The organism is Hymenobacter tenuis, assembly GCF_054780495.1.
On sequence record NZ_BAAGWF010000001.1, the window covers coordinates 1085695 to 1143365 of the forward strand.

At 56.4% G+C, this 57671-nt stretch carries 42 protein-coding genes and 3 tRNA genes (2 of these 45 only partly in view); 18 read left to right on the forward strand and 27 right to left on the reverse strand.

The window, feature by feature from the left end:
• From ACYVGU_RS04700 to ACYVGU_RS04715, 4 genes are all read right to left on the reverse strand, one after another.
• Nucleotides 1-2857, reverse strand: partial view of a hypothetical protein gene (locus tag ACYVGU_RS04700; protein ID WP_460621115.1) — the 5' portion only. It extends 380 nt beyond the left edge of the window; 2857 of the gene's 3237 nt are visible here — the first part of the coding sequence; it begins with the start codon at nucleotides 2855-2857; its stop codon lies off the left edge, out of view.
• A 385-nt stretch (nucleotides 2858-3242) separates the two neighbouring features.
• The gene (locus ACYVGU_RS04705) at nucleotides 3243-3719 is read right to left on the reverse strand and encodes a nucleoside deaminase (RefSeq protein WP_460621116.1); all 477 of its coding nucleotides are present in this window, start codon (nucleotides 3717-3719) and stop codon (nucleotides 3243-3245) included.
• A gap of 409 nt (nucleotides 3720-4128) precedes the next feature.
• Nucleotides 4129-4521, reverse strand: coding sequence for a hypothetical protein (locus tag ACYVGU_RS04710; protein WP_460621117.1), 393 nt, complete (start codon nucleotides 4519-4521; stop codon nucleotides 4129-4131).
• Nucleotides 4522-4620: 99 nt separating this feature from the next.
• Nucleotides 4621-4800 carry a DUF2256 domain-containing protein gene (locus tag ACYVGU_RS04715; protein ID WP_460621118.1) on the reverse strand — a complete coding sequence of 60 codons (180 nt, stop codon included), beginning with the start codon at nucleotides 4798-4800 and terminating at the stop codon, nucleotides 4621-4623.
• 95 nt (nucleotides 4801-4895) lie between these two features.
• Here ACYVGU_RS04715 and ACYVGU_RS04720 point away from each other — a divergent pair, with 95 nt between their 5' ends.
• A complete protein-coding gene (locus ACYVGU_RS04720) occupies nucleotides 4896-5630 on the forward strand; it encodes a class I SAM-dependent methyltransferase (protein ID WP_460621119.1) in 735 nt (244 codons plus the stop codon).
• Nucleotides 5631-5705: 75 nt separating this feature from the next.
• On the forward strand, nucleotides 5706-6161 hold the full coding sequence (locus ACYVGU_RS04725; protein WP_460621120.1) for an acyl-CoA thioesterase: 456 nt from the start codon (nucleotides 5706-5708) through the stop codon (nucleotides 6159-6161).
• Between the two features lie 60 nt (nucleotides 6162-6221).
• On the opposite strand, the gene ACYVGU_RS04730 is transcribed toward ACYVGU_RS04725, so the two are convergent.
• The 3 genes from ACYVGU_RS04730 to ACYVGU_RS04740 form a co-directional block, all read right to left on the reverse strand.
• Nucleotides 6222-6758, reverse strand: coding sequence for a DinB family protein (locus ACYVGU_RS04730; RefSeq protein WP_460621121.1), 537 nt, complete (start codon nucleotides 6756-6758; stop codon nucleotides 6222-6224).
• A 190-nt stretch (nucleotides 6759-6948) separates the two neighbouring features.
• Complete coding sequence (locus ACYVGU_RS04735) at nucleotides 6949-7932, reverse strand: pyruvate dehydrogenase complex E1 component subunit beta (RefSeq protein WP_460612211.1); 984 nt, start codon at nucleotides 7930-7932, stop codon at nucleotides 6949-6951.
• Between the two features lie 208 nt (nucleotides 7933-8140).
• Nucleotides 8141-9949: a tetratricopeptide repeat protein gene (locus tag ACYVGU_RS04740; RefSeq protein ID WP_460621122.1), complete on the reverse strand. Its 1809-nt coding sequence runs from the start codon at nucleotides 9947-9949 to the stop codon at nucleotides 8141-8143.
• Nucleotides 9950-10118: 169 nt separating this feature from the next.
• Here ACYVGU_RS04740 and ACYVGU_RS04745 point away from each other — a divergent pair, with 169 nt between their 5' ends.
• A complete protein-coding gene (locus tag ACYVGU_RS04745) occupies nucleotides 10119-10337 on the forward strand; it encodes a PspC domain-containing protein (RefSeq protein ID WP_460612209.1) in 219 nt (72 codons plus the stop codon).
• 110 nt (nucleotides 10338-10447) lie between these two features.
• Here ACYVGU_RS04745 and ACYVGU_RS04750 read toward each other — a convergent pair whose 3' ends face one another.
• From ACYVGU_RS04750 to ACYVGU_RS04820, 15 genes are all read right to left on the reverse strand, one after another.
• Complete coding sequence (locus tag ACYVGU_RS04750; protein WP_460621994.1) at nucleotides 10448-11485, reverse strand: glycosyltransferase family 2 protein; 1038 nt, start codon at nucleotides 11483-11485, stop codon at nucleotides 10448-10450.
• A 34-nt stretch (nucleotides 11486-11519) separates the two neighbouring features.
• Entirely contained in the window at nucleotides 11520-11855 is a 336-nt protein-coding gene (locus tag ACYVGU_RS04755; protein ID WP_460612207.1) for a YbaB/EbfC family nucleoid-associated protein, read from the reverse strand.
• Between the two features lie 97 nt (nucleotides 11856-11952).
• A complete protein-coding gene (locus ACYVGU_RS04760) occupies nucleotides 11953-13899 on the reverse strand; it encodes a T9SS type B sorting domain-containing protein (protein WP_460621123.1) in 1947 nt (648 codons plus the stop codon).
• Between the two features lie 124 nt (nucleotides 13900-14023).
• Complete coding sequence (hutH, locus tag ACYVGU_RS04765; RefSeq protein ID WP_460621124.1) at nucleotides 14024-15526, reverse strand: HAL/PAL/TAL family ammonia-lyase; 1503 nt, start codon at nucleotides 15524-15526, stop codon at nucleotides 14024-14026.
• 278 nt (nucleotides 15527-15804) lie between these two features.
• Entirely contained in the window at nucleotides 15805-16695 is an 891-nt protein-coding gene (locus tag ACYVGU_RS04770; RefSeq protein ID WP_460621125.1) for an RES domain-containing protein, read from the reverse strand.
• Between the two features lie 129 nt (nucleotides 16696-16824).
• On the reverse strand, nucleotides 16825-17871 hold the full coding sequence (locus ACYVGU_RS04775) for an MBL fold metallo-hydrolase (protein ID WP_460621126.1): 1047 nt from the start codon (nucleotides 17869-17871) through the stop codon (nucleotides 16825-16827).
• 167 nt (nucleotides 17872-18038) lie between these two features.
• Nucleotides 18039-18410 carry a hypothetical protein gene (locus tag ACYVGU_RS04780; RefSeq protein ID WP_460621127.1) on the reverse strand — a complete coding sequence of 124 codons (372 nt, stop codon included), beginning with the start codon at nucleotides 18408-18410 and terminating at the stop codon, nucleotides 18039-18041.
• A gap of 257 nt (nucleotides 18411-18667) precedes the next feature.
• Nucleotides 18668-19558: a cyanophycinase gene (locus ACYVGU_RS04785; protein WP_460621128.1), complete on the reverse strand. Its 891-nt coding sequence runs from the start codon at nucleotides 19556-19558 to the stop codon at nucleotides 18668-18670.
• A gap of 80 nt (nucleotides 19559-19638) precedes the next feature.
• Nucleotides 19639-20133 carry a YciE/YciF ferroxidase family protein gene (locus ACYVGU_RS04790; RefSeq protein WP_460612200.1) on the reverse strand — a complete coding sequence of 165 codons (495 nt, stop codon included), beginning with the start codon at nucleotides 20131-20133 and terminating at the stop codon, nucleotides 19639-19641.
• Nucleotides 20134-20392: 259 nt separating this feature from the next.
• Nucleotides 20393-21790 carry a histidine--tRNA ligase gene (hisS, locus tag ACYVGU_RS04795; protein ID WP_460621129.1) on the reverse strand — a complete coding sequence of 466 codons (1398 nt, stop codon included), beginning with the start codon at nucleotides 21788-21790 and terminating at the stop codon, nucleotides 20393-20395.
• Nucleotides 21791-21936: 146 nt separating this feature from the next.
• Entirely contained in the window at nucleotides 21937-22305 is a 369-nt protein-coding gene (locus tag ACYVGU_RS04800; RefSeq protein ID WP_460621130.1) for a hypothetical protein, read from the reverse strand.
• Between the two features lie 367 nt (nucleotides 22306-22672).
• Nucleotides 22673-28135, reverse strand: coding sequence for an MBG domain-containing protein (locus ACYVGU_RS04805; protein ID WP_460621131.1), 5463 nt, complete (start codon nucleotides 28133-28135; stop codon nucleotides 22673-22675).
• 575 nt (nucleotides 28136-28710) lie between these two features.
• Nucleotides 28711-29358, reverse strand: a complete 648-nt coding sequence (locus ACYVGU_RS04810; RefSeq protein WP_460621132.1) for a DUF2459 domain-containing protein — start codon at nucleotides 29356-29358, stop codon at nucleotides 28711-28713.
• 214 nt (nucleotides 29359-29572) lie between these two features.
• Nucleotides 29573-30037 carry a carboxypeptidase-like regulatory domain-containing protein gene (locus ACYVGU_RS04815; RefSeq protein ID WP_460621133.1) on the reverse strand — a complete coding sequence of 155 codons (465 nt, stop codon included), beginning with the start codon at nucleotides 30035-30037 and terminating at the stop codon, nucleotides 29573-29575.
• A gap of 997 nt (nucleotides 30038-31034) precedes the next feature.
• Nucleotides 31035-33497: a TonB-dependent receptor gene (locus ACYVGU_RS04820; protein WP_460621134.1), complete on the reverse strand. Its 2463-nt coding sequence runs from the start codon at nucleotides 33495-33497 to the stop codon at nucleotides 31035-31037.
• 975 nt (nucleotides 33498-34472) lie between these two features.
• Between ACYVGU_RS04820 and ACYVGU_RS04825 the strand changes: the two genes are divergently transcribed.
• The 8 genes from ACYVGU_RS04825 (at nucleotide 34473) to ACYVGU_RS04860 (ending at nucleotide 44472) form a co-directional block, all read left to right on the forward strand.
• Entirely contained in the window at nucleotides 34473-35720 is a 1248-nt protein-coding gene (locus ACYVGU_RS04825; protein ID WP_460621135.1) for an efflux RND transporter periplasmic adaptor subunit, read from the forward strand.
• Nucleotides 35721-35727: 7 nt separating this feature from the next.
• Nucleotides 35728-37179, forward strand: a complete 1452-nt coding sequence (locus ACYVGU_RS04830; protein WP_460621136.1) for a TolC family protein — start codon at nucleotides 35728-35730, stop codon at nucleotides 37177-37179.
• A 404-nt stretch (nucleotides 37180-37583) separates the two neighbouring features.
• Entirely contained in the window at nucleotides 37584-38324 is a 741-nt protein-coding gene (locus ACYVGU_RS04835) for an ABC transporter ATP-binding protein (RefSeq protein WP_460612191.1), read from the forward strand.
• A 59-nt stretch (nucleotides 38325-38383) separates the two neighbouring features.
• Nucleotides 38384-38971 (forward strand): RNA polymerase sigma factor, encoded by a 588-nt coding sequence (locus tag ACYVGU_RS04840; RefSeq protein ID WP_460621137.1) that lies wholly within the window; start codon nucleotides 38384-38386, stop codon nucleotides 38969-38971.
• Entirely contained in the window at nucleotides 38961-40214 is a 1254-nt protein-coding gene (locus ACYVGU_RS04845) for an ABC transporter permease (protein ID WP_460621138.1), read from the forward strand. The genes ACYVGU_RS04840 and ACYVGU_RS04845 overlap by 11 nt, the downstream gene beginning before the upstream one ends.
• Before the next feature lie 187 nt (nucleotides 40215-40401).
• Nucleotides 40402-41538, forward strand: coding sequence for an ABC transporter permease (locus tag ACYVGU_RS04850; protein ID WP_460621139.1), 1137 nt, complete (start codon nucleotides 40402-40404; stop codon nucleotides 41536-41538).
• A gap of 111 nt (nucleotides 41539-41649) precedes the next feature.
• Nucleotides 41650-43032, forward strand: a complete 1383-nt coding sequence (locus tag ACYVGU_RS04855) for a sigma-54-dependent transcriptional regulator (RefSeq protein WP_460621140.1) — start codon at nucleotides 41650-41652, stop codon at nucleotides 43030-43032.
• A 141-nt stretch (nucleotides 43033-43173) separates the two neighbouring features.
• Nucleotides 43174-44472, forward strand: coding sequence for a sensor histidine kinase (locus ACYVGU_RS04860; protein WP_460621141.1), 1299 nt, complete (start codon nucleotides 43174-43176; stop codon nucleotides 44470-44472).
• Nucleotides 44473-44506: 34 nt separating this feature from the next.
• Here ACYVGU_RS04860 and ACYVGU_RS04865 read toward each other — a convergent pair whose 3' ends face one another.
• The 5 genes from ACYVGU_RS04865 to ACYVGU_RS04885 all read right to left on the reverse strand — a co-directional run bounded on the left by ACYVGU_RS04865 (nucleotide 44507) and on the right by ACYVGU_RS04885 (nucleotide 51196).
• Complete coding sequence (locus tag ACYVGU_RS04865; RefSeq protein ID WP_460621142.1) at nucleotides 44507-46180, reverse strand: SBBP repeat-containing protein; 1674 nt, start codon at nucleotides 46178-46180, stop codon at nucleotides 44507-44509.
• A 188-nt stretch (nucleotides 46181-46368) separates the two neighbouring features.
• The gene (locus tag ACYVGU_RS04870; protein WP_460621143.1) at nucleotides 46369-47835 is read right to left on the reverse strand and encodes a toxin-antitoxin system YwqK family antitoxin; all 1467 of its coding nucleotides are present in this window, start codon (nucleotides 47833-47835) and stop codon (nucleotides 46369-46371) included.
• 157 nt (nucleotides 47836-47992) lie between these two features.
• The gene (locus tag ACYVGU_RS04875) at nucleotides 47993-49174 is read right to left on the reverse strand and encodes an acetyl-CoA C-acyltransferase (protein ID WP_460612182.1); all 1182 of its coding nucleotides are present in this window, start codon (nucleotides 49172-49174) and stop codon (nucleotides 47993-47995) included.
• Nucleotides 49175-49322: 148 nt separating this feature from the next.
• Nucleotides 49323-50294: a hypothetical protein gene (locus tag ACYVGU_RS04880; protein ID WP_460621144.1), complete on the reverse strand. Its 972-nt coding sequence runs from the start codon at nucleotides 50292-50294 to the stop codon at nucleotides 49323-49325.
• Nucleotides 50291-51196 carry a VWA domain-containing protein gene (locus ACYVGU_RS04885; RefSeq protein WP_460621145.1) on the reverse strand — a complete coding sequence of 302 codons (906 nt, stop codon included), beginning with the start codon at nucleotides 51194-51196 and terminating at the stop codon, nucleotides 50291-50293. The genes ACYVGU_RS04880 and ACYVGU_RS04885 overlap by 4 nt, the downstream gene beginning before the upstream one ends.
• Before the next feature lie 274 nt (nucleotides 51197-51470).
• Here ACYVGU_RS04885 and ACYVGU_RS04890 point away from each other — a divergent pair.
• The 7 genes from ACYVGU_RS04890 to ppk1 all read left to right on the forward strand — a co-directional run.
• Nucleotides 51471-51558 (forward strand) — tRNA-Ser (locus tag ACYVGU_RS04890).
• 64 nt (nucleotides 51559-51622) lie between these two features.
• Nucleotides 51623-51699 (forward strand) — tRNA-Pro (locus ACYVGU_RS04895).
• Nucleotides 51700-51747: 48 nt separating this feature from the next.
• Nucleotides 51748-51821, forward strand: a tRNA-Arg gene (locus tag ACYVGU_RS04900).
• A 340-nt stretch (nucleotides 51822-52161) separates the two neighbouring features.
• Nucleotides 52162-53511: a T9SS type A sorting domain-containing protein gene (locus ACYVGU_RS04905; protein ID WP_460621146.1), complete on the forward strand. Its 1350-nt coding sequence runs from the start codon at nucleotides 52162-52164 to the stop codon at nucleotides 53509-53511.
• A 158-nt stretch (nucleotides 53512-53669) separates the two neighbouring features.
• A complete protein-coding gene (gyrB, locus tag ACYVGU_RS04910; RefSeq protein WP_460612178.1) occupies nucleotides 53670-55658 on the forward strand; it encodes a DNA topoisomerase subunit B in 1989 nt (662 codons plus the stop codon).
• Between the two features lie 60 nt (nucleotides 55659-55718).
• Nucleotides 55719-56108 (forward strand): RidA family protein, encoded by a 390-nt coding sequence (locus ACYVGU_RS04915; protein WP_460621147.1) that lies wholly within the window; start codon nucleotides 55719-55721, stop codon nucleotides 56106-56108.
• Between the two features lie 52 nt (nucleotides 56109-56160).
• Nucleotides 56161-57671, forward strand: partial view of a polyphosphate kinase gene (gene ppk1 / locus ACYVGU_RS04920; protein WP_460621148.1) — the 5' portion only. Its footprint extends 769 nt past the window's final position; only the first 1511 of its 2280 coding nucleotides appear in the window; its start codon is at nucleotides 56161-56163; the stop codon falls past the right edge of the window.

Consider the following 57671-nt stretch of genomic DNA (forward strand, 5'->3'; position numbering starts at 1 on the left):
GCTCGAAGTACAGGTGGCTGGTGCGCTTTTCGTTTAGTATTTTCAGGGCCTGCATAATAGCCTCTACCTCTATCAGTTCCAGATTCCGCAAATCGGTACTCAGGAAAGCTTTGGTTTGGGCCAGGTGCGGCAGAAAAGTGCGGTCGAGAGAAGTGTGCACGTCGGCTTCGCAGCGCATTTGACCCCGGATGTTCTGCGGCCCTAGTACATCCAGCCCTAGCATTTGGGCCAACGCAAATAGCTCTGGCAACTGAATATCCTGGAGCTGCACCTGCGAGTGTAGGGGGTGACGCTCCGGGCCGGCATCCGTGTGGAGGGTGCCGCGCAAACGCAGCTGGCCGCCGAGCACTTGCACCGCGCATTCTTCCAGATGCGCCCGGCCCGGCGCTAGGCTGCTTTTAAGCTCAAACCCCCGGCCCCGCAGTACCCCATACCGGATCTGGTCGGCTAGCACGTGCACGCGCCCGGTTAGGGTGCCATCCAGAAAAGGGGAGGTGCTGCTGGGCTGCCGGGAGGCTTTGTTGCCAGTGGGTGCGGCAGTGGCCGGAACTGAGCTGAGCGCTGCCAGTAGTTGCAGCAGGTTCTGCACATCCAGCATAGTAAACTTCATGTCCAGATCAGCGTGGGCGCGGGCCAGCTGGGTGCCATCAAGCCGAGCTGTGGCACTAAGCTGGCCTTTGCCGCCGGTATCGGTGGTGAAGGTCAGGTGCGGAATCAGGAAGCTGGGACCATTCTTGTCCATGCGCAGCCGAATATTCTGCAGATAATTGCTGTCGGGCAATTGCAGCCGCCTAATGGTGGCGGTGGCTTGTCCGTTGGCCGAGAGCAGAATCTCCCGTAGTGTAGGATCAGCGGCCGAGGTTCCTGCGGGGCGTTGGGAGGGGCGCGTGAGGCGCTCCAGTAACTGGTGGTAGCGCAGCGTAGGAAAGAAAACGGCCAACCGGGCCATAACGGGCTGCGGGGCCAGGGTATCCGTAAGCCAGCTCACGGCGCCCGTGAGCGTGCCGCCCCACACCTGCCCATGCAGATTACTGATGCGCACGTGCTGGCCATTGTGCCGGACGGTGGCGGCCAGCCGCTCAAGCGTATCGGCGGCTACCACCAGCCGGCCACACTGCACCCGCACGTTGAGCAGCAAGCCGGGAGGCAAAATATTAAGGGCCCGAGCGGCCCTCTGCTGCGCGGTTGTCGGTACTGGGCGCACCACTTTCGGCCGGGTCCGCGGCCGCCCATTGGGGGCAGCCAGCAGCCGGCGCAGCTCCTGCAGATTAAGCTCATCCACCCCAAAAGAGCCGGTAATGCGCGTAGTAGCGCGCTGTCCGCTGAAATACGCCAGCAGATACGAAGCGGTAGCATTGGCCCGAACGTGCATGGAGTTTAGCTGGCCGGTCAGGTTTTCTAGCACCCACATACTGTCGCGCAGCTGCACGCGCACGTTTAGGCTCTTCATGGTGGCTTGCCGACTAGGAATGCTGAATGCTGCATTTTCCAGCCGTACGGTGCCGCGCGCCGCCATCGGGGGCAATAGGGAGTCAGGGTCGAGGGCGCGGCGGGCGGCCCGGTTCGGGATTTCTGGGAAAGCCCCATCCAGTTTAAGATCGAGCGTAGCCTGGCCCGAACTGGCCCGCCACAAATGCGGAACCACGACGGCGGCCAGCGTGGTCAGCTCGGTTCGGCCCCGGATGTGGCCTAGTAAATGGGGGCGCGTGAAATCCTGCATTAACAGGGACGCATCCAACTCGCCGGCTTCTGAGTAAATCCGGCAGTGGTCAAACGTAAGGGAGGTAGTGCGCGGGGCGTGGTCCGGACCGTTATCGAAGGTGCCGCGCGCATCCCAGCGCCGGATGCGGCGGGCCGAGTCGGCCCATTGCACCTGGGCATCGCGCAGGGCAAAGCGCAGAATAGTACGAGGCCGGGTGGTAGGACCTGTTTGCCCCTTTATTGAGTACCAGATTTGGGCGTGGCTCGGGCTTTTGGCGCCTTGCAGAAACCGGTCTAGGCTGGGCGGAAGGGCCACGTGCAGCACTTCCAGCAAGGGCTGACTGCCGCGGAATTGAACATTAAGGTACGTGCCCCGGGGCTCATATGGTGCGGCGCCGCGGTGCGTGCCCGTCACCAACACGGTGTCGCCGTTAAGGGTGGCTTTGGTGCGCCGGAAGGTGCCCTCGCGGCGGCGGAAATCATAGCTGTAGCGCACCAGCGCCACAATTGGCTCCTGCTCAAACAGATTTCCGCGGCCGCTACGCAGGTATTCTAACTGCCCCTGCAGCTGCCCCGTTACGTGCGCAACGCCCTTCTGTACCCGGCCAGTAAGCCGGCCTTGGCGCACATACGCTGAAAACCCGCTTTTATGCAGCTCGTTGCGGTCCAGTACCCGCACATTCAGCAGAATAAGCGAGTCAAGCAGGAGGTTGGGCGGGGCGGAAGGGGTAGTGCGCCGTGGCCCGCGGCCCCGTAGGCCCCAGTCGTGGCCCAGAGAATCAGTGAGCTGCCGAAACTCCACGTCGCGTAACGTCAGATGTTTTACCTGAAATTCGCCCCGCCAGATCTGCCGCAGTTCCAGCCGCATGTCGGCCCTCCCAATCCGTAGTACCTCTACGGCCCGCTGATACGAGGTGTCCGTCAGGCTGATATGGCGGGCTGAGGCCGTAAGGTGAGGAAAGTCGCGCAGCAGCGAAATGTCCAGCTCAAATGGTGCCAGTACCAGCTCCGACTGCTGCAACACGCGCTGCCGAATCAGGAGCTCTAGTCGGCGCTTTCCCCACTGGCTGCCCAGAAACCACGCTGCCCCCAGCACTACCAGCAACAGCCCCAGGGCGGCAACGCCGAGCAGCTGACGGATAGAGGGTCGGTTCATAGAAGGCAAGCAGAGCAGTAGAGGGAAGGGATGCGTGCTTTTACGTATAAAATGAGTAAGCGTCTGTGCGCTCTGTTCACCCCGAAGTAAGGCGCAAATTCCCTTTGCCGCAAACTACAGCGGAGTTCAACGGCTTCTACGACCTAGGCGGTATTGATTATAAATCAAAAAAATCGTCAGGCGGAGGCGGGGCAGAAGCATCTTACTGGGCAGAATGCTGAAGAAGTAGGCTTGACCATGCACGTACCCTAGTAGAACCTCTTCACCGGATTGGAACAGCTAGCATGTAGCTGCAGGCAGGTAGTTACATAAACCAACGTCCCACCACAGTGAGTTGCTATGGTGGGACGTTGGTTATTTCGAAGGGTTGAGGTGCCAGTGCTACCTAGTAATCGGTGCGGCTTTCGTGTTGCTCCCAGGCCTGAAAGCCGGCCTTGGCTTCGTCGCGCAGCAGTTCTACCATTGGGATATGGCGGCCGGCCAGCGGTTTTTCCAGTTCTTCATAAATAAACTGGTCGTCGAAGCCAATGGCGGCAGCATCCTGCTTGGTATTGCCATAAAAAACCCGGCGGGGGCGGGCCCAGTAGATAGCACCCAGGCACATAGGGCAGGGCTCACAGCTGGTATACAAGTCGCAATCATCCAGTTGAAACGTGTTGAGCTCGGCGCACGCCTTCCGAATGGCATCTACCTCGGCGTGGCAGGTGGGGTCGTTGGTGCTGGTTACTTGGTTGAAGCCGCGCGCAATGATGTGGCCATCTTTCACAATTACGGCACCGAATGGCCCACCATAGCCCGCCTGCATTTTCTCAATAGACAGGCGGATAGCTTCACGCATAAACTCAGGATTAGGTGCTTCCATAAACGGGGGTAGGCTGAAACGCGGAAAAAATACCGGCCACAGAAATGGCCAAAAAACTGCGCAAAATACGGCTTTAGGCGCTAGCAGTCTACCTGCACGCTTGGTACGCGGCCGGCACTTACTCTAAGCGCCGCTACTGCCGCCAACCTTTCTAAAATATTTATGACCTCGTGCAACCTTTCATCACCCAATTAGACTCTATATTGTGTAGACACTATAGAGCCTATTCTTCGCTAGGCATATTCCAACTTGGAAAGGAGAAATCTGGCCCGATAGTTGATTTGTGAAAAGCGAAAGAATAGTTTTTTAGGTGTTTTGGTTGTGGAAAAGGGGACTGCCGTTGGCAGTCCTTTTTTTGCTTGTAGCGAGTGGGTTAGCTTGGTATGCGAGCTGCCGGGCTTAGCTGAGGTTACACAACCACATGCAACTCGTAGATATCCGTTGCAGTGCCTTGCTCTGAGGCGCTAGCCTTGCGGAAGGCTCCAACCCGGCTGGGGCCGTAGCCAAGGTTTACTTTTATCCACTCGTCGCGGACCGGCAGCATCTCAATTATTTCAGCGCGCAGCCGTGCCAGGTCCGTGCGCAGGTCGTCTAAGGTGCTGCTCACTTCCTCCAGTTCCTGGGGGTAGCTGCCGCTGGCAGAGCGTTGCTCGAATTCAGGGGTAGCGGTTGGCGGCTGGTGCGTGAGGTTGGTTGCTTCAATTTCGGCCGTTTGCAGCTCCTTTTCAGCGCGCAGATAGGCCTGTAGTTTATCTTCCAAGGGCAGAAGAGCGGGGTCAAGATAGTTGAGGTTGCTGGCCATAAGGCAGGGGAGAAGGTGAGGGATATGGTGGAGTTCAGAACGCAGAAATATCCCGAAAGGATACGAGAACGCCGTTATCGGTTGATGAGGTAATCAGGCCTAGTCGAGTAAGGCAATGGGTTTGGGCCGGTTGCGCTGGCACTTCTCGCCGCAGTACTTTACCTCGTCCCAGGTGTTGCGCCACTTTTTGCGGTACTCAAATGGTCGTCCGCAGGTAAGGCACGTTTTGGTAGGTAAGTTGCCTTTTACTAAGCGCTTCGATGAAATAGGAGTTGACATGAGACGAGCAGAAAATCAAGGATATAACGCGGAGAGCCACCGGAAGTTAACCACGCGCGGCACCTGACCCCGGCCCGCGCCGTATCTTTGGGGCTATGTCGCACTCTGCTTCTTCTGCCCCCGATACGTTGGGCCAAGCCCTACTGGCCTATCAGCACGGCCACCTCAGTGCCACGCTGGCCGTGCACAGCTCCGTTTCTGACGAGGAGGTACTGCCCGCCGCCTATTTCTTCCGCTCGCTTTGGGAAATGCCGGAGATGGAGCGCACCGCCCTGGAAGAGTGCCGCGGCCGCGTGCTCGATTTGGGTGCTGGCGCCGGCTGCCATGCCCTGGAGCTCCAGCAGCGCGGGTTTTCCGTGAAAGCCGTTGATATTTCGCCGGGCGCCGTGGAAGTAATGCAGCAGCGCGGCGTGCGCGAGGTAGCCCGCCATGATATTTTCGATGCGGCCCTCACCCACGGCGACAAGTTCGACACCATCCTGATGCTGATGAACGGCATTGGCCTGACCGGCACGCTAAGCGGGCTGGAGCGCTTTCTGGAGCACGCCAAAACACTGCTTGCGCCCAACGGCCAGATTCTGGCTACTTCCTCCGACATCAGCTACCTCTACGAGGACGAGGAAGGCGCCCTGGTGTTCGACCTCAACGGTCCGTACTATGGCGAGGTGGAGTACACCATGAACTACGCAAACGAAACCGGCGCCGCCTTCCACTGGATTTTCACTGACCCCACCTTGCTGCAGGATTATGCCGAAGCCGCTGGCTACGAGGTTGAATTTCTGGAGGAAGACGACCAGCAACAATACCTGGTACGCCTCACGTTGCGCTAGTTTGCGGCCCTAACGCACCTAGTACGCTAGCTTCGGGCTAGCCCCTTTCTTGCCTGAAACCCTTCTGCTTCTATAATGTCATCTGCTTTCGAAAGAACCTACACCGTACGGTGGGCTGATATGGACCCCAACGGCCACATGCGCCACTCCGCCTACGCCGATTACGCCGCCCAGCATCGCATTGAATACTTGGCTCAGCACGGCTACACATTGCAGCGCTTCGCCCAGTTGGCCATTGGCCCGATTCTGTTCCGGGAGGATACGCGCTATTTAAAGGAACTGCACATCAATGAAGCGTTGCGCGTGACCGGAGAGCTCACGGGCCTGAGCGAAGATGGCTCGCGCTGGAACATCATCCACATACTCTACAAGCCCGATGGCCGACCCGCTGCCACGGTAGCCGTGGAAGGCGCTTGGTTGGATCTGCGCGCCCGCAAGCTGCTGGTGCCACCCACCGAAATCACGGCCCTCATGCAAGGCCTTCCCCGTCACCAATCCTACGCCGATATCATTCGGAATCAAGGCGCCTAGCGTTAGCCTGCCTGATAGCAAAAAAGCCCACCTGGCGGTATGCTCAGGTGGGCTTTTTCATTATTTGATGGCTTTGGCAATTCGCTCCACCTGCTTCTGGTGGTGTAGCACGTGGTCCAGCATGAAGTCGAGGGTTTGATGAATGGTGAGCATGCCGGAGCGCGGGTGCTTGAAAATGGCCCTATTCAATAGCGGCCCGGGAAACTCGTTCAGCAGGCGCTCCAGCCGCCGCCGCACCGCTTCCCATTCAGCGCGCAGTTCTGGTAGCGGCGGCACCTGCTCAGGTGTGAGTTTTGCTAGGTAGGCCGGCGCCTTAAACCGGGTGAAAGGCAACCGCAGCATCAGGCGCAGCAGCCGTGATTTCAGGAACGCGCCGAACCCCGATTTTGCTAGCCCTTCCGCCTGCAGCAACTTCTTTTCCAGGTACTGCCCAATGCCGGTTTCAGCAACCACCAAATGCTGCACTACCTGTACCGCCGACCACTGGCCTGGCCCCGGCGACTGCGAGGCCTTGCTGTCCAGCGCTTCAACAGATTGCAGCAGGTGGTTGGTGGCACTTTCAAGTTGCTCGAAACGCAGGTGTAAGCGGTGATTCATGCAGGAGAGAAGAAGGGTAGGTTGGGGCAAAAGGTACGTAAAATATACCGTCGCCAGGTTAGTGGCTGCGCAGGGCCTAGCTACCTAAACCATGCCAACCCGACCAAAGCCCCAGCAACAGCAGAGAAACAAAAAGCCCCACCTCAGCTGAGCTGAGGTGGGGCTTTTTGTTTCTCTGCCGAAGCAGTACTTATTTGTTTACGTACAGCACTTCCTTCACGGCCTTCACGGTGCGCTCTACGTTCGGTAGGGCGGCATCAATTAGGGTAGGAGCGTAGGGCAGCGGCACGTCCATGTTCGTGATGCGCAGCACGGGAGCATCGAGGTAGTCGAAGGCGCGGCGCTGCACCATGTACGACAGCTCGGAGCTGATGCTGGCCAGCGGCCATGCTTCCTCTACCACCACCATACGGTTGGTTTTCTTTACTGATTCTACTAGGGTGTCGTAGTCGATAGGCCGTACGGAACGCAAGTCGATTACCTCGGCACTGATACCTTCTTTGGCTAGCTCATCGGCGGCGGCCAGGGCTACCTTCATCATTTTGCCGAAGCTCACGATGGTAACGTTTTCGCCGGGGCGCACTACGTTGGCTTTGCCAATCGGAATCAGATACTCTTCTTCGGGCACCTCGCCTTTGTCGCCGTACATCAGCTCCGACTCCATGAAGATAACCGGGTCAGCGTCGCGGATGGCGCTCTTCAGTAGGCCTTTGGCATCATAGGGGGTAGAAGGGACCACCACTTTCAGGCCGGGCGTGTTAGCGTACCAGTTCTCAAAGTTTTGGGAGTGCTGCGAGGAAAGCATACCGGCGTTGCCGGTTGGACCACGGAACACAATGGGGCAGGTGTACTGTCCGCCCGACATCGACATGATTTTGGCGGCCGAGTTAATCACCTGGTCAATGGCCACCAACGAGAAGTTGAAGGTCATGAACTCGATGATGGGCTTGAGGCCGTTGATGGCCGCTCCCACGCCGATACCGGCGAAGCCCAGTTCAGCAATGGGCGTGTCAATCACGCGCTCCGGGCCGAATTCGTCGAGCATGCCCTGGCTTACTTTGTAGGCGCCGTTGTATTCGGCAACTTCTTCGCCCATCAGAAATACGCTCGCGTCGCGACGCATTTCCTCAGACATGGCTTCACGCAGGGCTTCCCGGAATTGGATGGTCCGCATAATCGGTAGGAAAGTCAAAAAAGACGGTTCAGAAACAAAAAGCCGGCACGAGTCCGGCCCGTAAAGCTACGACGAGTAGCCGGGAAGGACAAACGGTGAAATTGTGAAGTGGTGAGTTTGTGGGTTTGATGTTTTGCAGGCACAGAGTATAAACGTAGTGCTACCATAACATCAAACTCGCAATTTCACTACTTCACCATTGCACCTCTTACCGCAGCGCTTCCAAGAAAGCTTTACCCTTGGCAAAATCCCGGTACTCCAAGTCCTCAACGGCGCGATTGGCGTAGGTGCGGTCTAGCTGCACGGCGCGGCGCAGGTGCATAGCCATAGCCGATTCGTTTTGCTGGCGGGCGGCTACCACAGCAAGGCAGTAATACAGCAGCGGGTCTTGGGGGCGCAGGGCAATGGCTTCGGCGTAGATGTTGGCGGCGCCCTGATAATTGCCCTTCAGCACATAAATGAGGGCCCGGTTCATGATGTTTTGATAGGTTTTTCCGCTGTAGCTGAGGCTTTGCAGAGCATCATCAAGCTGGCCCACTTCGATTTCCAGAGCGGCTTTATCAGAGAATACTTTGCTCAGCACGGGCCGCGGGCCGCCCAGCTTAATGGCATAGTCGTAGTTCTGAAGGGCTTCCAGTTTGTCGCCAGCGCGGTGGTAAGCGCTACCGGTGCGGTAGAACAGCTCAGCGGTTGGGTTGCGGTGGGCAGCTAGCGTGAAGTTGACAGCGGCCCGGCGCTGGTAGGCACGTTGCACTTTGGGGTTCACTTCTTTCTCCGAACGCTGCAACAGCACTACCGCCAGATTGTGGTAGGCCTGCCACAGGCCCGTGGTAGCCACCGAGGTTTCATAAATGCGCTGCTTTTCGGCTAGCAACGGCGTGAGGCTGGCGGAGTAGCGCAGCTCCTCGGGCGTCAGGGCATCGGCTTCGGTCTGCTTTTCTACAATCTTTTTCGAGAGCAGGTAGATTTCTGAGTCGTAGCGTTTGGGAGCGGTGTAGCGCACAGCCACGGTGCCAAAGCGCATCACCGGATAGATGTATTGCTCGATGTAATCATAGAAACTCAGGTTCTGCAGGCTTTTCTCCTTCGTGGCGTAGGAGCCAGCGGTATCGTTGATGAGCAGAACTACTGAGTCAATCTGGGCCGGTTTCAGGGCCGACTGCTGCACCTTATTCAGGAACATGTCCCAGCGGCGGTGATACGCTTCCGTTTCAAAATCAATCTGGCTGACTTTGTTGAGGTAGGAATCCGTATCAACGCGCTTTTTGTAGTAGTTGAGCAAGGCGCGCACCCGCTTATCGGAAAGGCGCGGATCAACCCGATCCAGTGAGTCGGGGGAGTGGCCAGCCGCAATCATTACCTTCTCGGTGTGCTGGTTGGCCTCAATGAAATCTTCTAGCGCTGCTACGTTGGTGCCCAGGTAGTTGCGGATTTCGGCTTTGCCGGCATCAAAGAAAAACGGCATCACGCGGGTGCCGCTCATGTTGTTATCGGCAGTTTCCGGGATGAGCGTGATGGCCGTATCCTGGCGCACTACCAGCCGGCTGGTGGTTACAATGCCGCGGGCCAGCTTAATTTCCTTGCCTTTCACGCGCTTGCCGTTGGGCTTGGTTTCGCGGGCGTCGGGCAGGGCAATCAGCTCGCCGGGGCTTTTCTGCTGGGAGTACGCAAACGAAAACTGCTTCCGGATGATGAGCTGATTCTTTTTCTCTTCGTCGTATACATACTCGCCCGAGATGAACGTCAGGCGTCCCACCGTGTCTTCGCGCAGGCCATTATTGTAGCGGTAGCTCAGGCCCAGGTTGTAGGCGGCGCCTTTGCGCAAGTGGCTGGCGGGCACTTTGGCCGTTACCTCAAATAGCACGTTTTCGCCGTTGCTTTCCAACACCGTGGGCTGCACCGTGAGCTCCTGCCCGGTCTGCGCATTTTTCAGTACTTTAGACAGGGGCGAGCAGGCTGGCAGAAAACCAGCAGCCAGCAATATAGCCACTCGCGGCAACGGACGCAACAACGACATTCTCATAGGCTAGGAGCAGGGGTGGCGCGAAATTCAGACATCAAACGAAAAAAGGTAGCTGATAGACGTATCTTGCAGAAGGCTTCTCGCGTAAGTGCTTGACACAGGCCAAGAATCATTGTATTTTACTCTGGGTTAGCCGCCGTTGGCGACCGGAAAAGCAGAAGGTATGAAACGACTAACCGACTTTATCGAAAAGCAAAGCTTTGGGGTGTGCAACTCCATCGGCAATCGGGTGGGCTTCTCAACCAGCAGCGTCCGTTTGTCTTTTGTGTATGCATCATTTTTCACCTTTGGCTCGCCCATAGTGCTGTATTTCGCGCTGGCATTCTGGATGAATGTGCGCCGGGCCATGCGCCGGCAGCGCAGCACGGTTTGGGACTTGTAGAGGCCTAGTACTTTCCTGATTTACGCAGCTTTTCTGAAAAGCCCGCTCAGCCGAAACGCCGATGCGGGCTTTTTTACTGCTTGGTTGGGTTAAATCACTAGGCCTTTTCCTCACGTAAGCCGACGCGGCTGCAGTTCAGAAAACCGGTGCCGCTCTTGCCCGAAATACGCCCACACCAAACTGCCCTGATACAAGCCCTTGCGCTCGGCATGGCGCAGGCGGGGCGGAAACTTCCGGCGCTGGGCGCGCCAGTAACCCAGTTGCTTCACAAAATCCCAGTGCGCCCGAAAAATAGCTTGGCAGTCGGCGGTGGCACCTTGCATAAGCAGGCGCAGGGCCGCCACCCAGTCTAGGGCAACCCGCGAAATCATGACGCCCGCAAGCTCAGCCGAATGGGTGTTTTTGAACACCAGCGCTAGGCCGTTGCGGAAGTTAAGGTAGGTTTTGTGCGGATTCGATTTGTGCAAAGTGCCGCCGCCCACGTGGAAAACAGTACTACTGCCGTGGTACCAAACTTCGTAGCCGGCATTCTGGAAGCGCCAGCACAAGTCGATTTCTTCCATGTGCGCAAAAAACCGGGCCTCTAGGCCGCCCAACTGGTGCCAGGCCGAAGCCCGGACCAGCATGCAGGCGCCCGTCGCCCAAGCTACTTGGCGGGCGTCATCGTACTGGCCGGTGTCGGGCTCTAGGGTCTCGAAGAGTCGGCCGCGGCAGAAAGGGTAGCCCAGTTGATCGAGGTAGCCGCCGCCGGCGCCCGCATACTCAAACTGCTGCCGCTGCTCTGTTACCTCACTGTACTGCCTGATTTTAGGCTGACAGGCAGCCGCCGCCGGCCGGCTTTCCAGTAGCTCGCGCTGCGGCCGCAGCCAGCCCGACGTTACTTCTACATCTGAATTGAGCAGCACATAGTACCGGAATTCCGGGCCCACCTGTTGCAGCGCCTGGTTGTAGCCTTCGCAAAAGCCCAGGTTACCACTGTTCTGGATGACCTGTACCTGCGGAAATTCCCGCGCCAGCAGCGCCACCGAATCATCGGTTGAGGCGTTATCGGCTACGAACACCGCGGCCCCCTCAGAATGAGCCAGCACACTCGGCAGAAACTTTTGCAGAAAGCTCCGGCCATTCCAATTCAGGATTACAACCGCCACATCGGAGCAGGAGCCGCCAACTTCGCTAGGGTTACTAGAGGCCAAAACCGCCAAGATCGAGGCCCGGAATGTTGGGGATGAGGCCGGCCGTTTTGTTTTTCATTTCCTCTTTGGCTTTCTCGCCAGCTTCGTCCATTACCTTGTTTACCGCTGCCACCACCAAGTCAGCCAGCATATCGCGGTCCTGGGGTTGGAGCAGGCTCTCATCGATTTCCAGCTTAAGCAAGCGGCGCTGCCCATTGGCTGTAGCGCGCACCAAGCCGCCGCCCGACTCGGCCGTAGCGGTAATGTATTGCAGTTGATCCTGGGCTTGCTTCACTTTATCCTGAAGCTCTTTCATCTTGCCCATCATGCCCATCATATCAAACATAGGAGTGCGTAGTTAAAGGGTGGAATAGGTGGCGAAGATAGTATGCCTCCGCCAGAACCGGCACGGCACTTGGCCGGCCGCGGCTACCTAAGCGGCTTTAACGGATAATCGTGATGGTGCCGTTTTGCACGAGCCGCTTGCCGGTTTGGTCGGTGGTCTCGAAGCGCCAGATGTAGGCGCCGGGCACGGGCGCCGCCGAGCCAATGCGGCCGTCCCAGGTTTGAGCGCGGGAAGTAGCCTGAAAAACCTGCTGACCATTCCGGTCGATGATGATGAAGCGAAAGGTATCGAGGTAGCGGCCTTTCAGCTCCAGCACGTCGTTTAGTCCATCGGCGTTGGGTGTGAAGGCCGTGGGCACATAGAGTTTCACTTGGCGGGCTACTGCTGCGATGTTGGAGTAGCTGGGCGCCGGCAGACCGGGGGCACTAGCCTCAATGCGGTACCGAACCACCTGCTGCTCCTGGGGTGGCTGCAGATCCAGATACGTCAGGCCTGGGCCCACTGGCCGGCTACTGAGCACCGCGTTGGTAGGAGACAGCGTGATGACCCGGTACGTTACGCCAGCAGTGGCATCGGGGCTGCGGAAAGCAGTCCAGTTCAGGCGAATGGTGGTTCCATCATCGTTGGCGGCCGTGGCTTCCAGCAACACCGGACACATGGGCGCGCTTTCGGCGGATTGGTTGCCGCACGCATCCAGAAAACGAGCCGTGTAGCAGACCGGATCAGTAAGGGAAAAGGCCAGCAGCGAAGAGTCCTGCACGGTGCGTTGGGGCGTAACCCGCAACTCGGTGCCGTTGCGCAGGTAGGTAAGCTGCCCGGCGGTAGGGTTACGCGGTACGGTAGCCGTGAGGGCTACCTGGTTGCGCAGCGTAAACGAGGCAAACAGGCGCGGCGCCGGTGGGGCTAACGTTGAACTGGTGGTAATTGCCACCTCATTGGAGGTGGAAGTAGTGCTGCCCATCGTTAGTGAGAGGCGGTAGCGGTAGGTAGTGCCACACGCCACGGTTGTGTCTTCGTACTGACTAGCCCCCGGCGGCACCTGAAGCTGGATGGTATTCTGGCCATCGGTGCGGCTAAGTGCGTAGGAGCCTGTGCCGGTACTATTCCAGCGCAGTTGATTGCGCCCGTTCTGGGAAGCTCCGGTGAGGGCGATAGTGCACACCGCAGAGGAGGCAGGGTATTGGTTGGCTGAGGTTTGGCAGGCATCCTGGGGTAGCAGGCGGTAGCAGCCTGGCAGCGGGGCGTTGCTGAGCGTGAAGGAGGCAGTGCTGCTCGGGATGGGAGCCACGGTGCGGTAGCCCGCGGGTGCGGCGGCATCGGCAACCTGCAACACGTAGCGGTACTCGGCCTGCAGATTGCTAAACCTAAAGTCAATGGCGGTGCCCTGAACGGTAAGCGTGTTCAGGCTAGGGCGCTGCGGCGGCGGGGGCAGCGTAAACGGACGCGTGCTGCTGCCGCTGCATAAGGTGGCATCCGTGTAGCGAGCCGTGACGGTTACAGAGTTTACGGTGTTAGTAGAGTACAGCTTCGGTACGCCACGCAAGGCCGGCTGCGGGGCATCCGTCCCGACTTGTACAAAATACTGGTCGTAGTTGGTGTCGGTAACCGTAACCTCCACCAAATCAGGAGAGCAGGTTGTCAGGGTGAAGGTAGGCTCAGGCGTTTCCCGAACGGTATAGAGCTGTCCCAATATAACGCCTTGGCTGCTGGTTCCCTGGGTGTTCTGGGTGATAACCAACGAGCCCGGCGTAGTGGGCGTGAAGGTGGTGGCGGTATCCCGGAAGCCGGAGCAGATGATGGAGGAGCCGGTTTGGTAGTAAATCTGGGCGGGGTTGAGGTTTTTGCCGCTACAATCGCGCAGCCGCACGGCACGGCCCACGCACAGCGTAGCAGGCAGCTCCTGTTTCGTGATGGCGTCAAATACTTTAAAGCAGGCTCCTGAATTGGGCGTGTTGCTGCATTGGGCCTGCACCTGGGGGCTTGCCGCCAGGAAGGCCACCACCTGAACCAGCAAAAGTAGCAGTAGTCGTTTCACTGTTCCCATAACGAGGACGATGCAGATTACGTCTGCCCGCGAAACCAAAGTAGCAGGTTTTACCGCGTAAAAAACGCTTTGCCACTGCCCGGGCCCTAGTATTTCATGCCGGGACAGCGGTAGCTACCACCTCTTACTGCCACTCATAGCTGCGGACGAAGGCGGCAGCGGCGTGCAAATCAGGATACAACACCCGGTCTTGCGACACGAACGGGACTTTTTCGCGGAAGGCTACTACTACCTGCTCCAGCGCCTCGGAGGTGCGGGTAGGATGGCGGAACGCCAGAGCCTGGGTCGCATTCAGCAATTCAATGCCTAGTAGCTGCTCTACGTTTTCCACCACGCGGCGGGCTTTGGTGGCCGCGTTGGCGCCCATGCTCACGTGGTCTTCCTGGCCGTTACTGCTCACTACGCTATCCACGGAAGCAGGCGTGCACAGCTGCTTGTTCTGGCTGACGATACCGGCGGCGGTGTACTGCGGAATCATCAGGCCTGAGTTCAGGCCGGGCTCTGCCACCAGGAAAGGCGGCAGGCCCCGTTGGCCACTGATGAGCTGGGTGGTGCGCTGATGCGAAATACTACCTACTTCGGCCGTGGCAATGGCCAGCATATCGAGGGCCAGGGCGAGAGGCTGCCCATGGAAGTTGCCGCCGCTCAGGATGGCATCATCGTCGGGGAAAATGTTGGGGTTATCGGTGACGGCGTTGCACTCGGTTTCTACTACCTGCTGCACATAAGCCAGGGCATCGCGGGAGGCACCGTGTACCTGTGGCATGCACCGGAACGAGTACGGGTCCTGGACGGCGGCTTTCGGCCGCTGCTGCAATTCACTACCCTCCAGCAGCGCCCGAACCCGCTGGGCCACTGCAAGCTGCCCCGCGTGGGGCCGAATCCGGTGCAGGCGCTCATCAAAGGGCTCCTGCAGGCCATCAAACGCTTCCAGGGAAAGTGCCCCGATGACATCGGCGGCGGCCAGCAGGCGGCGGGTGCGCAACAGGCAATGTACGGCGTACGCTAGCATAAACTGCGTGCCATTCAGCAGCGCCAGTCCTTCCTTGGCTTCCAGCACCAGCGGCTCCCAGCTAAATAGGCTCATGGCATCGGCGGCAGCTAGCCGGTACCCTTCATATTTTACTTCGCCCAATCCCAGCAGCGGCAAGCATAAGTGCGCCAACGGGGCAAGGTCGCCGCTGGCACCCAGTGAGCCCTGCTGGTACACCACGGGCAGCATGCCACGGTTATAGAAATCGAGGAGGCGCTGCACGGTTTTTACCTGCACGCCGCTGTGTCCGTAGCTGAGGCTCTGCGCTTTCAGCAGCAGCATCAGGCGCACCAGGTCAGCGGGTACTTCCTCGCCGGTGCCGCAGGCGTGCGACATCATCAGGTTGATTTGCAGCTGCTGCCGCTGCTCACTAGGTATGGCTTGGTTGCAAAGTGCCCCAAATCCGGTGTTAATGCCGTAAATGGCCGCATCAGGAGTCCGTGCCAGGCGCTCCTGCAGGTACTCGTGGCACTGGGCAATGCGCTGGCTGGCCTCCTCACTTAGCACCACCCGCGTTCGGGAGCGCAGTAAATGGTCGAGGGTAGTTAAATCGAGGAGAGAGGAAGGGGCGAGGGCGAAATCTGGGTGCGACATGCGGGTGGGAGCGGGAAATGGCGGAATGCCAAAAATGCCACTTTTCCCGGTAGCGCCCTAACCCGGTTCCCACAAGGTGTTGAGTTCGTGCTCAGGAATAGGCTTCGGTTTCGCGCTGTAGCTTTCTGTCTACTAGGCCAGGAATCCACTCAAACCGCCGCCTGGTTTGATAGAAATGGATTGTGTGCACGTAGGCAAGTAGTTACTAGATGCTGGTTCCTAGTAAACTGTCTTGCGAAGCCAATGACTGTGGTGCCTACATCCATCAGCGGCCCGGGCTATTTCTTCGGCCGCGCGTTGTCGGAGGTAAGGTCTACGATGGAGCTGCTGCCGGCTTCCCGCAACACCCAGTTGCCGGGCTGGCCCAGCCACTCCAGGCCGCCTTCCTCGTTAATCTGGTTAGCAAAATCTAGGGAGCACACATCCAGGCTTTCCGTCTCGACGCGGTTTACGCGCAAGTGCTCTACGTACTGCAACGTCAGCTTGCCGGCATCAATCAGGCGTGGGTGCAGGGCCAGGTTATGGGCCGGCGACGGCATCGCGGCCGAAGGATACAGCAACCCATCAAACGCAGTGCCCAACTCACACGCTTCGGCTACCGCCGCAGAAAGCCGATAATGGTGCGAATTCTGGTCGGAAACTGCTTTTGTAAAAATGCGCGTCAGAAACGCTGCCACTAGCCGTGCTGGCTCAGGCAAGTGTGCCAGGGCCTGCCCCAGCGCCACATTACGGTCGGCGTGGGGGTCGTCGGTGCACTGGTTGGGCTCATAAAAACTTACCAGTCGGAGGGGTGCCCGCGTAATCCAGCGGCTAATGACAATCTGGTCGTTGGGCTGTACACCGGCCTCAAAAAAAGGCGGATGCCACGTGGCGCTGGCGTAAAACATGGCCTGTCCCGCACGGTTCGCCCGCTGATCGTACTGCACGCGTTCCGCCGGCGGATACGACACATCCATCCAATGGGTAGGCCGGGCCCCGGTAACACCCCGATACAACACCACGCCGGCTGGCAGCTCAATGCAGCGCACTGGGTGTCCGGCCAATAGCCGGCGCACGCGGGCTCGGAGTAATGAAATGGAATGACGCCGGAGGTTGAGGTGACGTAGGGCGGCGAGTTGCCGCCGCACACTCGCCCCGGTGTCGGGCAAGGAAGCGAGGGGAGCCGGCATAAGAAAAAAATGGAAACAAAAAGCCTGTCTCGCTTCCTCTTACCATCCGGTAGAGGGGTAGTGAGAGGAAGCAAGACAGGGGAGAATACCGAGCAAAAGCGGCCAGGCGCCTTTAAGCCTGAGCCAGGGCTAGTAGCCTGAGGTACTAGGATACGCCCGGCGCGAAGCCGAACGCTTGGTATAAGGCTGGTTATCAGAAGAAGTACGCCGGCTACGTAGCCAATAAATACCGGCTGCCAGCGCAACCCCGGCGCCTGCTATCCACAGCGGAGCGCTGGATGAGCGAGCGGCGGCCGGTACATGAACTACGCCGGTAGCATCGGCGGTGGCCGGGTGGCCTACGTAGCGCCCTTGGGCTGGCACAGCCAGCTCCTCAAAGCGGTTGGAAAGCTCCTGAAGCTGTTCTTCCAGCTCGTCGCCGCGCATCGGGATGCCATGGCCGGTGGCGGCAATAGCGGGCTTTAGCGCGGCCAAGCCTTCTACCGACTGCCGGGCCTGCACCCAATCGGGGGTGAAATAGGCGGGCGGGCCGTGTACTTCCTGCTGCTGGGTAAACGTCGCCATTCCGGATTCGGCCTTCACGGTTACGAAGGCGTCGCCGGCTATTAGCAGCCGGTCTTCATCCCGAAAAAACGAAACGTGACCCGGCGTGTGGCCTGGGGTAGCAATCCAGCGCCAGCCCGGCAACCCTGGCACCGAGCCATCGGCGGGTAAGGGCTGCACTCTGGAGCCTAAATCAAGCGGGGCTTTCGGATACAGAAACGACATGGCTGCCATGGCGCCGCCGCCAACGGTTGGGTCGGGGGGCGGGTAGGAGGAAAGGCCCGTTAGGTACGGAAGCTCCAGGTTATGAGCAAAAACGGGCACGCCAGGCCACTGCTTCAGCAGATGCGGCAGCGCCCCCACGTGGTCGAAGTGGCCGTGCGTGAGCAGAATGGCCACGGGTGCGTTGCCGGCACCGAAAAGATAATCGGCTTGGCGCTGCACCTTTTTGCCGGAGCCGGGCAGGCCCGCATCCACCAACACCCAGGAGGCAGTAGGCATGGTTTGTTCGCGGATGTAGTACAGATTGGCAAAAACATCGCGGAGTCCCCAAATGCCTGGAACTACCGGAAACAGTGCCGGGGTAGTGGCGCGGTTGGTGCCCAAAGCAGGCTCAGTTTGAGTTGATGGCATGGAAAGGAAGATAAGTTGCTGGAAAACAGAGGGCGCTACCATGGTCACTAGCCCCTACGAACTGCTAAACCCCTGCCTGAAGCGCAAAGCTAATGGCGAGAGTAGCAGCTACTAGGTAGTGTTGGGCGCGCAACCGCCTAAGAGGGCCTGGCAGGGCTGGCTGGCGGTTAGTTGGTAGTGCTGCCCGAGCCGCCGGTGGTAGAGGCCGTGGTGCTGGAACCACTGGTAGAGGCTGTAGAGCCCCCAATGGAGCCGCCCGTAGAGCCGCCGGCAGTGGTGCTACCTGGTGTGGAGTTGCTGGTGGTGGAACCGGTGGAAGCACCAGTACCTTGGGTGGAGGAATTCATACCCGACGAGTCAGTTGACATGTCAGTGCTGCCATTGATATCGACGCTGCCGTTAGCGTCCATATCGCCGCTGCTGGACTCAGTTGAGCTAGTAGAATCGGCTTGCTTGCCGGAGTTGCTGCCGCAGGAGCTTAGCGTCAAAGCAGAGCCTAGTAGGGCAGTGGCCAAAAACTTGAAAGTTGATTGATGCATGAGTAGGAAAGGAAAGTGGTACAAAAACAAGCAAGGCCCAAGCTAAACCCCTTGGAAGTGGGCTGTAATCAGGCTGCCTGCCAAGAAGCGCTGCTCCTGGCTTACCAGAAACAGCATATGCCTGTAAGCGTAGATTGCTTTACGCAGATAGTATTCTGATAATCAGAAGTATCATGAAAAACTTCTACGGATTTTAAAGCAAATGGGTCCGTAGAAATACGGAAGAGTGGCGTAATGCTGTCCGCACAGGCACTCGGTTAGGCGTATATGCGAGGCTGAATGGGTAGGGTATACTGCTCACCGCTTGCCAGCAAGTGTAGCCGAATATCGCGCAGGGTGAATGGGGTATTCGGCGCTATTTCATGGATGTTGGTAGAGCTGCAACTGCGCGCATCAAGCACGATAACGAGTCCGCTGCCCAGCACTTCCAGTTCCTTGCCTTCCGTAACCAGCACGGCAGTATCTTCTTCAAGTCCCATTCCCACACACGCCGGATTAGTAGCCAGAATCTGGGCCATGCGAACAATGCGACCTCGCGCCACAAAGTGGGTATCCACGGCTACATCGTGCAGAAACTCTAGGCCCGTTGTAATATGGATTTCGCCTTTCAGGAAACCCGCGTCGTCGCGGCCCTGATAAATCATGGGGGTGCTCATGGCCGTAGCGCCCGCGCTGGTACCGGCAATAATAAAATTCTGGAACGAGTAGAGCTCGTGCAGGCGATGCTGGAGTAGGGTGCCTCCCAGCAGGGTAGTAAGCCGGAGTTGGTCGCCACCAGTAAAGAGTACACCACCGGCCTTATCTAGTACCTCCAGGATTGCTTCGTCGTTGGCTTCTTTCCGCTCCCGAATATCGAGAACCTTTACGGCTGGCCCACCTATTTTTTTGAAGGCATCGATGTAGTCCTGGCTGGCTTCTTCCGGAATAGAGGAAGCCGTTGGAATGACTACTAGGTGCCCCTGCGAGCCAATCTCTTCAGCTAAGCGGCGCAGAATAGCTTCAGGGGCAAAATTCAGGTTTCGCGAAGCTTCCAGGTCGTTATCGGCTGCGTCGCCCTTGTGTTCGTGGCCCCCTATGAGTAGCAGTTTGCCCTGAGGAACGGGGCAGCTGGCCGCTGGGGATTTAGTAGATTTTTTGGAATTCGCCATGGGGTAGGTGAGCAAGAGCAAGCATCCAAAAACGCCCGCTCAAAGCGGGCGTTTGTTGGGAACAAAACCAGAAAACTGACTTATTCGGCTTTGGCGTTGATGTAATTTTTGGCCAGGTTATTCAACTTGGTATCGGTGTTCTGCTCTTCGTTTAGCGTTTGGCGCAGCAGAGCAGCCGCCTCCGTGTGGCCCAGGCGCTCGGCGTAGTGAGCGGCCGTACCATAGCCCGAAATTTCGTAGTGCTCAATGCGCTGAGCGGCGGCAATCAGGGCGGCGTCCATTACCTCATCAGTAGCTCTTTCCGACATGGTTTCCTGACCTTCCGCAATAAGGCCTTTCATGGCTTTGCAGGTATGGCCGCTCAGGTCGAGGTCCATCATTTTACCGATTTTCTCCAGCCGCTCCACCTGGTTTTCGGTTTCACGCAAGTGAGTTTCAAAGCCCTGGCGCAGGCGACCATCCTTAGCCGAGCTGGCCATCATGGGCATGGCCTTCACTAGTTGAGTTTCGGCGCTGTACAGGTCTTTGAGCTGCATTTCAAACAGATCATCGAGGGTTTCCAGTTTGTCGAACATAGGAGTAAGAATAGGTAGAGTGGAAATGTCATCAGTCCGATTGACTGACTGTCTGTGCATACGGCAGGGGGTAGGAAGTGTTAATGTTCAGGTTGGAGCTAAACCCGATTCCTGATAGCGAAAAATATGCGTCAATGCATTGATAATCAATTATGAATACACATAAGGTTGAGCTTGGTTTAAACGAAAAATGCGTGAAGCACGAAGGATAATATCCGTGCTTCACGCATGTGGTTCGCGCCCGAAAGCGGAGTACTACTTATTGGCCTAGTTCTGCCAATACGGCTTCTAGTGTGAGGGTGCTTTCGTGGCCCGTGCCCAAATTTTTGAGCTTAAACTGGCCAGCAGCGCGCTCCTCTGAGCCTTGCAGCAGCACGTACGGAATGCCCTTCTGGTCGGCGTACTGAAACTGCTTTTTGAGCTTGCCTGCTTCCGGATACAGCTCGCTGGCCACGCCAGCCTCGCGCAGCTGGCGCAGCACCGGCAGCACCGCGGCTTCGCTTTCGGCATCGAAGTTGGCGAGCAAGCAGCGGGTAGTGGTGGCCACAGCTTCCGGAAACAGCGCCAATTCTTCCAGGCAGTCATACAGCCGATCCACGCCAAAGGAAAACCCTACCCCCGAAACGCCCGGCAACCCAAAGGCGCCCGTGAGGTTATCGTAGCGGCCGCCGCCACTCACGCTGCCCATGTTCACGTTATTGATCTTGATTTCGAAGATGCAGCCGGTGTAGTAGCTCAGGCCTCGGGCCAGCGTTACATCAAACTCCAGGTTCTGCCACTTCTCGAAGCCAAAGCTGCGCAGGTAGTTCAGCACCTGCTTCAGGTCCTGCAGGCCTTTGTAGCCGTCGGCATTATCAGGCTCCACAGCAGCCGTGGCAAAGGCCGCGAGCAGGCGCTCCAGCTTCTCCTCAAAGTCGCCGCCTACCCCTAGCAAATCAAACAACCGCTCAATGGCGCTTGGCGAGAAGCCCCGGCCGGCCAGCTCTTTCTCCACGCCCTCACGACCAATTTTATCGAGCTTATCAATGGCCGTAAACAAGTCCGTTTCGGTACCTTCACCGCCCAGCGCCTGATAGAAAGCGCCCAGCACGCGCCGGTGGTTTATCTTGATGGTGTGCTCTGTGAGGCCTAGGCTGGTAAGCACCTCCGACATCATCAGCACAATTTCTGCCTCACACAGCAAGGAGTCGGTGCCTACTACGTCGGCATCGCACTGGTAAAACTCGCGGTAGCGGCCACGCTGGGGGCGGTCGGCGCGCCACACCGGCTGAATTTGGTAGCGCTTGAACGGGAATACCAGCGTATTGCGGTTCATAACCACGTAGCGCGCGAACGGCACCGTGAGGTCGTAGCGCAGGCCCTTTTCGGCTATTTTGGGCAGGATGCGCTTGCTCCGGTTCTCCGCCGCCAAATCATCGGGGGTAACATCTTTGGCGAAATCGCCGGAGTTCAGCACTTTAAACAGCAGCTGGTCGCCTTCCTCACCGTACTTGCCCGTGAGCACCGACAGGTTTTCGAGCGTTGGTGTTTCCAAAGGCGCGTAGCCAAACTTCTCAAACACACGGCGGATTACGCCAAAAATATAGTTGCGGCGGGCCACCACGGCCGGGCCGAAGTCGCGGGTACCGCGCGGGATACTGGGCTTTTGAGCGCTCATCAGAAAAAACAGGATGCGGAAATACGGCCGTAAAATTCACGGTTTTAAACGGATTTTCCGGATTTCTACTTTTCTGCCCGTGCTGTGCCCACAAGTTTACTAGGCCTGAGGCGCGCCTGAACCCCGGTGAGGCAGGTTTCGGCGGGTTACGAGCGCACCTGGTTTATGCCGGCCATGAAGTCAATTTCCTGCATGGCATCCAGCAAGGAAGGCACTAGCAGGGGCTGCGACGCCACATCCAGAAACAGGAAATGGTGTTGGGCTGGCTGGGGTACGTGGCACAAAATCAGGCGCCGGCCCTGGTTGTGCAGCAGAAAAGCATACGCCAGCAGCAAGTCAATAGCTTCTTCAGAAAGCTCATCAATCAGGCTCAGGTCAATTAATACTGCCGCCTTGTCGCTTCGGCTGGCCCGATGCAGGGCCCGAGTCAACTTAATCTCATCCTTAGAAGTGCCATCGGGGGAAACTATCAGCATAAAGCCGTTAGTCAGAATTTCACGATGAACATCCAGCATGCGTACGATGCGATTAAGAAGTATAGATCAACCGATAGTCATACTGAGAAACCGAGGAAAATGGTTGCATCAAAATGGTATTATTGGACTTAGATGAGTGAATTCATGCGTAAACTCCAAGAAAACAAAGAGATATTCTGATAAGCGCTACCCTCTGTCTGTGAGCAAATCTATCTATCAACTGATGAGGCGCTAACGCAAGCTCAGCCGTAGTGCGCTAGTATGCGAAACGCTACGGCTGAGCTTGTTTAGTAATGTTTATATTTGGTTTGTGCTAAAAAGCAAAGTAGGAGACAACCTAGAACTCACAAAAAAGAGGGCCAGGAGTATCCTGGCCCTCTTTTGATTGGTAGCGTATGAATGTAGCTTACTTCTGAATAGTGATGCGGTGGGTTTCTACCTTACCATTGGTGAGCAGCCGGCAGATGTAGAAGCCACTAGGTAAGTCCTGAGGCTTAAACTGTACGTGCTGCTCTTCACCGGCGGCCACTACGCCATCAAAAAGTTTGGCTACCTGCCGGCCCATGCCATCAAACACCAGTACCTGCGCCTTGCCAGCCTTCTCGGTCCGGAAATGAACCGTGCCTTGGTCAGTGAGTGGGTTAGGGTACACCTCCAGCAGGTTGCTAGGGGGAGTGAGGGTAGCGGACGAAGGCGTGGTAGTAGGCTGCGTGAGTAGAGTAGACTGCGCGGTAGCTTTCACGGTAGTGGTGCAGGTAGTGTTACCGCTGCGCACCGAGAGGTTGCCGCCATTCAGCAGTACTTCTTGCAGTGAGCTGCTTCCGCTGGCCGAAAACACCAGCGTGCCCCCGGCGCCTTGGGTGCCGCGCCATATCTCAATCCGGATCTTATCAACGCCCGCACCTGGCTCGCCGTTATCCGCCATCGACACTAGCAGGTTCAGGTTGCCTTCGATGTTTGTGCCGAGGGTAGCGTTATTCAGGTTTGCTTTGCAGGTGAAGGTGGCTTTCTGGGAGCACGGGTTGCTGGCATCAACGGCCAATGAGCCTAAAGCAGTGGCCTTAAACTGATACATAGTGCCATTGGTACTCCGGAGCATAAGATTGAGGTAGCCCTGGGTGTTTTTAACCGATTTATTCCATTTAATATTGAACCCGAAGTTCACTTTCCGGGTGGCATCTATTCCCTTTTCGAAGTAGGCCACTTTTGAGGAAACATTGCCGCCGCCTGTTATAAAGTCTTGCGAGGGCTTGGCAATGTTGATGTTATCCAGCTCCGGCTCGCTCGTGTAAAAGCCCTTTACTCGGGTTTCAATAGTATACACTTCGCCGGTTTCATTACCAATGTTGAAGGTGTATTCTTTCTGGGCAACCCCCACCAAGGTGTTGCCCGTTGTCATCAGCTGTACCGGAACGTCAGAGAGCGTGGCAACAAAAGCATCGGTAGCTGTTTTCTTGATGATGAAGTCAACCTTGGCGTTTTTGATGTCGCCACCGTCCAGGTCTGCTGTGGCTGGTATCCAGGAAGCTACATCCTGAATTTGGGCCCGGAGCACAACAGTGGCTGTGCTGGAAGTTGTGCCGCCCGTGCTCACAAATTGTGCTCCTATGTATTCGGCCTTGGCGTTTTCGGGGGTTACCGTGAGCGTGCCTGCCTTATAGGTGATAGTGTAGTTAGAGGAAGTGAGGCCAGTGGGCTCTATGGAGTACACACCTGGGCCACTTAGCATAGCTCGGTTGGCAGCCAAAGAAGCCGTGCTGGTAAAGCTGAGCGTACCTGCCAGGCTGGCTAGGGTCTCGGAGTTCACAAAGTCCTCGCTGCTTACTGTGTAAGCGGGCACCAGGTCGCTGTACTGCACCGACTGAATACTGTTGGCCGTAATTGTCAGGGCCTTGGGGACCACCGTCAGGTTGCCATAACGGCTGATGACAGTGTAGTTGCCCAGGCGGTTTTGCGGGTCGCGGAGGGTAGCGCTGATGGCATAAGGCCCGCCGGTAACAGTAGCCGTTGCGTCGGCGCCCGAGCTGGCAAAGCTGGCAATGCTCAGGTTATCGGCCGCAATGTTGCCGGTCAGTCGGCCAGTGAAATCAGCCAGCGCGAAGGCGCTTCCGTAGGGCTTGCTCTTGCTATCGGTGATTACCTCCAGATTGGCTTTGTTAATGTGCAACACACCCGTGGCGGAGCCGGCGTAGTTGTTGTTTACTAGGGTGGCTACTACCTGATACCCTCCGGTTTTTACATCGGTAGGCGCGGTGGATGCTCCATCGTAGGTGTAGGTAAAGGTGCTCGTGCCGGTTGCGCCGGTTACCTGGGCTAGTGCGTTACGGAGCGTGCCGTTGTAGGTCTGGCTTAATGATGCCTCGTTGAACGCTACAGTAGCCGTTGCTTTGCTGAGTATGATGCTCACGGAGCCACTTTGGTTGTGGTAATTCCTGCCGCCGTTGAACGTCCAGGTTGCGGTGCCGCCCGGCACAGCAGTGAACTGCTCGCCTAGGTCGAGCATGCTACCAAGTAAGGTGCCGTTAATGCCCGTAGCCGTTCCCGAAGCACCGTGTGGGTTGCCATCATAAGTGCCAGTGTAGCCACTCACCTGTACGTTGGCAACGGCCTTGTCTACCGTAATGAATACTTCTTTTGTAATGGGACCGGTGTAGTTAGCAGCGTCAGTGGGGGAGAAGCTCACGGTCAGCTTCTGATCTGGGCCGGCTTCCAGTAAGGTGCCGGCGGCTGGGGTATAGGTAAACGAACCCTCTACTCCTTCGGCCGAGGCATTCAGCTGGTTGTTGCATAGGAGCGTGCCGTACACTAGGTTTGCCGGGGCCGTCCAGCTGAGTACAGGAGTTGCCCGCTCCACATGGATAGTAACGGTGGCAGTGCTTTTCTTATAATTGGTGGCATCTGTGGGGGTAAACGTTACGGAAAGCTCATGCGTGCCTGCCGGTAACTTGGTGCCCGCCACCGGCAAATACGTGAAGGTGCCCTCTACCGAAGCCGAAGCGTTCAGCTGCGTTTCCGAAAGTAAGGCCCCGTAGATGATAGCCGCTGGGTTGTTCCAGGTGATGACGGGTTGCGCCTTGTTTACGGTCAGGGAAGTAGCAGCATCGGCGGCACTCGTGAAGTTGGTGTCTCCTGAGTAAGAGTAGGTGATGGTGTAGGCCGCAGTGTTAGCTGGCAGCGAAGCGGTGTTAAAAGTGAGGCTAAACGACCCATCAGCTGCCAACGGCGTCTGCACTGAAACGCTGTTAATAGCAACCGACACTGACCCAGTTGGCGCTAAGCCGTTCTTGCTCAGCTTCCCCGACAGGCTGATGGAGGCATCCCCGTAGGTGATACTCTGGCTGGCGCTCAACTCAGTAAAAATGGGAGCAAGCTGCTCGATAGTAAGCGTAGCTTGTTCGCTGGCCAAATCCGTGCCGCTTGAGGTTACTAGTTTGTAATTGGGGTTAGTAAGCGTAGCCGCCACCTGGTATGAACCGGCGGTGCTTGGCGCACTGGAAGCACCATTATAGGTTAATTCTACTCCCTCTAAGCCATCAGGCGTGGTGGTGGCCGTTACCAGTTTAGGCTGTCCATCATACGCAACCGTCAGGCCAGACAAGGCAATGGTAGCAGGCGCTTTGCGGAGGGTAAGTGTACCGTTGCTGTACAAAATGGAATAGTTATCTAGGCCCGTTCCAGTAGCGAGGGTAGGCACGATGGCATAAATTGGGCCCGGTGCGCTTACTGTAGCAGTAGCGGCGGCTCCCACGCTGGTAAGCGTCACTGATTCAACTTTATCATTGAGTATAAGCCCTGTCACTTCCACCTCACTTCCTAAAAAGCTAAGTTCCTCACCATATATTTTGCTGGCGTCCCTGGCCCTGATTTCCAGATGGGCCTTGGTCACGGTAAGTTTCCCGGCAGCATAGCTGATATCGTAGTTTTCCAGGCCACTGCCTGTTGCTGCACTAGGTGTAATAGGGTATTCTGAGCCCGCTGTGGTAGCTGCCGCAGTTGCCAGGGCGCCCGGGCTTTCCAGCGCCACGGCCGAAATAGTGTTGCCATTCACCAGTGCTCCGGCTGTTACTGAAAACGCGGTGGTACCCAGGTCGAGGGCAGTGCCGTAGGGTTTGCTTTGTGGGGTGGCCGTGATGGTTATTGCCTTCTGGGCAATGGTAAAGGCCGCTATTTGGGTTGAGATGTTGTAATTGCCTAGTACTGCTTCAGGGCTGAGAGCTGCGCTAATGGTGTAGCTACCATTGGCGTCCTCACCGGGCGTGCGAGTGAATGTGGCGGTTACGTTGTCAGCAGGCAGAAACCCGGAAAGCTCGCCGGTTAATGCTGGCTCTGAGTCACCGTATGCTTTGCCATTTGAATCGGCTCTAACAAAAGCGTCTTTCGGGTTGATTGTGAAGTCTGCTGGCTGGAACGCTAGGTCGTAATTAGCATTCAAAGCAACAGTGCCTTGATTGATAGGATAACTGCCCACGCTACCCCCCGAAGTCCGGTTAAGCTCACCCGTAAAGCTGTCACCTTGTACCAAACTTCCGTTCGTTACCTGGTATGTAAGGGGCGGTTCTACATCGCCATAGGTCATGCCCTTGGCATCAGCCGTAATGGTAATGGGGCGCGCAGTTATAGTGAGTATGCCTTTTGTGGGTGTAACCGTATAGTTAGTGAGCGTAGAGCCAGTTACTGATGGTATAATGTCGTAAGTGCCTATTCCTGAAGCTGCTGTAGCTTCACTGGTTGCACTCACATTGAAGCTTTCGTTATTTTTTATTCCACTAACCACCGATGCAGTGAAAGCGGGAAGGTTATTGCCATAAATACGGGTAGTGTTAGCCGCGGCAATCGAAAGACTGGCTTTATTTATAGTGAGGCTGTTTGAGGTAGTGCTGGCCGAAAAAGCTCCATCACCTGCGAAACTGGCCGATGCACCTACCGGATAGGTTCCGAAAGAAAGTGAACCTAGGCTTACGGATGATAAGGTGGCTATTCCGTTTGTATTAGTAGTTGCTGAGCCTACCGGAGTGCCATTTAAGTTGAATGAAATGCTTTTGCCGCTTACGGCTGAGGAGCCATTCTTTAAAGTTGCGCTTAAGTTAACTAGCCCTCCATAAGTGCCAGAAACGGCAGTTGTTGTAATTACTGTTGGACTGATAGGAGTAACTACTAATGTGCCTTGAGCCGTTTCTGTATCACTGTTACCACTTGAGTTGGGCCTTTTGGCTATTACCGTAAAGTTATTTGCAATATTAGTTGGGGTTAATTGACTTGTAGATAATGTTAGTGTGGAAACACCTGGATTACTTAATGAAAATGAAACACGGGAAGGTGAGAAAACAGCTGTGACCCCTGCTGGAAGTGAATTAATTGTTAAGTCTGCTTCATATAAAGTGTTCGAAGTAACAGTCTTGTTGGCAGTAACTATAATGGAATACGTTGCAGATTGATTTGTGTAAATGAGATTGGGTGTCTGGGCTCCTACACTGATTTGGCCGACGGTGTTACCATCCGTAAACGTTGTTTGAGCGGTAAGCCCGGAGCTTTGGCCTGATGCCAGCAACACGAATGATTCATCTAAATGATAGCTCTGGATCAGATACTCGTCGTTATAAATATGGCCGTTGTCGTCTGCTAAAGCAGTAAGCACAGTATTGCCGTGCGTGATTGTGGAATGGTCGATTTCAAGCCTGACTTGCTCACCAGGTTGCCATCCATCTCCTTCAATGAAAACGATGTCTCCAGGAAGGTAATCGGCTTTATCGGTGTAAACGGTAGCGGTTTGGGCCATAGCTGCTGCGGAGCAGAACAGGCTTAGCAACAGCAGAAGCCCATAGACCTTGGCCTGGGACCAGAAGCTTGAGCGTGGTATAGGTGTGTACATAGGTGGGTAGGTGAGGTTAAAGAAAATAGAAAACACGCGGGCGCTGAGCCCGGTAAGGGACAGGACAATTCTGCAGTGGCCAAGTAAGGCTACTGATACAGTCAAGAAATCGAGGAGGGGGAATGATATCTAATTGTACGGTAATTTATCAATAAACTTTATAATTGTTCAAATAAAAATAAATATGTTAACAACTAATATTTCAATTGCCCCGTAAAACAGGAGCTTACATAATTGGCACCTCCCTACGCAAAATCATCATGGCTATGAAGCGCTACAAGGCGTAGTTTACCTGTGATTACACACTAGCTGCAGGGTTGCTAAGAGAGTGAGGCTAGGATAGTAAAAGGGCAACTTATTGCTGGTAAGATGCTTAGATCATCAGCTAAGTGAGTTGCCGCGCTTAGTGCCTAGTTGCACCAGCGGCCCAATTTCCAGGGCTAAGGACTGACTCCCTCTCCAGCCTAGTAGAACGCTAGGTAGCATTGTTGGCGCAACACTTTACGCTGGGGGCATATTTCCCCGGCTTGCGTGGGTTACGGTGTATGCTATGCTTGTTCGCTGCTGCTTAGGGGTTAACGCTTCGCCTTTCGAGTTTGGAACATAACGGCGGCGGCGAAGGGTGCCTTGAGTGCGGCCCTGAGTCCGGAAGTGCGCAGGCCTCGGTTGGTCCAGTCGTTGCAGGTGCGAAAGGCATGGTAGCGGCCCTGGGCCAGGAAGAAAAAGTCTTCGGGAGTGTAGCCAGTTGGTTGTCGCAGTTGCGGGCGCCCTAGGGTATCGGGGCGGAAGGAGTGCTGCACGTAGGCCGTGAGCAGGCGATACTCAGCAGGCGAAATCCGCAACGGCACAACCCGGGCGCCGGAATCAGGAGCAGCCCGGTAAAAATCAACGTGCATGAGGGTACGCGAGGGAAAAGCTGCCCCCACAATAGCTTTGGGGCTGGGAAATTTGCCGCCCATCGAGCCCAGAAAAAATCCTTCGTTGCCCCACCCAAACCCCACGTAGGGGTAACGCGCAAATCGGGTTGTGAGGGTAGGCAAGCCTAGTGTTTGCAGCCAGTTGTGGCCCGTATGAGGCTCCTGTGTAGGTAGCACCATCGCGGTATGAAAGCCGTTGGAAACTATATAAACAGGAATGCCATCAGGCGTTTGCCGAAAGCCTGGGTTGATAGGAACCAGAGTGCCCGTCAGCAAAAAGAGAAGAAAAGCAGCAAAAGCCGACATATACAAGCACCTGGCAAGATATTGCGAAGGTACTAGCTTTCCTGGTGGTTGAAACCCTGCGCCCATCTGGGTTTCAAGTGCTAATTGACCTAGCAACTTTGCGTGTAGAAGAGGCTAAACGCACGCATCCGGCCAGCCAGTTTCCCGCAGGAAAGTAGCTGGCCGGATGTGGCAAGGATAAGCTAATAACTGATTACCCGACGACCGGTCGCGTCTAGGACCGTACGCGAACTACTGGCCGGCGCGGCTCTACTGCGGCTACTGCTTTGCTTCGTTTGGCCCACGCTTGCTGATCGGCGGGAGCAAGCTGGGGCATACCCAGAGGCACCAGGACTACCGTACCCAGGGCCTGCTGCGACTTTGCGGAGTGCAGGGCAACGGCGGGCTTGATGGAGTGGTAGCCCAACACGGTAGTCCGGACAGTATAGCGGCCTAAGGGCAAGCCAGTAGCACGAAAATGGCCGTTGGCATCTGTTTCTACCGACTTTACAAAACGGCCATCGGAAGCCCGGAGTACCACCACGTAGGAATAGGGAATAGGCTCCTGCGTTTCCCCATCGTAGAGGCGGCCCGAAACCGTACCGCGGCCCGGAGTAGAGCTAGCCTGAGCAGGCAGTTGAGCGCCGGCAACGAGGAGGGAAATGCCCAACAGGGCGCTGGAAACAAAGGAAGTTTTCATGACAGTAGTAAGTGAAAGGAAGGGCTTAGACCATCGGGCGAGGCTAGTGGGAACGGCCGCGGTTCCGTTCCGGGCATCCCGGCGAGAGTCAGCAAAAAAGAGAGTTGCATCGAGCCCAGAGTGGCGGGTGGCGGAGTGGCCAGGCGCCGGGTGGGGCAGCGCCCCGCTGGTGTCAGGAGCGGAGCTGTTTCGGGGTAAGAGGGCCGGCCGGTTTGGCGGGCGGGCCCTACAGGCCGAATTGGAAGAACAGAATAAAGATACTAAAAGGTACTATGTAAAGCAAGGTACTGTTTAAGTTTATTTTCTGCTTCAGAGTTTTCCAGGGAGTAATTAGTTGTCCAGAAAAAGTGGGGGGGGTAAAGCTTGCGTATAACTTCTTAAGCTTTGTCTATCTGATAGATGCTATAGGTAGCGCAAGGGATGCCTGAGAAGTAAAAAAAATATTGATTGTTATATAACCAGGCCTGCTAGGGTAACTTTTGCTTTAAACAGGGCAGCTAAAACTAGTTGTAACTAGGTAAAGGAAACAGAGGCTGGGAAAAGGCCCCACGCACGTAGCGGTGTGCCGGGTAACGTGAGGCCTAGATGGTAGCAAAGCGCAGCACAAGCCAGCTACCAAATTCACCCTACTCAAGCATTAGTCGGAAATCATTATCGGAAGCAGTGGTTTGAGCTTGCAACAGGGGTAGTAGAACGAGACTTGCCGAACCGCCAGCCCGCATTTCCTAGGCAAAGAAATCGTGGAAAGCCAAAGCTAGATGAGCGAAGAGCAGTAGAGGGGGCGCGCTTTAAACCATGGAAAAGCATATTCAACGGGTGCGAAAGGCTTTAACTGAAACGCAGGGTATAGAGCAAGGGTACTAGGTCTGGTGGCAGCTCAAACTCCGAGAGGCAGTGTGCTTGAGTGCGTTGCTGTTGTGGATACCGCCGTAATAGGCGAGCGTTACAGGAAAGTGAAAATTTATTTTTCCAGCTTCCTGTAACGCCCTAGCTTCGGTTAGCCACCGAACCCACCGCCACCGCCCTGCGGCTGATTTTCAATCTTTTTCGGAGGCTTGTTAGAGCCCATGTACCAGCTGAAGCCCAGGTAGCCTACCCGCGACTCCCACTTGTTGTAGTACTCGGCCCGGAAGTTTTCAGTGCGCGACTCCGAGCGGTTACGCTGGGTGTTCAGCACATCGGATACGCGGAGAGTAAGCGCGGCGCGGTCGTTGAACAGGCGCTGGCGCAGCGCTACATCCATAGAGCCAACCGGAAATACTTTGCCCTGGGCCGTAACGGCCGCTGCGCGGTAGTTGCCGGTCAGCTGAATGTCGAGCTTGGGGGTGGGCGTGAAGGAGTTCATCAGGCGGGCCGTGCCCGATACTACCCGGCGATTGGCCTCGTTGCCGGTAGCCGCCGTTACCGTATTCTGGAACAACGAGCCGTTGGCAGTGATGCGCCACCATTTGGCCACGGGCTGGTTCAAGGAAATCTCGGCGCCATAGCTGGTTGCCTGCCCGAAGTTTTGGTTGTATTGGGCCGTAATAACCGCTCCGGAACCGTACAGGCGGGTGGCGGTAGTATCTACCCCCACCAGGCGCTGAATGGTGTTGTCGGTATGGCGGTAGAACAAAGTAGAAGTCAGGGATGCCTGCCCGATGCTTATCTGGTGGCCTAATTCAAAGGCATTGATGTACTCGGGGCGCAACGTAGGGTTACCGATGCGGTAGCTGCGCTGGTCTTGGTAGAGTGGGAAGGCTAGCAGCTGCATAAAGCCAGGCCGGTTGAGGCGGCGCGAATAGCTGAGCTTCACGGTTTGGTCGGCGGTGGGCAGCTTGCGGGCTACCGTAGCCGAAGGGAACAGGTTCAGGTAGCTCAGCTTAAATGGCCCGTTGCCGTTGAGTACTTCGCCGCTGGTGTTGGTGTACTCCGCCCGTAAGCCGCCCTGCATGTTCCATTTGCCCAATTCCTGCTGGTAGGTAACGTAGCCGGCCTGCATGTACTCCTTGAAATCGTACTGATACGAGCGGTCCGCAAGGCGCTCAAAAACGGGGCCATCGGCCTGCTGGCGCAGGAAATCATCGGTACCGCTATTTTCTTGGTACTGACCTTTGAGGCCGGCATCGAGGCGTGCTTTCTCGCCGATGGGGTGCACGTAATCAACCTGCCCCGACACGGCATTGAGGCCTACGGCCAAGTCTTGTTTCCATTCGCGCAGGTCCGGCGAGCCTTCTGTATTTCGCTGGGCCACCACTACATCGGCGTCGAGGTAGGTATAGTTAGCACTGGCTGTCAGTTCCCGGCCTTTGTGCTCATCCCAGGTACGGCGGTAGTCCACTGAGCCATCGATGTTGTCGACATTCTCCGAAACCCCAAACGTGCTGCCGATGCGGGCATTGGTGGCTCCCGAAAGGGTAGCGAGTTGAAGCCCCGAGTTGGCGCTCCGGTTGAAGTTCGGCTCCAAGGTAACCGTCAGGCTCTGGTTGGCGGGCAAGGTGTAATCGAAGCCTAGGCGACCGTTGTAGCTTTTGTTGTGGCGTACGTTAGTGCCCTCCTGGTAGGTACGCAGCTCGCGGTTTTCTAGGGTCGTATACTGGTCGCTGCGCATGCGGCTGTGGTATTGGTCGTCGCGCATATCAAACGAGCCAAACGTGTTGATTTTGCCCGTGCGCCGGTTCAGGCTTAGGCTGGTGTTGTATTTGTCGCGGGTGCCGAGGTTTAGCAGCGCTTGGCCATTCCAGCCGTCTTTTTTCTGCTTTTTCAGAATAATGTTGAGCACTCCACCGGCCCCGGCAGCATCATAGCGCGCCGAAGGGTTGGTCACGACTTCTACCCGCTCAATGGAGCTAGCCGGAATCTGCTCTAGGCGGTTGCCGCCCGCGCCGCTGTTAGCGGAGTTGCTAGGCTTGCCATCAATGAGAATGGTGATGTTGGAAGAGCCACGCATGCTCACCGTGCCATCGGGGGCTACCGTTACGGAAGGCACGTTTTGGAGCACGTTTACGGCGGTGCCGCCCACGCTGCTCAGGTCTTTTTCTACGTTGATTACCTTTTTATCGAGGCTTTCTTGCACGGCGGCCCGTTCGCCCTGTACCGTTACGCCGGCCAACTGCGTAGCGGTTGGGGCCAGCTTCAGGATGCCAAGCTGCACGTTGGGAGTTGCGTTGGTTACGCTAATAGTACGGCGCAACCCTTGGTAGCCTACGGCCGAAGCTTTAAGCAGATAGTTGCCCATTCCCAGCTTTTCAAGGGCAAAACGGCCGTTTTCAGCTGTTTCGGCGCCGGCAACAAAGGTGGAGTCTTGGGCCCGTAGCACCACTACATTGGTGAACGGAAGCGGCTGCCCGTTGGCATTATCTAGCAAGGTGCCACTAACGGAGCCACTAGGTTGTTGCTGGGCCGCGGCGGCCAAAGGAGCGAGCATAGCGAGGAACCCCAGGCCCCGCAGGGTCCGGCCGGAAGGTAGAAAGGAAGTCATGAGAGGGAGGTAAGTGAGGTACAAACCAGGCAAGGAGAGGCCGTGCCCGGCGGCCGCGGTTCCGCTGGGCTGGCATGGTTGCCAGAAATTCAGTCACGAAAAGCAGGGGCTTCGGCTGCCACAGCGGCAGCGAAACCAAGCGGCCAACACACAAGCGCAGCAGCGAGAAACGATGGTTTCCGGCGAGCTGCTCAGCACCCGGCCCGGTTGGCGCAAGGTGGTGGTGGGCATCTGCCGCAGCTGGCGCCGATAGGGGCCAAGTGTGCGGCGAGGAGGTTAGCTAATCAATGATCCAAAGGTAAGCGAAGGTACTATGTGACACAAGGTACTAGTGAAAATAATTTTTCATTTCTAGGAATGCGTTGTGTTTTACAGGAATCAAGGGGGAATAAAGCGGGGCGCACTAGGCTAAATAGAAGCCCAAACCCTAATAACTGGTACTGACAGGATAGATGTATCGTCCTTCGCATCCGTTGCCTGCCTCGCAAATAATTGCTGGTGGCTGGCTTGCTGGCTGCCCAAACGGCTCTAGATTAAAATTTCTACAGCCGTACTACAGATACAGGGCATACAAGCGGTTTAGGCTTCTAATCAGCCTAGGCGGTGCCTGAAACCTCCAGCCCGCCTTGCTGAGCATAGCCGAAGCATCTCGCGTGCTCTGATTCTGCCGATTCAATGATGCTTCAACAAGCTTAACAGGGCATTTTTACTAATTGAAGCAACTTATCGGACACCGCCTAGTCAAGCAGCTCTCTTGCTGGCTCCGCTTCCCACTACAAGTTTGGGGCTGACGGACAGCACGTGTCCGAAGGTGAGCTAGCTGCTTTCGTTTCCGAACAGGCTGTCCATTTTTGGACAACTTTATAGTAGGAGGTAATCTGTATTTGGAGTGTAAATATCTGATAGATAAATATTTGTGAATATGGCACGTCCCTTGGCTTACCTACTAGGAAACCCCTTCCTTCCTGTACGAAAATGGACAGAGCCATATCAACATCAACTCAGAACCGTCGTCAGCGCCGCCGCTGGCTGATGGGGTTAGGCATTCTGGTGGCCCTAGCAATTGGCCTGCTGGCCTTCCGCAATGTGCTGAAACCTAGTGTAGAGCGCAACCGCATTTTAACGGCGCGGACCGAGCGAGGCGATGTAGAAGCCTCCCTTACGGCCGCTGGCATTATTATTCCGGCGCACGAAGCCGTCATTACGAGCCCCATCCAGAGTACCATCCGGCGGGTGGCTGTATCAGTAGGCAGCAAAGTGCAGCCCGGTCAGACCATTCTGGAGCTAGATAAGGAGCTCACAAATACAGCCCTAGCCAAGCTCCAGGACGAGCAGCAGCAGAACCGCAACAAAAACGGCCAACTCCAGCTCAGCCTCGAAAAAGCCCTCAACGACCTTCGTTCGCAGGAGCAGGTGCAGCAAGTGAAAGTGCGCAGCCTGCAGTCGGCCTTGCGCGATGAGCAATACCTGCTCAAGATTGGCGGTGGCACCTCGGAAAGTGTGCGCCAAGCCGAGCTTAACCTTAGAGTAGCCCAACTGGAACTGCAACGCCTCGGAGAGCAAATTCGGAACCAGCGCGCCGCCAATGCCGCCGATGTGCGGGAACTAGGCTTCACCATGCAGATTCAGGACCGGAGCATTGCGGAGCTAGCGGGCAAGCTGGCTCAGGCCAATATCAGCAGCCAGCAGCCTGGCGTGCTCACCTGGGTGAACGAAGACCTGGGAACTACGGTGCAGGCCGGCGACGCCCTGGCTCGCGTAGCCGACTTAAGTCGTTTCCGGGTGCGAGCCACCATTTCCGATGCCTATGCCGACGCCTTGCACCTCGGTGACGCCGTAGTAGTGCGCATTAACGGCACCGATTTGCGCGGCGCGATTAGCACCGTAAGCCCTTCCGTTGACAAGGGGGTCGTCACCTTCTACGCCACCCTAACCGAGGATCATCACCCGGCTTTGCGCGCCAATCTGCGGGCTGATGTATTTGTGGTGACCAAGGCGCTACACAACGTGGTGCGCGTGAAAAACGGGCCCTTCTACCAGGGTGGTAAAGAGCAGCCGGTGTTTGTGCTCCAGAATGGCAAAGCCGTGCGCCGCACCGTGCAGTTCGGCGACAGCAACTTCGACTACGTGCAGATTACAGGGGGCCTAGGTGCCGGCGAGGAGATAATCGTGTCGGATATGAAGGACTACATCGACACGCCCGAACTCACCCTTAAAGACTAGCTGCTCTATGAAACGGATTCTTCCTTTCCTGGCGCTGCTAGCCGGCACGCCGGCCGTAGCCCAAACGCAGCCATCGGCCCTCACCTTGAGCGAGGTAATTGAGCTAGCCCTGAATCAGTCGGCGCTGGCCAAACAATCGCAAACCAGCCGCGATAAAAGCTACTGGGAGTGGCGCACTTACCAGGCCAATTACAAGCCCCAGTTAGGACTACAGGGTACATTACCCGGGTTCAGCCGCGTGATTACGCCCGTAGTACAGCCCGATGGTACCACCGATTTTCGGGCCGTGCGCATCAACAACTCCAACCTGGCCTTGTCAATGAGCCAGAACATTGGCCTAACGGGCGGGCAGGTGTTCGTAAGCTCTGAGCTGCAGCGCTTCGATGACTTTAATGGCGGCCTGAAACGCTACAACAACCAACCCATTGCCATCGGCCTGACCCAGCCGCTAGGCTCCTTTAACAGCCTAAAGTGGGCCCGCCGAATTGAGCCGTTGCGCTACCAGGAAAGCCAGCGCCTGTACGCCGAGGAGCGGGAAGGCATTGCCCAGCGCATCACGGAGCTGTACTTTGATGTGTTGCAGGAGCAGGTAAATGCCGAAGTGGCCAGCCAGAACGTGCAAGCCAACGAAGAACTGCTCCGGATAGGGAAGGAGCGCTACCAGCTCGGCCGCCTGTCGCAAAGCGACCTGCTGCGGCTGGAGCTAAACCTGCTCAATGCCCGCCAGGCCATGGCCCAAGGCCAACTCGATGCCCAGAACGCGGCCGTGAGTTTGCAGAGCTACACTGGTTTGCGCACCGATGCGGTGCGGCTGCTGGTGCCGGCCGCCGCGCCCCGATTAGTGGTGCCTACTGAGCAAGCCGTAACCCAGGCGCGCCAAAATCGCAGTGTGGTGCTGGCTTTTCGGCGCCGGTTGTTGCAGGCTGAGCGGGAGGTAGCGCAGGCCCGGGGTACCACCGGGTTTCAGGCCACACTCGCGGCCAACCTAGGCTACGTAAACCAGGCGGGCAACCTCTGGGACACGTACGCGGCCTTGCAAAACCAGCAGCAGGTGCGGCTTACCTTTTCGCTGCCCCTAGTAGATTGGGGCAGGCAGAAATCCATTGTGAAAACCGCCGAGCTGACCCGCCGCCAGGTACAAACCGACATTGCGCAGGAGGAAGCCAGCTTCGAGCAGAGCGTGCAGGTGCAGGCCACTCAGCTCAGTACCCTAAGCGAGCAGCTTGCGCTAACCGCCCGCGCCGACTCCTTGGCGCAGCAGCGCTACAACATTGCACAGGCAACTTATAAAGTCGGGCGCATCAGCCTAACCGACCTGACCATTGCTTCTGCCGAAAAGGACCAGGCCCGCCGCGTGTACATTCTGGCTTTGCGTGCGGCTTGGGTGGCGCACTACCGCTTGCGTGCCCTCACGCTATATGACTTTGAGCGCCAACAGCCCCTAGCAGCGCAACCGTAAGCACTGACCTGGACACCGATTGGCGTTCTGAAATAGATAACGCGTCATGCTGCACAGCGCGAAGGACCTTATTCCGTGAGAACCTACCATTGATGCGGTTCTCACGGAATAAGGTCCTTCGCGCTGTGCAGCATGACGTTCTTTATAGCTGCTCCTACGCTGGCTCAACGAACACGGTGCCGGATGCCCGCTCACAAAGAGGTGCGCTATACAATACCGAACACCCTGTCCGGAAACGGACATATTTTATCAATCGACTATTTTGAATATGCTACATAATATGCTGACAAACAGTTAATTATAAAGTTGGCACAGCGCTTGGCAATACTACTGTAGGCCCCGTGGCTTACTGCCCGAAACCGGACAGACTCTCGTCAGACTTCCTCATCTATCCTGCTCTTCCCATGGAAAACATCCTCGCTCAAACTACCGCTCGGGCTCAATCAGCCAGTGCAGCTTTGGCCACCAGCCAGCCCGTTATTCAACTGCGCGACATCGAGAAGGTATACCAAACCAAAACCATTGAAACGGTGGCCCTGAACCGCGTGAACCTGACCATCAACAAAGGCGAGTTCGTTTCGATAATGGGCCCCTCGGGCTGTGGTAAGTCTACGCTGCTCAGCATCATTGGCCTGCTCGATGAGCCCACCAGCGGCGTAATTGAGCTGGATGGTCGGCCGGTGCAGTCCTACTCTGATAAGGAGCTCGCCTCCTTGCGCAATCAGAAAATCGGCTTCGTTTTCCAGAGCTACCACCTCATCAACGACCTCTCGGTGCTGGATAACGTGGAGCTGCCCTTGCTGTACCGGCCCGGCGTAGGCGGCAAGGAACGCCGTGAGCGGGCTTACGCCGCCCTCGATAAAGTAGGCCTCAGTGCCCGCACCAACCACTTCCCCAGCCAGCTTTCTGGTGGCCAGCGCCAGCGCGTAGCCATTGCCCGGGCCCTGGCCGGCAACCCCGAAATCATCTTGGCCGATGAACCTACCGGCAACCTCGACTCGGTGATGGGGGAGGAAATTATGGACTTGCTGCTAGGCCTTAACCAGCAGGAAGGCACCACCATCGTGATGGTAACGCACGATGAGCAGCAGGCGCGCCGCACCGAGCGCCTTATCCGCTTCTTCGACGGCAGCCAGGTCAGCTAATATACTTGGTGCTGGTCGCACCCCACTTGTGATACTTCTCGCAGTTTTCTTTCTGAGTTATGAAAACGCTAGCCCTACCTTTCTCTGATACCGACCTAGTTGCCGCCTGCCTACAGGGTAGCGCAGCCGCTCAGGAACAGCTCTATCAGCGCTTTGCTCCCCGCATGCTGGCCGTATGCCTGCGCTACCTACGCCACGAGTTCGACGCGGAAGATGCCCTAGCCCGCGGCTTCGTAAAGGTGTTTCGCTGCTTGGGTCAGTTTGAGGGTAAAGGCAGCCTAGAAGGGTGGGTGCGCCGCATTATGGTGCATGAGGCCCTGAATCTGTTGCGCCGCCGCGAGTCCGTAACCCTAAGCATTGAAGACTGCTACACCGGCCACCTTGCCACCGAGCTGCCCAGCGCCGATGTAGAGCTGCAAGCCGCCGATTTGCTGCGGCTGGTGCAGGAGCTGCCCGCAGGCTACCGGGCCGTGTTTAACCTCTGTGCTCTGGAGGGCTATACCCACCCCGAAGTAGCTGAACTGCTCGGTATTTCAGAAGGCACTAGCAAGTCGCAGCTCAGCAAGGCCCGCGCGGTGCTGCAGCGGCAAGTAGCCGCCCTTCATTCTTCCCTTTCTACTCCCTACTCTCACGCTCATGTTGCTTAGCTACCTCAAAATCGCCTGGAAAGTCTTGCTGCGTCGCAAGTTCTTTACCTTCATCAGCCTGTTCGGCATCTCTTTCACGCTGATGGTGCTGCTCGTGGTAGCGGCCATGTTCGACCACGTGGTGGGCCCGCACGCTCCGGAAACACGCCTCGACCGGATGCTTTTTGTTAACTTCTTGCACATCAAGTATAAAAACGGCGGCAATCAGAACTCGCCAGCGAGCTACTACCTACTCGACCGGTATGTGCGCCCCCTCAAAACTCCCGAGAAAGTAGCGGTGTACTCTATGTTTCACGCAACGCCGAGCTACGTAGGAAACAACCGCCTCGACCTTGACTTGAAGTACACCGACAATGTGTTTTGGCAAGTGCTGGACTTTACGTTCCGGGAAGGAAAACCCTTCGGTGAGGCTGAAATGAAGTCGGCGGCACGGGTGGCAGTTATCAACCAGAGCACCGCTCGTAAGTACTTCGGCACCGATGCCGGGGTAGTAGGGCGCACCATTGAAATTAACCAAAGCGCTTTCCGAGTAATGGGCGTGGTAGATGATGTGCCCGTGATGCGCGTGTCATCTTATGCCGATGTGTGGGTGCCGCTTTCTACCAGCCCCAACAACCTAAACCAGGCCCGGCTCGATGGGGAATATTCAGCTATCATCTTGGCCAAATCGCCGGCTGATAAAGCCGCTGTACAGGCAGAGTTCGACCAAATGGCCAAGCGCATCCCGCTGACCGACCCCAAGGCAATGGATCATCTGGACCTGCACGCCGATCAGTTGCTAGCCTCCTATTCGCGTCAGATCATGAGCCCCCTGACCGACTACAGCTCCGATGGTACGGCTATCCTATATGCAATTCTGACGGGCCTTGCGCTGCTTTTCATGATGTTACCCGCGCTGAATCTGGTGAACATTAATGTGAGTCGCATTATGGAACGCTCCTCTGAAATTGGGGTTCGGAAGGCCTTTGGCGCCACGGGCCGTACGCTCATCGGGCAGTTTCTGGTAGAGAATATTTTCCTGACGGCCATTGGTGGCCTGCTAGGTCTAGGACTGGCGTACATCGTGCTGCAACTGATTGGCGGTGCCCAGATTATAGCCTACTCTCACTTCGAGCTGAACCTCCGGATTTTTGGCTGGGCGCTGCTCGTGACCTTGCTTTTTGGCTTGCTATCGGGGGTATATCCGGCCTTTAAAATGTCGCGCTTGCTGCCGGTTCAGGCCTTAAAAGGCAGTAGTAACTAATCAGCAGCAGGTGGCTAGCAAGTAGTGCTGGCGCTAACCCTGCGCCCCGCTTGCCGCCGTTGGCTTTATCATCTAACCTTCTGCACGCCCACTGCTAGTGTGCCGGTGTGCACGATACCCCAGCTACCCCATGATACGTCATCTGTTTACTTTGATTTGGAACCGTAAGCGCTCCAACTTTCTACTCATGGCCGAAATCCTCTTGTCGTTTTTCGTCCTGTTCGTGATTAGCTCCTTGCTAGTTAGTAACCTGTACAACTACCGGCAGCCTATGGGCTTCTCGTCGGAAAACGTGTGGGAGTTTGATGTAGACCCGGGCCAAGATACCACTGACCGCAAAGCTACGCTACGCCTGCTGGTGCAGGAGCTGCAGGCCACACGTGGTGTCGCTGCCGTTACCTGGACGAGCTCAAACACTCCCTTCTCGTTCAGCAACATGAACACCGATGAGTACCGCTACAAGGAAACGAAGGCCCCGCTTACCGAGGTGTATGATGCCGACGACGACATGGTGCGCGTGCTGGGCCAGAAAGTAGTGGCCGGCCGCTGGTTCGACCGCCGCGATGATGCCGCCACTAGAACTTCGGTAATCATTAACCAGAAGTTTGCGGAAGCAATGTTCGGGGATGAGCCTGCGGTGGGCAAAATACTGACCAATGAGAAGCACGACAAGCAGTGGCAGGTGGTAGGCGTAATTGAGGCCTACCGCTCCGGCAACGATTTTGCGGCCAATGAGCCGGCCATATTCCTGCGACGCGTGTTGCAAGGCGCCGGCGATGTTGGTCATTTGGAGATGCCTATTCTGCTGGTGCGGGTGCAGCCGGGTAGCGGTGCCGTACTGGAGCAGCAGCTGGTGCGCAAAATAAAGCAGGTTACTAAAGGGTGGGATGCCAATGTGAACACGCTAGAAGAAAACCGCCAGGACAAAATGAAATTTATGCTGACGCCCCTGATTGCACTCGGGCTGGTTGGCTTGTTCCTGATTCTCAACGTGGCGCTGGGGCTGTTTGGTGTGCTCTGGTACAATATCAATCAGCGCAAGGCTGAAATTGGGTTGCGCCGGGCCTTAGGGGCCACCGGTAATAATATTGGGCGGCAGTTTTTGGGCGAAATGCTGGTAGTGACTACGCTGGGCGTGCTAGGAGGGCTAGTGCTGGCCATACAATTTCCGCTGCTGGGCGTGTTTGGAGTGGCATCCACGGTGTATGTGCAGGCCATGATTTTGGCTACTGTGCTCATATTTTTGCTCACGGCAATTTGTGCTTGGCAGCCCAGCCGCATTGCTGCCGGCATTCATCCAGCTGTATCATTGCGAGAAGAGTAAAGCGCTTCCTTCTGTTTTTAGGCCCCTAGTTGGTCTGGTTTTGAAATGCGGTTTTGCTGCAGCAGGGCCTTCAATCTTTCGCGCCAAATTCCGTCCTTCGCGCTCTACACTATGATACTGATTGTTGACGACGATGTGGCAATACGCACTTCGCTGGGGCTGCTGCTGAAACAGGCAGGCTACCCGGCGAAGGGCGTTGCCACGCCCGAAGAAGCCATGCGCTATGTGCAGGAAACGCCGCCGCGCCTGGTGCTTATGGATATGAACTACTCCCTGGATACCTCCGGCCAAGATGGCCTGCGGTTACTAGGGCAGGTAAAGCAACTAACCCCTCAGGTACCCGTCATCCTGATTACCGGCTGGGGCTCTATATCCTTGGCTGTGGAAGGCATGAAAGCGGGCGCTGCGGAGTTCATCACCAAGCCTTGGCACAACGACTCACTGCTGCAAACCATCCGGACTATTCTGAGCCTGAGCGAGGCTGAGCCCGAAACCGACCCTAGTGCGCTCAGCCGCCGCCAGCTTGACAAGCAGTATAACTTCCGGAATATTGTGGGCCAGGATGCGCGCCTGCTGCACGTGCTGCGTAGTGTAGGGCAGGTTGCCGCCACCGATGCCTCCGTATTGATTGAAGGCGAATCGGGAACGGGTAAGGAGCTGATTGCCGAAGCCGTGCACCAGAACAGCCACCGCCGCCGGCAGCCGTTTGTGAAAGTGAACTTGGGTGGTATATCAGCTTCGTTGTTTGAAAGCGAAATGTTCGGCCACCGGCGCGGAGCCTTTACTGATGCTAAAACCGACCGCCAGGGCCGCTTTGAGCTGGCCAATGGCGGCACCATCTTTCTGGATGAGATAGGGGAGCTGGACATGGGCAGCCAGGTGAAGTTGCTACGCGTGCTGCAGGACCGGACCTACGAAGTGCTCGGTGACAGCAAGCCGCGCCGCTTGGATATTCGCGTAATCTGCGCCACCAACCGCAACCTGGCCGAGATGGTGCAGCAGGGCCGCTTCCGCGAAGACCTGTTCTACCGCATCAATCTGATTACAGTACGCCTTCCGGCCCTCCGGGAGCGGCCTCAGGATATTCCGCTGCTGGTGCAGCACTTTGTAGATGGCCTGCGTGCTACCTACAACCGGGCCTCGCTGAAAGTAAATACCCGAGCCCTGCACTGGCTGCAAGAGCAACCGCTGCCCGGCAATATTCGGGAACTGAAAAACCTGGTGGAGCGGGCAGTGCTAGTGAGCGGCAAAGACGAACTAGGCCCCGAAGATTTCCAAGCCCAGTTTCAGCGCGTACCCGTGCGGCAACCCGAGCCCGGCGAGCTGCCCGAGCCCGGCACAATGACTCTTGATGAGCTGGAGGCCCAAATGATAAAGCGAACCTTGGAGCATTACAGCGGCAACATCAGCCGCGTAGCCAAAGCCTTGGGCCTGAGCCGCGGTGCTCTTTACCGCCGCCTCGAGAAGTATGCCATTCCGTTTGACGCAGAATAGCACGTCGAAAGCATTGTCATGCGGAGCTTGCAAGAGCAAGTCTACTGAAGCTAAGCAACTGAATTAGCTAGAGGTAGAACTGCTCTTACAAGCTCCGCATGACGTTCTTTGGGTTAAGATCATAGCACCAATTTTCCTTGCATGGCTCTACGCGTTAAGTTTATCCTGTTCGTAATTATCATTCATGCCGTGCTGATTGTGCTGGCCGCACAGATAATGCGCACGAACGCGCCATTGTTTGTGGGGCTGGAGGTGCTGCTTGTCATTAGCATTATTCTCACGGTGCAGCTCTATAAAGGGTTTGTGCGGCCGTTTCATCTGATTGCGGCCGGTACGGAGGCTATTCGCGCCAAAGACTTTTCCATGAAGTTTGTGCCGGTGGGCCAACGCGAAATGGACCAGCTCATTGATGTGTATAACCACATGATTGACGAGCTGCGCAAGGAACGCGTTACGCAGCACGAGAAAAGCTACCTGCTGGAAAGCCTAATTCAGGCGTCGCCTGCCGGCGTGTTGCTGCTCACGTTTGATGGGCGCATTGAAGGCGTGAACCCTGCCGCAGAGCGCATGCTGAGGTTGCCTGCTGCGCAGCTGCTAGGGGAGCTGCCCGCCCAACTGCCCAGCGACTGGGGCCTTGCCCTAGGTCAACTCTCGGAGCAAGAGCCGCAAGTAGTGCGCCTTTCGGGAATTCAGACGTACCGGGCGCACAGCTCCCGCTTCGTGGATCGGGGGTTTACGCGTCGGTTTATTGTGTTGGAAGAGCTGACTCAGGATTTGATTCGGCAGGAAAAGCAGGCCTATGAGAAGCTGATTCGGATGATGTCGCACGAAATCAATAACTCTATCGGCGCTATTAACTCTATTCTGCAAAGCTTCCATTACTACGTGCCGCAGCTCCGCCCCGACGACCAGCCCGATTTCACGGAGGCACTGGATGTGTCCATCAACCGCAATACGCACCTAGCCAACTTCATTGCCAATTTTGCCAACCTCGTGCGGCTGCCCCTGCCGCAGCGCCAGCCCACCGATGTGCATGAGCTGCTGCGCACCATAGAGCGCCTCATGCACGTGCAGGTAGAGCGCCGTCGCATCCGGTGGCACTGGGAGCTGGCTGCCGGCCCCATGGTAGTAGACCTGGACCCCATGCAGCTGGAACAAGCTGTGCTCAACATCTGCAAGAATGCCCTCGAGGCGATTGGGGAGGAAGGCAACGTATGGGTGCGCACTACCCAGGAGCCCGCGCAGGTTATCATCGAAAACGACGGCCCGGGCATTGCGCCCGAGGTGCAACGCCGCCTCTTCACGCCCTTCTACAGCACCAAGCGCGACGGCCAGGGCATCGGCCTTACCCTGATTCGCGACATTTTACTGCAGCACAACTTCACCTTCAGCCTAGAAACGCAGGAAAATGGCCGGACGGCGTTTACCATCCGGTTTTGAGTAGGTGTGGAGCTAGTAAAGCAGGACTGAAAAGCTACTCCAGAGTTATGCGGCGCATTTGCTTGCCGCTCCGCACCAGGTATACTCCGGGCTTCAGGTTGGGTAGTTGCAGGCCTTCTATATCATAGGCTGGGCGGGCGTCGCTGATTACAAGGCGGCCCATGGTGTCAAACACCTGTACAGGCTGATTCGGCTCTAGGCCAGCTGCCCACACGGTGCCCCGGCTGGGGTTGGGCCATACGGTAAACTCGGCAGCAGAGCGGTCCTGGAGGTTAGTAACACGGGTAGCGAAAAAGCGGTCAGCGAAGTAGTCATAATAGGCAGCTCCGCCGGGTACTTCCGTTTCTCCCAGGCGAATGGCCGGCCCTTTGAAGGTGCCGGCAACCAGGGCGTCACCTTGGGGAGTCAGGGCGATGCCTAACCCCGTATTTTCGCCCTTTTTATTGCCTCCGCCCCCAAGTGCCCAGCGCCACGAACCGGCCGCATCAAGCTGCGCTACCAGCACGTCCGACTTGCCCACGGAAGTCAACACCGGCAAGATTCCAAAAGGAACTCTGGCGCCGCTAAAGGAGCCCGTGATGGTTACGTTGCCCGCTTGCCCCAGCGCGATGCCCATTCCTAAGTCGTTCTCCGGTCCGCCGCCGCGCACCGCCCACTGCCAGGCACCTTCTGTAGAGAGCTTAGCTACTACAACGTCGTTGTTGCGGTCAGTTTTAGGTAGACTTGTAGCACCGAAGGCAGCGAGCTGTCCCGCTACGTTGCCCACCACATACACGCTGCTCGCGGCCTTATCCACTATAAGGTCGTTGCCCAGGGTTCGGGCTGTGCCACCACCTAGTACAGCCCATAGCCAGTTGCCGGCCGGGTCCAGTTTCGTCACGAACATGCTGCTCCACTCACCGGTTTTGCGGAGGATGGTAGTTCCAAATCGGCCATAGTAACCGTCTAGATTTCCGGTTACGTACACATTGCCGCTGGCATCGAGGTCGATACCATTGCCGAAGTCGTAGCCGCCCAGGCCGCCTTCCACCACGGCCCAAAGCCACTCCCCGCTAGGGGACAGCTTGGCCACAAACGCGTTGTAGCCGCCTTCATTAAACACGGTAGTAGAGCCAAACTCAACATGATAACCGCGCAGGCCACCTGTTACATACACATTGCCGGCGGCATCCACTACTAGGTCGTTGCCGTAGACAAAGTTATTGGAGTTGTCGCCCAGGGTTTGAGCCAGTTGCAGCCACTGGCCGTTGGCATCCAGCTTGGCCACAAACAGGTTGATATTGAAGTGCGGGTTTTGAATAGCATAGGCGCCAAAATCGCCTTGCCAACTGTCCGTGTTGCCCGTGATGTAGAGGTGCCCGGCCGCATCTAGCGTAATGCCATTGCCGATATCCTCGCCGCGGCCACCTGCCCGCACGGCCCATTGATATACTCCCTCAGCATTGAGCTTTGCCACGAAAACATCGTAGTCGCCGACAGAGGTGAGGGTAGTAGCGCCTAGGGTCAGGGTTTGTCGGAAAGTGCCTACCACGTAGGTGTTGCCGGCTGCGTCGGTAGCCACGCCGCGCGCTTGTGCCTGCTGGTCGTAGTCCTTGGGTTTTTCGCCGCCCGAAGCCCAGGCAAACGCAGGAAACTGCGCTACCGCAGCTTTTGACAGCAGCAAAAAAACTCCCAGAAAAATAAAAATGATACGTAGAGGTTGCGACATAACCCGCCTAAGAAATGGTGAAAGAATAACACACGCAGAATTCGCTAGACTTACTAATTGCTCTTATTCCAGTAAATCAGGAAGATAGTATTGGGTAGCTAGCACCTCAGGCGCTCCTATATATGATAACAAATATAATGCCTGCTCAACTGTAGGTTTTACTAGGTAGATATCGGCCGGTAACCGAGTTACTTCTTCTTGGCGGGAGCAACTGGTTTGCGCGCTGGTAGTGGTTTGGTAGCAGGAGCGGAGGTGCCTTCAGCTACCTGCTGCCCGTTGCGGAAGGTTTTCTTTTCGCGCACCGTGGTGCCATCGGCCCCAAAATAATTCCACACGCCGGTTTCCTTGCCGTTTCGAAACGCCCCTGAAATTTCCAGAGTACCATCTTCGCGCAGCTGGCGGAACGCCCCAGATTTAAGACCCTTAATGTAAGTTGTTTCGGCTTTGAGCTTGCCGGAGGGGTAGTATTCCTGGCCCAAGCCGGTGGGTTTGCCTGCTTCGTACACCAGCTTGCTTTGCACTGTGCCGGTGGGATAGTAGGTGAGCTGCTCGCCAATAATTTTGCCGTTCACGTACGTTTCCTGCTTCTGCACTTGCTTGACGCCGGGGTGGAAAGTGCGCCACACGCCGCTGGGCAGGTTGTTTTTGTACTGCTGCTCTTCCTTGGGCAAACCATCCTCAAAGTAGCTCGTGATTTTCCGGTCGCGGCCCTGGTTGGCGTATTCAATCTTCTGCTGCACCTTCCCCGACTCATAGAAATCCTGCTGGGTGCCCACCAACACGCCCTGACGGTACGTTTGAGTGCTTTTCACCGCGCCACTTTCGTAATACGATTTCGCGGGGCCATCGAGGTTACTGGTGCCGCCCGCCAGGTTTTTGGCTTGCTTGGTCAGGTCGTCGCCCAAGGGGTTTTTCACGGCGCGGCCCACCAGGGTAGCAGGGGCGTAGGTGCCTTCAGTGCGGAGCTTGCCGGAGCGGTAGTAGCTGCGGTAGCTGCCCCGGCCCGTTTTGTCGGCCTGCACGTCGGTTTCTACTTGGCCGTTGTCGTAATAGGTTTTGTAAGGGCCAGCCAGCAGGCCTTTGCTATACAGGCCTTCGCTCTGAAGTTGGCCGTTTTCAAAATACGTTTTGGCCGGCCCATTTGCCTGGCCATTCTGATACGTAATTTCAGCTTTGATCTTGCCCGATGGATATAGCTCGCGGATGGCGCCAGCGGGCTGCCCATTGTTCAGGGTGGTTTCCAGCTTTACTTCGCCGCTCGGGTGGTAATAGCGCAAGGTGCCGGTGGGCTGGTCGTTTTCATAGGTGCCTTCCTGCGCCAGTTTGCCCGAGTCATAATACGTTTTGAACGGCCCCTGACGCACGCCCTGCTGGTAAGTTACTTCCAGCCGGCGGCCTCCGTTCGGATGAAACTCAACGTACGCCGAGTCGCGCTTACCATCGGAATAGCGCGTTTGGGCTTCTAGCTTGCCCGAATAGTAAAACCGCTTGTACGGGCCTTGCATTACGGTATCGGCGGCCACCAGGGCCGAGAAAATCTCCCGTTTGTGCGTGTTGGTCGAGTCGAAGTAGGTAGTAAGGCGGCGCAGCTTTTGGGCTTGGGCCGAGGAAGCAGCTAGTAGCCCCAGTGGGAGCAACCAAAGAAAACGTTTCATAGCGGCAAGAACGAAAGATTAGCGGAGATAGTGCAGACTGCAACGTAGGCCGGCATGGCATGCTTACAACCTTCGTGCCCACTGCCGTGCACGAAAAAGCCCCGCCGCAAAACTGCAACGGGGCTTTTCAAAAAAAGAGAGACCTAGTACGCGAGGCTTAGAGCTTTTCTAGCACGAGGCTGCTAGCGCCACCGCCGCCATTGCAAATACCCGTCACGCCAATTTTGCCGCCTTCTGTCTGCAGCACGTTCAGCAGGGTGGTCACGATTCGGGCACCGGAAGCACCTAGGGGGTGGCCCAACGATACGGCACCGCCATACACGTTAACCTTTGTGCCTTCTAGGTTCAGCAGCTTGTTGTTAGCCAGTGATACCACCGAAAAAGCCTCATTGATTTCGTAGAAATCAACCTCCGACGCCTCAACGCCGGCATTTTTCAGCGCTTTCGGAATGGCTAGGGCTGGCGTAGTAGTGAACCACTCCGGTGCCTGCTCTGCATCGGCGAAACCACGAATCAGTGCCAGAGGCTTCACGCCTAACTGCTCAGCTTTTTCGCGGCTCATTAGCAGCACAGCAGCAGCGCCGTCATTAAGAGTAGAGGCGTTGGCCGCCGTTACCGAGCCTTCTTTGGTGAAAGCTGGCTTGAGGTTGGCAAACTTAGCGAAGTCGGCTTTGGTGTATTCCTCGTCGTCTTCTACCACCGTGCTCTTGCCGCGTACCGTTACCGTTACGGGAATGATTTCATCCTTCTTCTTGCCGGCTTTGGCCGCCGCAGCACTGCGCTCGTAGCTCTGCTGGGCAAAGGCATCCTGCTCCTCGCGGGTGATGCCGTAATGCGCAGCCGTAGCATCGGCAGCGTTGCCCATGGCGTAGTCGTGGTAGGGGTCCCACAGGCCGTCGCGGACGAGGCCGTCAATCATCTGGCCGTGGCCATATTTAGCGCCGAAACGAGCTTTATCGAGGTAGTACGGCACATTCGACATGCTCTCCATGCCACCAGCCAGAATCACATCGGCCTGGCCCAGCATGATAGCCTGGGCGCCGAACATAATGGCTTTCGTGCCCGAAGCACACACTTTGTTCACCGTGGTGCATTCCACGGTATCGGGCAAACCTGCTTTTTTGGCTGCCTGACGAGCCGGAGCCTGGCCAAGGTTAGCCGAAATAACATTGCCCATAATTACCTGCTGCACTTCGCTGGCATCAACGCCGGCTTTTTCCAAAGCACCCTTCAGGGCAATGGCACCTAGCTCCGTTGCCGACAGCGTAGACAAGCTGCCCCCGAAAGAGCCGATGGGCGTCCGGACCGCGGCCACGATTACTACTTCTTTGATTTGCATAAAACGAGTGGGTGGGATTGGTTGAATTCAGGTTCAAAGGTAGCCGTTAGTCCAGACATGCCCGAAACGTACCCTCAATTTTGCGGGCGCCTCTTAGGCACTTCAAGCCCGGCAGAGGGGTAGTGGAAAGCTAGGCGCCTCATGGCTACTACCAGCCGGGCATATCTTTTTCCTTGGGCTTGGTTGCTTTGCGCGGCAGCTGCTGCAAATATTGGCGCTCGGTGGCTTGTAGCGCGTCCAAAATTTGGCGGGCCTGGCCGGTACTGATGTTCATTTGCTGCAGTCGTGCTCGTTGGGTCTGCATGTTAGCCTCGGCATTGCTGGCTGCCTCGGTGCCTCCGCGCCGACTGGTGCCACCAGTTGCTTCCTCACCTGTTTCCTGCTGGCTTAGCCCCCGCACCGAGCCTGGCTCTTGGCCTTGTGCTACGCTGCGCTGCTCACCGGCTCCCGGCCGGAAGCTACCATTCGCTGATGAGCCCGCGGCAGAAGACGGCTGACGCGGGTTGCGCTGCCCAGTGGCATCAGGCTCCGCCAACGACGCGTTGCGCGGGTTCTGAGGTTGCGTGGGGTCATCGAGCTGGCCCTTCTGATCAGCTCCGGCCCGCGAAGCCGCTGCCTGCTGGTCTTGTTGCTGTGGTCCGCCATCAGTGCCGGGTGGGGGTGGTAGCAGCTGGGGCTGCTTGGTTTGGCGGGCTAGGTAGTCGCGCAGCAGCTCGTAGTTCTGGCGGGCATCGGAGTTAGTCGGATTCGCCAACAACGCCTGGCGTAGTAAGCTCAGGGCCTGTGCAAAATCCTTGCGGCCAGCCGCTAGGCTAGCCAGCTGCTGCAACGCCACACTCCGGATAAAAGCCGATTTACTAGTTGATAAGCGGCTATAGTAGCTCTGCGCTTCGGCTGTGCGGCCCGTTTGAGCCGTGGCGTGAGCCAGGTTCAGCCACACGGCGTCCTCTTTGGCGCCCAGTGTTATGGCCGCTCTCTTATAGGCCGCAGCAGCGGTTATATAATCCTTCTGGGCAAACGCTTGGGCGCCTTGTTGCACGGCTTCATTGCGGTCATGAATGCGCGTGAGGCCACCCCAGGTGCTTAGCAGTAAAATTCCTCCTAGTACCAGGTTTTTCACGGACGAATCACTTTTACAGTTATCAGGACATCCAGTAGCATAAGCACCAGCGCTATTACTAAAGGATAACGGTAGCGGTTATCCGCCACCGAAACAGTACGAACCTGCTCGGCCTGGCCTTCTAAGCGGTTTAGGGCATTCAGCAGTAACGGAAACTCGTTGCGTTGGTCAGTGAGTTCAAAATACTGTCCGCCCGTCTGCTCAGCCAGCCGGCGCAGGGGGGTAGGGTTGAGGCGGCTTACGGCTTCGCGGCCCCTAGGGTCGCGCATGTAGCCTCGCCCCCCGGTTTGTGGAATTCGGCTTCCTTCTGTTGTTCCGACCCCTAAAGTAAACACCCGCGCTCCTGAGCGAGCCAGTACCCGCACCGTGGGCTCCAGGTTTTCGCCAAAGTCTTCGCCATCGGTCACCAATACTACTGCTGTGGCGCGCGTGGGAACTGCCGGAGCGGCAGCAGGAGTGAGGGCCTGTAAGCGTGTCAGAACCAGTTCAAGCGGCGGAACTAAGTCCGTGCCGCCTGCGGGAACCAGAGAAGTCTGCAACGTCGTCAGAAAAAGCTGCAGGGCTGCTTGGTCGTAAGTGAGGGGGCATTGCACGTAGGCTTCGCCGGCAAACACAATCAGCCCCAGCCGATCAGCTTGGAAGCGGCTGGTAAGGTTGGCGAGTTCGGCCTTTACCTTCTGCAGGCGCGACGGCGCCACATCCGGAGCATCCATCGAGCGGGAAAGGTCTACCAGCAGCCATACATCTTTGCCGGCAGTACGCACCGGGCGTTGGGTAAGCCCATAGGCGGGCCCCAGAATAGCTAGGCCTAGTAACCCAAAATACAGCAGCCGCAATCCAAGTTTCCAGCCTAGCCGCCAGCCGCGTTGCCCCAACGGAGCCGCAAGTCGGCGGGTACGCAAGGCATAACCGAGGTACAATAGAAAAAAAAATACAGCCGCCAACCCCTCAGGGATGCCCGGTGTGTAAGCCCAGTTTAGCACCACGGTAACCACTTATTCCTCACAAGATAAAGGCTTAAAAACAGGAGTCTGTACTAGGTCGAATTTGCTGCCAAAACGAGGTGTAAGCCTCACTTTGGAACGGCAAGATGGAAGATATTTTTTTTGAAAAACGTTTGTTTGTCCATTCTGCTTGTATATTTGCACACCTTTTAACCGGAAAGGCATTCCACCTGGAGAGGTGGGTGAGTGGCTGAAACCAGTAGTTTGCTAAACTGCCGTAGCTCTAAAGGCTACCGGGGGTTCGAATCCCCCCCTCTCCGCTTTGTGCATATTGTTTTTTGATTGCCGGTAGTCTAGTCTACGCCTTTCAAACTTCAATTTTTTCGGGGTGTAGCGTAGCCCGGTATCGCGCCTGCTTTGGGAGCAGGAGGCCGCAGGTTCGAATCCTGCCACCCCGACCAACACAATAGCCGTCAGCCCACCTCTGGGGCGGGCGGCTATTTGTTTTTGACCCCGTAGCTCAGTTGGATAGAGCAGCTGCCTTCTAAGCAGCCGGTCATTGGTTCGAATCCAATCGGGGCCACGGTGCTAATTAGCCACTTAACTTTAGAGTTAAGTGGCTTTTTTTGTTGCCTTTGCTTAACACTTGTGGTGTTTAGTATTCCGCGCTCTGCTTAGTTGAAATGAAAAAGCAGGCTTTCCTTAACTGCAAGGGAAAATTTATGATTGAAATGCCGCTTTTTCCAGTGGTTTGCTTGCGTTAATTCTTGCACTCTAGGCTCTATTTATTGTAAAAGGGAGGTAGTACATTTGAGAAAATAGCAAGTTACTGCTAGGTCGGTTCTGGCAGCAGCTGTAGTGGCGCATCACGCCAGATTTTTCAGCGTTGAATGCGTTCAGCTTTTCTCATACCTCTACTTCCCATGAAGAAAACCTTACTACTTTTTTTTGCCGGCAGCCTGCTAATGGCGGGCAACGTCAAGGCGCAATGGGTTAAGCAGCGTTTTTCGTTCTCAGTAGATAGCAATGTGGCGCTGTACACCGATGCGATTGACAATAACACGGCCTGGGCCTTGTCTAATAGGTTTTTAAGCCGTGCATCGGCAAATGAAGTTGCCAAAACATTCGACGGTGGGCAAAACTGGACGGTATTCCCGGTAACTGGAGTTGACCCGCAAACGGAAATTATTCAGAGCTTGTCGGCCGTGAGTGCCACTACCGCCTGGGTAGTAACCTTACCAATAAGCATTGGTCCGGGTCGAATCCTGAAAACCACCAATGGCGGCTCTACTTGGACTGTGCAGACGGATAAGCTTTTTATCGGCGAGTACAGCTATGCTAATACCATTCACTTCTTTAATGCCAATGATGGGGTAGTGCTAGGTGACCCGGATGGTCTGAATGGCGGAGGGATGGAAATCTACTATACCTCAGATGGTGGCACAACTTGGACTCGTTCCCAAAATGTGCCTATTGGGACGGAAGGAGAGTTTGGTACACTATATCCGCCGGCGGTGTTTGGCAACTCTATTTGGGTGGCCAATGACGAAGGCGACATCTTTCGCTCAACCGATAAGGGCGTGACCTGGAGTGTAACGCGTGATGTGGCCCCAGAGCCCATTGAGAATCTGGCGTTTCGGGATGCTCAGAACGGACTAGCCCTTGTTAGCGACACAAGTGGTACCAAACACAAACTGTTCGGTACTTCTGATGGTGGCGTTACCTGGGCACCAAAAACCTATTCCGGGCCATTGCGTGGGTTCGGGCTTACTAGCGTGCCGGGCACCGGCAACTACCTGTCTGTCGGAGCACTTGAGTCGACAGGAGATATTGGCTCTTCTTACAGCCGGGATAATGGCCAGACCTGGCTAAACATTGAAAGCAATACGCTGCACCTGTTTGTAGATGCGGCAGGCCCTACTGCGGTTTGGAGCGGTACACTTAATCCTGACAACGGCTACGGCGACGGAGTCAATAAACTGGTGAGCACGGTACTGCCTAACCGCACGGCCACGCTGGTTGCCGGTGCCACCTTGGTACCCAACCCGAGCGCCGACGGCCGGTTTGATTTGCAGTGGCCCAGCGCGGCGCACCAAGGCGAGGCCGTGCTGACCGTAACAGATGCACTAGGACGGCAGGTATGGCGGCAGCAGCTGAACGCTAGCCAGCTTAAGCAGACCAACCTCAATTTGGGGCAGCAGAAAGCCGGGATATATCAGGTGAAGCTGGAGTCGAAAGCAGGGGTGAGCCACCTGCGGGCCCAGGTGTTGTAAGAGCTGTTTTGAGCAGATTTCAGAAGCCGCCGCTACTTGGGTACCGGCGGCTTTTTTTATGTGGGAGTTACTGGTCAAATCGGCCTTATTGCTGGCAAAAACCGAATATTTTCGGTATCTTTGCCTACTTACGCACTAAGCGCTGAACCAACCGCAACATGAGCGAAACTAAAGAGAAAAAAGCCCCCGCCGAGTACTCCGCCAATAGCATTCAGGTACTCGAAGGGCTCGAAGCCGTGCGCAAACGCCCCTCGATGTACATCGGGGACACCGGTATCAAAGGCTTGCACCACCTCGTGTGGGAGGTAGTTGATAACTCCATCGACGAAGCCCTGGCCGGTCATTGCGACACGATCCACGTAACCATTAACGAAAATAATTCCATCACCGTCCGCGATAACGGCCGTGGTATCCCTGTTGATTTCCACCAGAAAGAAGGCCGCTCGGCTCTGGAAGTGGTAATGACGGTGCTGCACGCCGGTGGCAAGTTCGACAAGGACAGCTACAAGGTGTCGGGCGGTTTGCACGGGGTAGGTGTGAGCTGCGTGAACGCACTCAGCCAGGACTTGAAAGTGACCGTACGCCGCAACGGCAAGATGTACGAGCAGGAGTACAAAATTGGTGCTCCTCAGTATCCGGTGCGCGAAATTGGTGAAACCGAGGAACATGGTACCCAGGTTGAATTCCTGCCTGACTCCACCATCTTCACGGAGTCAGTGTATAAGTACGCCACCATTGCCTCGCGCCTGCGGGAACTGGCGTACCTGAACCGTGGCATTCGTATTACGCTCACTGACCGCCGCGAACCCGGCGAAAATGGAGCCGAGTTCCTGGGTGAAGAGTTTTACTCTACGGGCGGCCTAGCCGAATTCGTGCAGTACCTCGACGGCTCGGAGCGCCACGCCCTCATGCCGGCTCCTATTCACGTAATCAGTGAAAAAGGCAGCACCCCGGTAGAAGTAGCCCTGCAGTACAACGACTCGTACCAGGAAAACATCTTCTCCTACGTTAATAACATCAACACCCACGAGGGCGGCACGCACGTAGCGGGCTTCCGTTCGGCCCTTACCCGCACCCTGAAGGCCTACGCCGACAAGTCGGGAAAGCTGGAAAAGGCGAAAGTGGAGATTTCCGGCGAAGACTTCCGGGAAGGCCTCACGGCCGTTATTTCGGTGAAAGTGCAGGAGCCGCAGTTTGAAGGCCAGACCAAAACCAAGTTGGGCAACAACGAGGTAAGCGGCGCGGTAAACACTGTAGTGGGCGAAATCCTGAGCCAGTACCTGGAGGAAAACCCCAAGGAAGCCGGCATTATCGTGGAGAAAGTAATTCTGGCCGCTAAGGCCCGGATTGCAGCCCGCAAGGCCCGCGAGATGGTGCAGCGCAAATCAGTGCTGGGTTCTACCTCGCTGCCTGGTAAGCTGGCCGACTGCTCGGAATCGGATCCGGAAATCTGCGAAATCTACCTGGTAGAAGGTGACTCGGCCGGTGGAACTGCCAAGCAGGGCCGCAACCGCGCCTTCCAGGCTATTTTGCCCCTGCGGGGTAAGATCCTGAACGTAGAGAAAGCCCAAGAGCACCGCATTCTGGAAAACGAAGAAATCCGGAACATGATTACGGCCCTGGGCGTGAGCTTTGGGGTGCAAGCCGACCTAGAGAAGGGAATTGAGGCTGATGCCAAAGCCCTGAACACGGCCAAGCTGCGCTACCACAAGGTCATCATCATGACCGACGCCGACATCGACGGCTCGCACATCCGGACCTTGATCCTGACCTTCTTCTTCCGCTACATGCGCGAGCTAGTAGATCGGGGATACATTTACATTGCCCTGCCACCGCTTTACCTCGTGAAACGCGGCAAAGAAGAGCGCTACTGCTGGACCGAGGACGAGCGGATGCAGGCCCAGGAAGACCTAGGCCGCGGCAAGCCCGAAACCGTGAACGTGCAGCGCTACAAAGGCCTAGGCGAGATGAACGCCGAGCAGCTGTGGTCTACGACCATGCAGCCCTCGACTCGTTCGCTGAAGCAAGTAACTGTTGAATCAGCTGCCGAGGCTGACCACTTGTTCTCCATGCTCATGGGGGATGAGGTAGCGCCTCGCCGCGACTTTATTGAGAAAAACGCCAAATACGCGAAACTCGACGTGTAATTGACTTTTCGAAAAGGCCCGCTGCAAAGCGGGCCTTTTTTTGTGCCTAACTTTTCCAATATGAGCCAGCGACAATTGATTTCTTCGGGCGCCCCCTGGGAGCCAATCGTAGGCTACTCGCGGGCGGTGCGCGTGGGCAACCTGGTAGAGGTCGCCGGCACCACGGCGCAAGATGGTGCAATAGTAACCGGTGGCCCCGATGCCTACTTGCAGGCCAAACGTGCCCTAGTAAAAATAGGGGAGGCACTGCAGGCCGCAGGTGCTTCGTTGGAGCAGGTGGTGCGTACACGTATTTACCTGACGGATATGGCCGACTGGGAAGCTGTGGGAAAAGCTCATGGTGAAGTGTTTGGCAGCATTCGGCCGGCTGCTACGATGCTGGTAGTTAAGGCCCTGATCAGCCCTAGTCTTCTGGTTGAGATAGAAGCAACCGCTATTATTCCGGATTAACCATACTTGTACGGCCGTTTGCTCGTATTTTGTCCGGTCTTTCTTCCTTAGCATGAAATTATTCAAGTCCGCCGACCTCATTCGCAAAAGCAAGTACATCAGCCGCGACCTGAGCTGGCTGCGCTTTAACTACCGCGTGCTCGACCAAGCCCGCGACGCTGGCCGCTCGCTCTTCGATCGGCTGCGCTTCATGGCCATTACCAGCAGCAACCTCGATGAGTTTTTCATGATTCGGGTTGGCTCGCTGTATAACTATATTGATTACGGTAAGGAGCGCGTCGATTACTCAGGGCTGCGGGAAATGCCGTTTCGGCGGAAGCTGCTGGATTTTGCCCACCGCTTCATTAACGACCAGTCGTTAACATACCTCAATGAGCTGAAGCCGCTGTTTGAAAAGAATGGCTTCAATGTGCTCAAGATGGAGGAGCTGACGGAGCTGGAGCTGAAAAAGGCCGATGGCTACTTCAAGAACACCATCTTCCCGCTGCTCACGCCTATGGTCTACGACTCGTACCATGGCTTCCCGCTGATGATGAACCAGATGCTCATCTTCGGGGTAGTGACGCTGGCCGGCGGCGGGCTTGATGGCAGCAGCGAAGCCGAGCGCGGCCAAGACCGGCTCACCTTCGTGCAGATTCCGCAAAACCTTTCGCGCTTCTTTGAGCTGACCCGCAAAGACAAAGTCATTTTTGTGCCGATTGAGGAAATTGTGCGGGCCAACCTGCCCAAGCTGTTCCGTAACGTCGAGATTCTGTCGGCTAACCTGTTCCGGATTACCCGCAACGGCGACTTCACCTTGGAAGAGTCCGACGACATTGACGTAGACTTCATTAAGGAAATTCAGCTAGGGCTCAAAACGCGCAAGAAAGGCCGCGTGGTACGCCTGGAGGTAGAGCCGAATGCCTCTGGATTGCTGATGCAGGTGCTGCGGGAGCGGTGGAATATTGACAACGGCAACGTCTTCGTTATCAACTCGCTGATTGATATGAAGGGCTTGTTGCAGATTCTCAAGCACCCGAATTTCCGGGGCAAGGGGTTCCGGCAGCCAGCTGCCATTACGCCGCTAAGCCTGCCAGAAGGAGCCGAGGACAACCTCTTCGACTACCTCAAAACGCACGATGTATTGTTGCATCACCCCTATAACAACATTGACCCCGTGGTGCGCCTGCTGGAGCAAGCCGCCGAGGATCCGCACGTACTAGGCATCAAGCAAACCATCTACCGCCTTGCCGACGATTCGCGCGTGACGGCGGCGCTACTGAAAGCGGCCGAAAACGGCAAGCACGTGTCGGTACTGTTTGAGGTGAAGGCCCGTTTTGATGAGGAACGGAATATTCGGGAGGGCGCCAAGCTGGAAAAAGCGGGCTGCTTCGTCATTTATGGGGTGAGCAAGTACAAGACGCACACCAAGATGATGATGATCATCCGGAAGGAAGGCGAGAAGGTGACGCGCTACGTACACATTGGCTCCGGTAACTACAACGAGCAGACTTCTCGCATCTACACCGACGTAAGCCTGCTGACTACCAACGACATATATGGCCACGACGTGTCCGAGTTCTT

What these genes read in the sequence shown, in the direction of transcription:
- ACYVGU_RS04705 (WP_460621116.1), bottom strand. Translation starts at nt 3,719, where the DNA reads ATGGAAGCACCTAATCCTGAGTTTATGCGTGAAGCTATCCGCCTGTCT.
- ACYVGU_RS04710 (WP_460621117.1), bottom strand. Translation starts at nt 4,521, where the DNA reads ATGGCCAGCAACCTCAACTATCTTGACCCCGCTCTTCTGCCCTTGGAA.
- ACYVGU_RS04715 (WP_460621118.1), bottom strand. Translation starts at nt 4,800, where the DNA reads ATGTCAACTCCTATTTCATCGAAGCGCTTAGTAAAAGGCAACTTACCT.
- ACYVGU_RS04720 (WP_460621119.1), top strand. Translation starts at nt 4,896, where the DNA reads ATGTCGCACTCTGCTTCTTCTGCCCCCGATACGTTGGGCCAAGCCCTA.
- ACYVGU_RS04725 (WP_460621120.1), top strand. Translation starts at nt 5,706, where the DNA reads ATGTCATCTGCTTTCGAAAGAACCTACACCGTACGGTGGGCTGATATG.
- ACYVGU_RS04730 (WP_460621121.1), bottom strand. Translation starts at nt 6,758, where the DNA reads ATGAATCACCGCTTACACCTGCGTTTCGAGCAACTTGAAAGTGCCACC.
- ACYVGU_RS04735 (WP_460612211.1), bottom strand. Translation starts at nt 7,932, where the DNA reads ATGCGGACCATCCAATTCCGGGAAGCCCTGCGTGAAGCCATGTCTGAG.
- ACYVGU_RS04740 (WP_460621122.1), bottom strand. Translation starts at nt 9,949, where the DNA reads ATGTCGTTGTTGCGTCCGTTGCCGCGAGTGGCTATATTGCTGGCTGCT.
- ACYVGU_RS04745 (WP_460612209.1), top strand. Translation starts at nt 10,119, where the DNA reads ATGAAACGACTAACCGACTTTATCGAAAAGCAAAGCTTTGGGGTGTGC.
- ACYVGU_RS04755 (WP_460612207.1), bottom strand. Translation starts at nt 11,855, where the DNA reads ATGTTTGATATGATGGGCATGATGGGCAAGATGAAAGAGCTTCAGGAT.
- ACYVGU_RS04760 (WP_460621123.1), bottom strand. Translation starts at nt 13,899, where the DNA reads ATGGGAACAGTGAAACGACTACTGCTACTTTTGCTGGTTCAGGTGGTG.
- hutH (WP_460621124.1), bottom strand. Translation starts at nt 15,526, where the DNA reads ATGTCGCACCCAGATTTCGCCCTCGCCCCTTCCTCTCTCCTCGATTTA.
- ACYVGU_RS04770 (WP_460621125.1), bottom strand. Translation starts at nt 16,695, where the DNA reads ATGCCGGCTCCCCTCGCTTCCTTGCCCGACACCGGGGCGAGTGTGCGG.
- ACYVGU_RS04775 (WP_460621126.1), bottom strand. Translation starts at nt 17,871, where the DNA reads ATGCCATCAACTCAAACTGAGCCTGCTTTGGGCACCAACCGCGCCACT.
- ACYVGU_RS04780 (WP_460621127.1), bottom strand. Translation starts at nt 18,410, where the DNA reads ATGCATCAATCAACTTTCAAGTTTTTGGCCACTGCCCTACTAGGCTCT.
- ACYVGU_RS04785 (WP_460621128.1), bottom strand. Translation starts at nt 19,558, where the DNA reads ATGGCGAATTCCAAAAAATCTACTAAATCCCCAGCGGCCAGCTGCCCC.
- ACYVGU_RS04790 (WP_460612200.1), bottom strand. Translation starts at nt 20,133, where the DNA reads ATGTTCGACAAACTGGAAACCCTCGATGATCTGTTTGAAATGCAGCTC.
- hisS (WP_460621129.1), bottom strand. Translation starts at nt 21,790, where the DNA reads ATGAGCGCTCAAAAGCCCAGTATCCCGCGCGGTACCCGCGACTTCGGC.
- ACYVGU_RS04800 (WP_460621130.1), bottom strand. Translation starts at nt 22,305, where the DNA reads ATGCTGGATGTTCATCGTGAAATTCTGACTAACGGCTTTATGCTGATA.
- ACYVGU_RS04805 (WP_460621131.1), bottom strand. Translation starts at nt 28,135, where the DNA reads ATGTACACACCTATACCACGCTCAAGCTTCTGGTCCCAGGCCAAGGTC.
- ACYVGU_RS04810 (WP_460621132.1), bottom strand. Translation starts at nt 29,358, where the DNA reads ATGTCGGCTTTTGCTGCTTTTCTTCTCTTTTTGCTGACGGGCACTCTG.
- ACYVGU_RS04815 (WP_460621133.1), bottom strand. Translation starts at nt 30,037, where the DNA reads ATGAAAACTTCCTTTGTTTCCAGCGCCCTGTTGGGCATTTCCCTCCTC.
- ACYVGU_RS04820 (WP_460621134.1), bottom strand. Translation starts at nt 33,497, where the DNA reads ATGACTTCCTTTCTACCTTCCGGCCGGACCCTGCGGGGCCTGGGGTTC.
- ACYVGU_RS04825 (WP_460621135.1), top strand. Translation starts at nt 34,473, where the DNA reads ATGGACAGAGCCATATCAACATCAACTCAGAACCGTCGTCAGCGCCGC.
- ACYVGU_RS04830 (WP_460621136.1), top strand. Translation starts at nt 35,728, where the DNA reads ATGAAACGGATTCTTCCTTTCCTGGCGCTGCTAGCCGGCACGCCGGCC.
- ACYVGU_RS04835 (WP_460612191.1), top strand. Translation starts at nt 37,584, where the DNA reads ATGGAAAACATCCTCGCTCAAACTACCGCTCGGGCTCAATCAGCCAGT.
- ACYVGU_RS04840 (WP_460621137.1), top strand. Translation starts at nt 38,384, where the DNA reads ATGAAAACGCTAGCCCTACCTTTCTCTGATACCGACCTAGTTGCCGCC.
- ACYVGU_RS04845 (WP_460621138.1), top strand. Translation starts at nt 38,961, where the DNA reads ATGTTGCTTAGCTACCTCAAAATCGCCTGGAAAGTCTTGCTGCGTCGC.
- ACYVGU_RS04850 (WP_460621139.1), top strand. Translation starts at nt 40,402, where the DNA reads ATGGCCGAAATCCTCTTGTCGTTTTTCGTCCTGTTCGTGATTAGCTCC.
- ACYVGU_RS04855 (WP_460621140.1), top strand. Translation starts at nt 41,650, where the DNA reads ATGATACTGATTGTTGACGACGATGTGGCAATACGCACTTCGCTGGGG.
- ACYVGU_RS04860 (WP_460621141.1), top strand. Translation starts at nt 43,174, where the DNA reads ATGGCTCTACGCGTTAAGTTTATCCTGTTCGTAATTATCATTCATGCC.
- ACYVGU_RS04865 (WP_460621142.1), bottom strand. Translation starts at nt 46,180, where the DNA reads ATGTCGCAACCTCTACGTATCATTTTTATTTTTCTGGGAGTTTTTTTG.
- ACYVGU_RS04870 (WP_460621143.1), bottom strand. Translation starts at nt 47,835, where the DNA reads ATGAAACGTTTTCTTTGGTTGCTCCCACTGGGGCTACTAGCTGCTTCC.
- ACYVGU_RS04875 (WP_460612182.1), bottom strand. Translation starts at nt 49,174, where the DNA reads ATGCAAATCAAAGAAGTAGTAATCGTGGCCGCGGTCCGGACGCCCATC.
- ACYVGU_RS04905 (WP_460621146.1), top strand. Translation starts at nt 52,162, where the DNA reads ATGAAGAAAACCTTACTACTTTTTTTTGCCGGCAGCCTGCTAATGGCG.
- gyrB (WP_460612178.1), top strand. Translation starts at nt 53,670, where the DNA reads ATGAGCGAAACTAAAGAGAAAAAAGCCCCCGCCGAGTACTCCGCCAAT.
- ACYVGU_RS04915 (WP_460621147.1), top strand. Translation starts at nt 55,719, where the DNA reads ATGAGCCAGCGACAATTGATTTCTTCGGGCGCCCCCTGGGAGCCAATC.